Annotated in this window: 54 protein-coding genes, 2 tRNA genes and 1 pseudogene (2 of these 57 only partly in view); 25 read left to right on the top strand and 32 right to left on the bottom strand. The window is 66.8% G+C overall.

The features are described 5' to 3' along the window. Positions 1-569, bottom strand: the 5' portion of a protein-coding gene (locus ACZK4H_RS20095) for a DUF6776 family protein (RefSeq protein ID WP_099554094.1). The gene continues 175 nt to the left of window position 1, outside the view; only the first 569 of its 744 coding nucleotides appear in the window; its start codon is at positions 567-569; the stop codon falls past the left edge of the window. Between the two features lie 179 nt (positions 570-748). On the opposite strand from ACZK4H_RS20095, the gene ACZK4H_RS20100 reads away from it, so the two are divergent. The 3 genes from ACZK4H_RS20100 to ACZK4H_RS20110 are packed head-to-tail and all read left to right on the top strand — an operon-like array spanning position 749 to position 5,515. Then, positions 749-1,366, top strand: coding sequence for a DUF4126 domain-containing protein (locus ACZK4H_RS20100; RefSeq protein ID WP_099554092.1), 618 nt, complete (start codon positions 749-751; stop codon positions 1,364-1,366). Positions 1,367-1,410: 44 nt separating this feature from the next. Next, positions 1,411-3,297 (top strand): EAL domain-containing protein, encoded by a 1,887-nt coding sequence (locus tag ACZK4H_RS20105; RefSeq protein WP_099554091.1) that lies wholly within the window; start codon positions 1,411-1,413, stop codon positions 3,295-3,297. 1 nt (position 3,298) lies between these two features. Continuing rightward, entirely contained in the window at positions 3,299-5,515 is a 2,217-nt protein-coding gene (locus ACZK4H_RS20110) for an ATP-binding protein (protein WP_099554089.1), read from the top strand. A gap of 1 nt (position 5,516) precedes the next feature. Here ACZK4H_RS20110 and bfr read toward each other — a convergent pair whose 3' ends face one another. From bfr to ACZK4H_RS20125, 3 genes are all read right to left on the bottom strand, one after another. Further along, positions 5,517-5,987, bottom strand: coding sequence for a bacterioferritin (gene bfr / locus ACZK4H_RS20115; protein WP_005419804.1), 471 nt, complete (start codon positions 5,985-5,987; stop codon positions 5,517-5,519). Positions 5,988-6,129: 142 nt separating this feature from the next. Next, complete coding sequence (locus ACZK4H_RS20120) at positions 6,130-6,339, bottom strand: (2Fe-2S)-binding protein (protein WP_019336609.1); 210 nt, start codon at positions 6,337-6,339, stop codon at positions 6,130-6,132. Positions 6,340-6,447: 108 nt separating this feature from the next. After that, on the bottom strand, positions 6,448-7,068 hold the full coding sequence (locus tag ACZK4H_RS20125) for an RNA pyrophosphohydrolase (RefSeq protein WP_099554087.1): 621 nt from the start codon (positions 7,066-7,068) through the stop codon (positions 6,448-6,450). 121 nt (positions 7,069-7,189) lie between these two features. On the opposite strand from ACZK4H_RS20125, the gene ACZK4H_RS20130 reads away from it, so the two are divergent. Then, positions 7,190-7,266: transfer RNA gene (locus tag ACZK4H_RS20130), tRNA-Met, on the top strand. A 55-nt stretch (positions 7,267-7,321) separates the two neighbouring features. Continuing rightward, a tRNA-Gln gene (locus ACZK4H_RS20135) sits at positions 7,322-7,396 on the top strand. 283 nt (positions 7,397-7,679) lie between these two features. Here ACZK4H_RS20135 and rpsI read toward each other — a convergent pair. Together rpsI and rplM are read right to left on the bottom strand one after the other, a co-directional pair. After that, the gene (gene rpsI / locus ACZK4H_RS20140) at positions 7,680-8,072 is read right to left on the bottom strand and encodes a 30S ribosomal protein S9 (RefSeq protein WP_005411311.1); all 393 of its coding nucleotides are present in this window, start codon (positions 8,070-8,072) and stop codon (positions 7,680-7,682) included. A 2-nt stretch (positions 8,073-8,074) separates the two neighbouring features. After that, positions 8,075-8,503: a 50S ribosomal protein L13 gene (gene rplM, locus ACZK4H_RS20145; RefSeq protein WP_005414692.1), complete on the bottom strand. Its 429-nt coding sequence runs from the start codon at positions 8,501-8,503 to the stop codon at positions 8,075-8,077. Positions 8,504-8,700: 197 nt separating this feature from the next. Between rplM and coq7 the strand changes: the two genes are divergently transcribed. Next, a complete protein-coding gene (gene coq7, locus ACZK4H_RS20150; protein WP_099554085.1) occupies positions 8,701-9,345 on the top strand; it encodes a 2-polyprenyl-3-methyl-6-methoxy-1,4-benzoquinone monooxygenase in 645 nt (214 codons plus the stop codon). Positions 9,346-9,468: 123 nt separating this feature from the next. On the opposite strand, the gene ACZK4H_RS20155 is transcribed toward coq7, so the two are convergent. Together ACZK4H_RS20155 and speD are read right to left on the bottom strand one after the other, a co-directional pair. After that, positions 9,469-9,789 carry a DMT family transporter gene (locus ACZK4H_RS20155; RefSeq protein WP_005411314.1) on the bottom strand — a complete coding sequence of 107 codons (321 nt, stop codon included), beginning with the start codon at positions 9,787-9,789 and terminating at the stop codon, positions 9,469-9,471. Between the two features lie 168 nt (positions 9,790-9,957). Continuing rightward, positions 9,958-10,752, bottom strand: coding sequence for an adenosylmethionine decarboxylase (gene speD, locus ACZK4H_RS20160; RefSeq protein ID WP_005411315.1), 795 nt, complete (start codon positions 10,750-10,752; stop codon positions 9,958-9,960). 149 nt (positions 10,753-10,901) lie between these two features. Here speD and crp point away from each other — a divergent pair, with 149 nt between their 5' ends. Continuing rightward, entirely contained in the window at positions 10,902-11,591 is a 690-nt protein-coding gene (gene crp / locus ACZK4H_RS20165) for a cAMP-activated global transcriptional regulator CRP (protein ID WP_012481435.1), read from the top strand. Positions 11,592-11,653: 62 nt separating this feature from the next. Continuing rightward, complete coding sequence (locus ACZK4H_RS20170) at positions 11,654-12,415, top strand: sulfite exporter TauE/SafE family protein (protein WP_054172646.1); 762 nt, start codon at positions 11,654-11,656, stop codon at positions 12,413-12,415. 88 nt (positions 12,416-12,503) lie between these two features. Here the strand turns inward: ACZK4H_RS20170 and ACZK4H_RS20175 are convergent, their stop codons facing one another. The 10 genes from ACZK4H_RS20175 to ACZK4H_RS20220 form a co-directional block, all read right to left on the bottom strand. Further along, the gene (locus ACZK4H_RS20175; RefSeq protein WP_099554082.1) at positions 12,504-13,220 is read right to left on the bottom strand and encodes a haloacid dehalogenase-like hydrolase; all 717 of its coding nucleotides are present in this window, start codon (positions 13,218-13,220) and stop codon (positions 12,504-12,506) included. Beyond that, positions 13,217-14,011, bottom strand: coding sequence for an indole-3-glycerol phosphate synthase TrpC (gene trpC / locus ACZK4H_RS20180; protein ID WP_049426871.1), 795 nt, complete (start codon positions 14,009-14,011; stop codon positions 13,217-13,219). Before trpC ends, ACZK4H_RS20175 begins: the two co-directional genes overlap by 4 nt. A 74-nt stretch (positions 14,012-14,085) precedes the next feature. Next, entirely contained in the window at positions 14,086-15,117 is a 1,032-nt protein-coding gene (gene trpD, locus ACZK4H_RS20185) for an anthranilate phosphoribosyltransferase (RefSeq protein WP_099554079.1), read from the bottom strand. Between the two features lie 16 nt (positions 15,118-15,133). Beyond that, the gene (locus tag ACZK4H_RS20190; RefSeq protein WP_010482655.1) at positions 15,134-15,721 is read right to left on the bottom strand and encodes an anthranilate synthase component II; all 588 of its coding nucleotides are present in this window, start codon (positions 15,719-15,721) and stop codon (positions 15,134-15,136) included. Between the two features lie 2 nt (positions 15,722-15,723). Next, positions 15,724-16,503: an SIMPL domain-containing protein gene (locus ACZK4H_RS20195; protein WP_099554077.1), complete on the bottom strand. Its 780-nt coding sequence runs from the start codon at positions 16,501-16,503 to the stop codon at positions 15,724-15,726. 67 nt (positions 16,504-16,570) lie between these two features. Beyond that, on the bottom strand, positions 16,571-18,046 hold the full coding sequence (trpE, locus tag ACZK4H_RS20200) for an anthranilate synthase component I (protein WP_099554075.1): 1,476 nt from the start codon (positions 18,044-18,046) through the stop codon (positions 16,571-16,573). Positions 18,047-18,246: 200 nt separating this feature from the next. Beyond that, the gene (gene yegS / locus ACZK4H_RS20205) at positions 18,247-19,182 is read right to left on the bottom strand and encodes a lipid kinase YegS (protein WP_099554073.1); all 936 of its coding nucleotides are present in this window, start codon (positions 19,180-19,182) and stop codon (positions 18,247-18,249) included. A gap of 229 nt (positions 19,183-19,411) precedes the next feature. Continuing rightward, entirely contained in the window at positions 19,412-19,894 is a 483-nt protein-coding gene (locus ACZK4H_RS20210) for a GNAT family N-acetyltransferase (protein ID WP_065178874.1), read from the bottom strand. A gap of 12 nt (positions 19,895-19,906) precedes the next feature. Continuing rightward, positions 19,907-20,584 carry a ribulose-phosphate 3-epimerase gene (gene rpe / locus ACZK4H_RS20215; protein WP_010482664.1) on the bottom strand — a complete coding sequence of 226 codons (678 nt, stop codon included), beginning with the start codon at positions 20,582-20,584 and terminating at the stop codon, positions 19,907-19,909. A 57-nt stretch (positions 20,585-20,641) separates the two neighbouring features. Beyond that, complete coding sequence (locus tag ACZK4H_RS20220; RefSeq protein WP_005411327.1) at positions 20,642-20,971, bottom strand: J domain-containing protein; 330 nt, start codon at positions 20,969-20,971, stop codon at positions 20,642-20,644. Positions 20,972-21,112: 141 nt separating this feature from the next. On the opposite strand from ACZK4H_RS20220, the gene ACZK4H_RS20225 reads away from it, so the two are divergent. From ACZK4H_RS20225 to ACZK4H_RS20260, 8 genes are all read left to right on the top strand, one after another. Continuing rightward, entirely contained in the window at positions 21,113-22,039 is a 927-nt protein-coding gene (locus ACZK4H_RS20225; protein WP_029379835.1) for a phosphoribosylaminoimidazolesuccinocarboxamide synthase, read from the top strand. A 143-nt stretch (positions 22,040-22,182) separates the two neighbouring features. Beyond that, the gene (locus ACZK4H_RS20230; protein WP_005411329.1) at positions 22,183-22,668 is read left to right on the top strand and encodes an Mpo1 family 2-hydroxy fatty acid dioxygenase; all 486 of its coding nucleotides are present in this window, start codon (positions 22,183-22,185) and stop codon (positions 22,666-22,668) included. Between the two features lie 333 nt (positions 22,669-23,001). Next, positions 23,002-25,833, top strand: coding sequence for a monovalent cation/H+ antiporter subunit A (locus ACZK4H_RS20235; protein ID WP_099554069.1), 2,832 nt, complete (start codon positions 23,002-23,004; stop codon positions 25,831-25,833). Then, positions 25,833-26,225, top strand: a complete 393-nt coding sequence (locus ACZK4H_RS20240; RefSeq protein WP_005419863.1) for a Na+/H+ antiporter subunit C — start codon at positions 25,833-25,835, stop codon at positions 26,223-26,225. Before ACZK4H_RS20235 ends, ACZK4H_RS20240 begins: the two co-directional genes overlap by 1 nt. Further along, positions 26,222-27,757 carry a monovalent cation/H+ antiporter subunit D gene (locus ACZK4H_RS20245; protein ID WP_099554067.1) on the top strand — a complete coding sequence of 512 codons (1,536 nt, stop codon included), beginning with the start codon at positions 26,222-26,224 and terminating at the stop codon, positions 27,755-27,757. The genes ACZK4H_RS20240 and ACZK4H_RS20245 overlap by 4 nt, the downstream gene beginning before the upstream one ends. After that, positions 27,754-28,260, top strand: coding sequence for a Na+/H+ antiporter subunit E (locus tag ACZK4H_RS20250; protein ID WP_088027631.1), 507 nt, complete (start codon positions 27,754-27,756; stop codon positions 28,258-28,260). The genes ACZK4H_RS20245 and ACZK4H_RS20250 overlap by 4 nt, the downstream gene beginning before the upstream one ends. Next, positions 28,257-28,541: a K+/H+ antiporter subunit F gene (locus ACZK4H_RS20255; RefSeq protein ID WP_005411334.1), complete on the top strand. Its 285-nt coding sequence runs from the start codon at positions 28,257-28,259 to the stop codon at positions 28,539-28,541. Before ACZK4H_RS20250 ends, ACZK4H_RS20255 begins: the two co-directional genes overlap by 4 nt. Continuing rightward, positions 28,538-28,927, top strand: coding sequence for a Na+/H+ antiporter subunit G (locus ACZK4H_RS20260; RefSeq protein WP_099554064.1), 390 nt, complete (start codon positions 28,538-28,540; stop codon positions 28,925-28,927). The genes ACZK4H_RS20255 and ACZK4H_RS20260 overlap by 4 nt, the downstream gene beginning before the upstream one ends. 74 nt (positions 28,928-29,001) lie before the next feature. Here ACZK4H_RS20260 and ACZK4H_RS20265 read toward each other — a convergent pair whose 3' ends face one another. Next, on the bottom strand, positions 29,002-29,961 hold the full coding sequence (locus ACZK4H_RS20265; protein WP_099554062.1) for a sodium:calcium antiporter: 960 nt from the start codon (positions 29,959-29,961) through the stop codon (positions 29,002-29,004). A 73-nt stretch (positions 29,962-30,034) separates the two neighbouring features. Continuing rightward, positions 30,035-30,646: a hypothetical protein gene (locus ACZK4H_RS20270; RefSeq protein ID WP_099554061.1), complete on the bottom strand. Its 612-nt coding sequence runs from the start codon at positions 30,644-30,646 to the stop codon at positions 30,035-30,037. Between the two features lie 125 nt (positions 30,647-30,771). On the opposite strand from ACZK4H_RS20270, the gene ACZK4H_RS20275 reads away from it, so the two are divergent. Further along, on the top strand, positions 30,772-31,311 hold the full coding sequence (locus tag ACZK4H_RS20275; RefSeq protein ID WP_099554059.1) for a hypothetical protein: 540 nt from the start codon (positions 30,772-30,774) through the stop codon (positions 31,309-31,311). Between the two features lie 84 nt (positions 31,312-31,395). Here ACZK4H_RS20275 and hmgA read toward each other — a convergent pair whose 3' ends face one another. Continuing rightward, on the bottom strand, positions 31,396-32,694 hold the full coding sequence (hmgA, locus tag ACZK4H_RS20280) for a homogentisate 1,2-dioxygenase (RefSeq protein WP_099554057.1): 1,299 nt from the start codon (positions 32,692-32,694) through the stop codon (positions 31,396-31,398). Between the two features lie 85 nt (positions 32,695-32,779). After that, positions 32,780-33,892: a 4-hydroxyphenylpyruvate dioxygenase gene (gene hppD / locus ACZK4H_RS20285; RefSeq protein WP_478473029.1), complete on the bottom strand. Its 1,113-nt coding sequence runs from the start codon at positions 33,890-33,892 to the stop codon at positions 32,780-32,782. 129 nt (positions 33,893-34,021) lie between these two features. Between hppD and ACZK4H_RS20290 the strand changes: the two genes are divergently transcribed. Continuing rightward, entirely contained in the window at positions 34,022-34,516 is a 495-nt protein-coding gene (locus ACZK4H_RS20290; RefSeq protein ID WP_050815698.1) for a MarR family winged helix-turn-helix transcriptional regulator, read from the top strand. Positions 34,517-34,595: 79 nt separating this feature from the next. Here the strand turns inward: ACZK4H_RS20290 and ACZK4H_RS20295 are convergent, their stop codons facing one another. The 4 genes from ACZK4H_RS20295 to ACZK4H_RS20310 all read right to left on the bottom strand — a co-directional run bounded on the left by ACZK4H_RS20295 (position 34,596) and on the right by ACZK4H_RS20310 (position 39,108). Continuing rightward, positions 34,596-35,735 carry a hypothetical protein gene (locus ACZK4H_RS20295; protein ID WP_099554055.1) on the bottom strand — a complete coding sequence of 380 codons (1,140 nt, stop codon included), beginning with the start codon at positions 35,733-35,735 and terminating at the stop codon, positions 34,596-34,598. Between the two features lie 197 nt (positions 35,736-35,932). Next, positions 35,933-36,532, bottom strand: coding sequence for a thioredoxin family protein (locus tag ACZK4H_RS20300; protein WP_099554053.1), 600 nt, complete (start codon positions 36,530-36,532; stop codon positions 35,933-35,935). A 19-nt stretch (positions 36,533-36,551) separates the two neighbouring features. After that, positions 36,552-38,051 carry a peptide MFS transporter gene (locus ACZK4H_RS20305; protein ID WP_099554051.1) on the bottom strand — a complete coding sequence of 500 codons (1,500 nt, stop codon included), beginning with the start codon at positions 38,049-38,051 and terminating at the stop codon, positions 36,552-36,554. A gap of 181 nt (positions 38,052-38,232) precedes the next feature. Next, positions 38,233-39,108 carry a tryptophan 2,3-dioxygenase gene (locus tag ACZK4H_RS20310; protein WP_049417474.1) on the bottom strand — a complete coding sequence of 292 codons (876 nt, stop codon included), beginning with the start codon at positions 39,106-39,108 and terminating at the stop codon, positions 38,233-38,235. A gap of 335 nt (positions 39,109-39,443) precedes the next feature. Between ACZK4H_RS20310 and pdhA the strand changes: the two genes are divergently transcribed. The 4 genes from pdhA to ACZK4H_RS20330 are packed head-to-tail and all read left to right on the top strand — an operon-like array spanning position 39,444 to position 43,329. Beyond that, positions 39,444-40,526, top strand: a complete 1,083-nt coding sequence (gene pdhA, locus ACZK4H_RS20315; RefSeq protein ID WP_099554048.1) for a pyruvate dehydrogenase (acetyl-transferring) E1 component subunit alpha — start codon at positions 39,444-39,446, stop codon at positions 40,524-40,526. After that, a complete protein-coding gene (locus tag ACZK4H_RS20320; protein ID WP_005419896.1) occupies positions 40,519-41,586 on the top strand; it encodes an alpha-ketoacid dehydrogenase subunit beta in 1,068 nt (355 codons plus the stop codon). Before pdhA ends, ACZK4H_RS20320 begins: the two co-directional genes overlap by 8 nt. A gap of 1 nt (position 41,587) precedes the next feature. Then, a complete protein-coding gene (locus ACZK4H_RS20325) occupies positions 41,588-41,941 on the top strand; it encodes an SH3 domain-containing protein (RefSeq protein WP_012512332.1) in 354 nt (117 codons plus the stop codon). Next, a complete protein-coding gene (locus ACZK4H_RS20330) occupies positions 41,938-43,329 on the top strand; it encodes a dihydrolipoamide acetyltransferase family protein (RefSeq protein WP_005411350.1) in 1,392 nt (463 codons plus the stop codon). The genes ACZK4H_RS20325 and ACZK4H_RS20330 overlap by 4 nt, the downstream gene beginning before the upstream one ends. Before the next feature lie 125 nt (positions 43,330-43,454). Here the strand turns inward: ACZK4H_RS20330 and ACZK4H_RS20335 are convergent, their stop codons facing one another. From ACZK4H_RS20335 to ACZK4H_RS20345, 3 genes are all read right to left on the bottom strand, one after another. Beyond that, entirely contained in the window at positions 43,455-43,841 is a 387-nt protein-coding gene (locus ACZK4H_RS20335; RefSeq protein ID WP_099554046.1) for a VOC family protein, read from the bottom strand. Positions 43,842-44,083: 242 nt separating this feature from the next. Next, positions 44,084-44,791: a helix-turn-helix transcriptional regulator gene (locus tag ACZK4H_RS20340; protein ID WP_099554044.1), complete on the bottom strand. Its 708-nt coding sequence runs from the start codon at positions 44,789-44,791 to the stop codon at positions 44,084-44,086. After that, on the bottom strand, positions 44,791-45,426 hold the full coding sequence (locus ACZK4H_RS20345; protein WP_099554101.1) for a Rossmann-fold NAD(P)-binding domain-containing protein: 636 nt from the start codon (positions 45,424-45,426) through the stop codon (positions 44,791-44,793). Before ACZK4H_RS20345 ends, ACZK4H_RS20340 begins: the two co-directional genes overlap by 1 nt. Before the next feature lie 105 nt (positions 45,427-45,531). On the opposite strand from ACZK4H_RS20345, the gene ACZK4H_RS20350 reads away from it, so the two are divergent. Then, positions 45,532-47,070: a GGDEF domain-containing protein gene (locus tag ACZK4H_RS20350; protein WP_099554042.1), complete on the top strand. Its 1,539-nt coding sequence runs from the start codon at positions 45,532-45,534 to the stop codon at positions 47,068-47,070. Between the two features lie 214 nt (positions 47,071-47,284). Here the strand turns inward: ACZK4H_RS20350 and ACZK4H_RS20355 are convergent, their stop codons facing one another. Next, positions 47,285-48,211 (bottom strand): DUF808 domain-containing protein, encoded by a 927-nt coding sequence (locus ACZK4H_RS20355; RefSeq protein WP_099554040.1) that lies wholly within the window; start codon positions 48,209-48,211, stop codon positions 47,285-47,287. Positions 48,212-48,417: 206 nt separating this feature from the next. Between ACZK4H_RS20355 and ACZK4H_RS20360 the strand changes: the two are divergent. Beyond that, positions 48,418-50,064, top strand: a pseudogene (locus ACZK4H_RS20360) (ABC1 kinase family protein); the annotation flags it as partial. Between the two features lie 244 nt (positions 50,065-50,308). Continuing rightward, complete coding sequence (locus tag ACZK4H_RS20365) at positions 50,309-52,414, top strand: phosphoglycerol transferase I (RefSeq protein WP_099554036.1); 2,106 nt, start codon at positions 50,309-50,311, stop codon at positions 52,412-52,414. Positions 52,415-53,029: 615 nt separating this feature from the next. On the opposite strand, the gene ACZK4H_RS20370 is transcribed toward ACZK4H_RS20365, so the two are convergent. Continuing rightward, on the bottom strand, positions 53,030-55,459 hold the full coding sequence (locus ACZK4H_RS20370; RefSeq protein WP_099554878.1) for a DUF3772 domain-containing protein: 2,430 nt from the start codon (positions 55,457-55,459) through the stop codon (positions 53,030-53,032). 81 nt (positions 55,460-55,540) lie between these two features. Continuing rightward, positions 55,541-55,573 carry the end of a hypothetical protein gene (locus tag ACZK4H_RS20375; protein WP_006399378.1) on the bottom strand. 216 nt of this gene lie beyond the right edge of the window, so the window shows 33 of its 249 coding nt (coding positions 217-249); its start codon lies off the right edge, out of view — the gene reads right to left on this strand; its stop codon occupies positions 55,541-55,543.

A 55,573-nucleotide genomic window follows, 5' to 3' on the forward strand; every position in this document is an offset into this window, starting at 1 on the left:
TTGCTGCGCTGGTGCAGATCATCCCAGCTGATCGTGGCCAGCTTGCCGTTCTTCACGCCTTCCACGGTGAAACGCATCTGCCCCTGGCTGATGGCGCCGCGGTTGAGGTTCTGGGTCAGCACGGCGGTGTACTGCCAGGTGCCGGCCGCTTCCGGGCTGAACTCGATCGAATGGGTGTTCAGGCCCTTGCGCTGGCTGGTCGAACCCACCAGGCGCTCATAGAAGGCAACGTCGGCACGCAGGCCGGCGATTTCCTCATCGCGCTCGGCCAGCGAGGACTGCACCTCGGTGTTGGCGGCGCGGCTGATGCGGTCGGAGGCTTCCAGCGTGGCCTGCTTCTGGCGCAGTTCGGTCAGCTGCACCTGCAGCGTCTCGGCGCGCTTCTCGGCGGCCTGCAGGCGCTGGCCCTGTGCATCGCGCGGCGTGGCCATCCAGCAGCCACCCAGCACGGCCAGCACCAGGCTGAGCAGCCAGATGCCGCCGATCACCAGCAGGCGGCGACGGTCGGCCGGCGGTTGCGGCGCACCGGGCAGGCGGACCTGCACACGCATGGGAGGACGGTTGGTCATGGGTGGTTTCCGGGGCATCGCGAGGGCGACACCGGTACGGCCCCTGTGGCAAACGACGGGCTAGTGTATGACAGGACGGGTGGGTTTCCTGCGCAGTGACCGACCGCGGTCTGTGGCGTTCAGGCACGCCATCGTCGATAGTGTGGCCCCCTGCACAGTTCCGTCGCCGGAGCATCGCCATGACCGAAGCCCACCTGTTCGTGATCGGCATCCTGCTGGCCTGGCTGGCCGGCATCCGCGTCTACCTCACGGTGTTCGGCGTCGGCCTGGCCGGCCTGCTCGGCTGGGTCGACCTGCCACCGGCCCTGCAGGCCACTGAGTCGTGGTGGGTACTGGGCACCTCGGCGGCGCTGGCGGTGACCGAATTCTTCGCCGACAAGATTCCCGGCGTCGACTCGGCGTGGGATCTGGTGCAGACCCTGGCACGCGTGCCTGCGGGTGCCTTCCTCGCCGCGGCCACACTGTCGCCGGACGGGCAGCTGGGCACCGGAGCACTCGCTGCCGGTGCAGGTGTTGCGCTGGCCAGCCATGGCTTGAAAGCCGGCACCCGTGCCCTGCTCAACACGTCGCCGGAGCCGGCCAGCAACTGGGTCGCCTCCGCCGCCGAGGACACCGTGGTGATCGGCGGCCTGGCCCTGGCTCTGGCACACCCGTGGATCGCGCTGATCGTGGTGCTGGCCTGCAGCCTGGCCGGCGCACTGCTGGTGTGGCTGGTCTGGCGCGCCCTCTGGAAGGGCGTGCGCTGGCTGGCACGCACCGCAGCGCCCGACAGTCCACGCCAGACCGGTACCGGTTGATCGCCGGGCTTGTCGCATAATGGACGCGAACACCAGGAGCACCGATGGCCGCAAACGAATCCCCCGCGGGCGCCCGCCCGGGACGCGCTGAAACCCCTCCGGCCGATCATTGGCAACGCTGGACCGCTGAACCGGCGGGCGCCGTCGCCGCAGCACCGGCAGCGGTTCCGCCGCTGGCCGCCTCCGATGCGCCCGCATCGATCGGCAGCGCACCGCCGCCGTTACCGGGCCCGGCCATGCTGGCCGAGGCTGGCAACAACGATCAGGCGCCGCCGCCCTCCGATTCGCCCTACCGCGTGCTGATCGTCGAGGATGATCGCGCCCAGGCGCTGTTCGCACAGAGCGTGCTGCACGGCGCCGGCATGCAGGCGATCGTGCACAGCGATGCCGATGACGCACTGCAGGCGATCAAGGAACATCGCCCCGACCTGATCCTGATGGACCTGCACCTGCCCGGCCTGGACGGCATGCGCCTGACCGCGCTGATCCGCCAGCAGCCCGGCCTGCAGCTGCTGCCCATCGTGTTCCTCAGCGGCGACCCGGACCCGGAACGCCAGTTCGAGGTACTCGACAGTGGCGCCGACGACTACCTGAGCAAGCCGATCCGCCCGCGCCACCTGATCGCCGCCGTGGCCAACCGCATCCGACGCGCGCGGGCGCAGGCCGCAACCCTCCCCGGCGTATCCGGCACCCCGGCCACCAGCAACCCGGAAACCGGGCTGCCGACGCGGCATCACGTACTGCAGCAGCTCAACGCCGCGCTTGCCCACCGCGACCAGGGCGGCGTGCTGTTCGTCGAGATATCCAGTGCACTGGGCCTGCGCGAGCGCTATGGCTATGCGGCCTTCGAGCGCCTGATGGTGCAGGCCGGGCAACGCTTGGCAGAAGCCGGCCACCCGCACCTGCTGGCGCGCCTGAACGACAACAGCTTCCTGCTGCTTGCGCGCAATGTCAGCGAGGACAGCCTGGAAGGCATTGCCGCTGCACTGCGCGAGCAGTTGTCGGCGCGGGCCTTCGTGATCCGCGACGACGAATCCGTGCACCTGCGCGGCGTGGTCGGCTATGCACCGCTGTCGCCGGGCTTCGACGATGCCAGCAGCGCGCTCGAAGCGGTCGAGCGCACCACCCTGCAGGCACGCCTGCTCAGCGCCGGCGTGGCTGGCCACGTGCACCGCGACGTGATCAGCGAGCAGGAACACCTGGCACTGCTGGAAGGCCAGCTTGAACTGGCCTACCAGCCGATCGTCGCCGTCGCCGGCGGCAATACCGCGCAGTACCAGCTGCTGCTGCGCCTTCGCCAGGCCGACGGTACGCTGCTGGCGGCAGGCCAGGTGATTCCGGCCGCAGAGGCTGCCGGGCGCATCGCCGATCTCGACCAGCAGGTGATGGACCATGCACTGGGCCTTCTCGACCTGTACCGGCACGCGACGCAGCCGCTGAACCTGTTCGTCTCGCAGTCACTGCGCACGCTGCAGCGCGATGCCTTCGCCGACTGGCTGCTGGAATCACTGCAGCAACGCGGCCTGCCCGGCAGCGCACTGGTGATCGACGTGCGCCTGCCGGACGCGCTGATCCACGCCGTGCCGCTGCAGCAGTTCTGCGAACGCATGGCAGGGGCCGGCGTGCGTTTCTGCCTGAGCCAGTTCGAACCCGGTGGCGAAGCCGATGCACTGCTGACCCAGCTGCCGTTGTCGTTCGTGCGCATGGCCGCGCGCTTCTCCAGCAGCCACGCCAATCCGGCCACGCGCGAAGAGCTGCGCCGGGCAATCGAACGGGCGCACGCCGCCGGGCAGCAGATCATCGGCCAGCAGATCGAAGATCCGCAGGCCGCCGCCGCGATGTGGGTGGGCGGTGTCGACTACATCCAGGGCAACATGGTGCAGTCTGCCGGCAGCGATCTGAACTTCGACTTCCACAACGCGGTGCTCTGACGTGCCGATGTGGGTCGCGCTGCTGGTTGCCCTTGCCGCGGCCTCCATCACGGCGCTGCTGTTGGGCCTGCGGCTGCGCGCGCGCAGCCATGCACTGGCCCTCCTGCAGCGTGAGCGCAGCGCGTTGGCCAGCGAACGTGACCAGCTGCGCCGCACCACCGAACGCCAGGGGCAGCTGGAGCAGCAGCTGCTGCAGGCCAAGCAGGCCGCCGAGGCGGCGGTGCTGGCCAAGGGCGAGTTCCTGGCCACGATGAGCCACGAGATCCGTACGCCGCTCAACGGCATCCTGCCGATGCTGGAGCTGATCGCGCGCGGCCCGCTGGGCGAGGACCAGCGGCAGATGCTGGCCACCGCCTCGGCCAGCTCGCAGCAGTTGCTGCGCATCGTCGATGACATTCTCGACTACTCGCGGCTGGAAGCGCAGGCACTGGAACTGGAGATCACCAGTTTCAACCTGCGCGACCTGCTTGATGGCGTGGTGCAGCTGATGCAGCGCGCCGCCGACGCCAAGGGCCTGTCGCTGGGGCTGCTGCTGGACCCGTCGGTGCGCCTGCCGGTGCGTGGCGACCCGGTACGACTGCGCCAGGTGTTGAGCAACCTGCTGGCCAACGCGATCAAGTTCACCGCACGCGGCCAGGTGCAGCTGCGCGTGCAGCGCCTGGGCGAAGGTGCAGCACAGCACCAGCTGCGCTTTGAGGTCATCGACACCGGCATCGGCATCGACGAGGCGCTGCAGGCGCGCCTGTTCCAGTCCTTCAGCCAGGCCGATGCCTCAACGACCCGCATCTACGGTGGCACCGGCCTGGGCCTGGCGATCTGCAAGCGCATCATCGACCTGATGCACGGGCGCATCGGCGTGCAGTCCACGCCCGGCCAGGGCGCCACGTTCTGGTTCGAGATCCCGTTGTTGAAGGTGCCCGGCGACCTGCCTGCCATGGCGCGCACGCCAGACTCGCTGCTGCTGTTCAGTGGCGATGCCATCCTGCAGGCACGCATCGAGCGCATCGCGGCCCATCATGGGCTGCTGGTGCACGCCATGGCGCAGTTCGATGCCGTGGTCGAGCGCCTGCGCGCAGTGCCGAGGCCGGGGCAACCGGCACCGGCCTGGCTGCTGGTCGATGCACGTGCGCGCCGCATCGGTGAAGCAACGCTGCAACAGGCGTTGGCCGAACGTGGCGAGGACGACGCGCTGCAGGTGCTGTGGCTGCAGGACGATGCCCTTCCGGCACGCCCGCGCCAGCGGCAGCTGCCCTCGCATTTCGACGACGCGGCGCTGCATGCACTGCTGGCGGCACCGGTCGCGCATGCGCGCCCCGCCGCGCTGCTGGTCAATGCAGGACAGGGGCAGCCCGCGCCCCCGCTGCCGCCGTTGCACCTGCGCGTGCTGCTGGTGGAGGACAACACGGTCAACCGCATGGTGGCCGAGCAGCTGCTGCGCGTGTTCCAGTGCGAGGTGCGCAACGCCGCCGATGGCGAGCAGGCGTTGCTTGCCCTGCGCGAAGGCGATGTAGATGTGGTGCTGATGGACTGCCAGATGCCGGTGCTGGACGGTTATGCCGCCACCCACCGCTGGCGCGCCGAGGAAGTGGAGAACGGGCGTCCGCGCCTTCCGATCATCGCAATGACCGCCAATGCCATGGCCGGTGACCGTGAGCGCTGCCTGCAGGCCGGCATGGACGACTATCTGTCCAAGCCGATTGCACGTACCACCCTGCATGCGCTGCTGCAGCGCTGGGGGCAACGATCACGCGATGTCGGAGCGTCGAGCTTGCTCGATGGCGAAGCCCTCGCACCCGATCGAGCACCGGCAGCCGAGCATGGCTCGGCTCTACAAGGCACGAAAAGCCAAGCGGTGACGCAACCGGTGCTGGACCGCGACGTGCTGGACGAGCTGCACGCGGTGATCGGCGACACCGCCCTCCAGATCATCTCGGTGTTCCTGGAGGATGCGCCGGCGATGGTGCAGCAGCTGCAGCAGGCCGCGCAGGCCGGCGACGAGCCCCGCCTGCAGGCCCTCGCGCACAGCCTCAAGTCATCCAGCGCGAACGTGGGCGCACTGTCGCTGTCGGCAGTCGCGCAGCGCATCGAGCATGAAGCCCGCAGCGGCAGCCTGCAGCGCCCCGCAGTGGCGGTGGCGCTGCTGGTTGCGGAATTCGCCCGTGCGCGCGTGGCACTGACGGGCTACCTGGCACAGCATCGCGCCGGCCAGGGCGGCTGACTCACTCTTCCAGCTTGCTCAGCAGGTACTTCGGTTCGCCGATGCGCTCGATCAGGTCCAGCTGGGTTTCCAGCCAGTCGATGTGCTCTTCTTCCGAATCGAGGATCTTCACGAACAGCTGGCGGCTGACGTAGTCGCCGACCGAATCGGAATAGGCCACGGCCTCGCGCAGGGTAACCACGCCATCGCGTTCCAGCGACAGGTCGCACTGCAGGATCTCGGTCGGGTTCTCACCGATGCGCAGCTTGCCCAGCGCCTGGAAGTTCGGCAGGCCTTCGAGGAACAGAATACGGTCGGCGAGCATGTCGGCATGCTTCATCTCGTCGATCGATTCCTTGTACTCGTGTTCGGCCAGTTCCTTGATGCCCCAGTTCTTCAGCATCTTGGCGTGCAGGAAGTACTGGTTGATCGCGGTCAGCTCGTTGTAGAGGACCTTGTTGAGGAATTCGATGACCTTGGTGTCGCCCTTCATGGGGATGCTCCTGCACGCTGAAAACGCAGGCACTTTAACGCCTTGCGTGCGGTCGTGAAGGAACGCGAATCGTGCGCATTGGCCTGTGCGGCCACATGTGAAGGATGCGAAAGCGCGGCGTCAATACGCCGCGAAGAGACGATCAGGCGACCTGGGCCAGGCCCAATACCGGCAGCGGCAGATCGTGGGTGGCACGCGCCTTGGCCAGCAGGTCGCCTGCCATGTCCAGGCAGGAACCGCAGGTGGCACCACAGCCGGTACGCATGGTCAGTTCGGCCACCGTGCTGACGCCATTGCTGGCGGCTTCGCGGATCTGGTGGTCGGTGACTCCGTTGCAGATGCAGACGTACACAGGCGTGGACCGGGCTGACAGGCCAGAGGCGGCCTGTTGGCTATTCCAATGGAAACGAGAATGGTTGTCAATCAGAGACCTGAACCATTCTCGATACCGTTCAGCCCGTCAGCTGGCCGGGCCATCGCCGGTGGCCTTCTTCGGCCAGTAGCCGCGGGTCCGCGGGCGCTTGCGCGGGCGCTCGTGCCCGGCGGTATGGCCCGGCATCCAGGCCTCGGCGGCGCTCTTGGGCATGGCGGTAACCCCCTGCCCGGCCACCCCGCGCGCCAGCGGCGCCAGATGTCGCAACGCACGCGCATAGACGCCACGCTTGAACATCACCACGTGCTCCACCGGGTACCAGAAGTCCACCCAGCGCCAGTGGTCGAACTCGGGCGAGTCGGTGTGGTCCAGCTTCACGTGGGATTCGTCGCCGGTCAGGCGCAGCAGGAACCAGACCTGCTTCTGGCCGATGCAGACCTGCCGCTCGTTGCGGCGGATGGCCCGCGCCGGCAGCTTGTAGCGCAGCCAGCCGGGCGTCGCCCCGAGCACTTCCACATGCTCAGGCAGCAGGCCAGTCTCTTCCTGCAGTTCACGATACATGGCCTCGACAGGCGTCTCGTCGGTGTTCATGCCACCCTGCGGGAACTGCCAGCCATCCCGGCGCACACGTCGTGCCCAGAACACCTGGCCGTCCTGCCGCATCAGCACGATGCCGACGTTCGGTCGATAGCCGTCCGGATCGATCACGATGCGGACTCCTAAGAAAATCTACTGGCCGGGACTATCCCATGCCCTCTGTCGGCCCACAAGCACGACACAAAAGTGTTGACAGGGGCGATACACATCCGCAGAATAGCGGGCTCACCAAGGCTATGTAGCTCAGCCGGTTAGAGCACAGCACTCATAATGCTGGGGTCGGTGGTTCGAGTCCACCCATAGCCACCACACTGAAAATCAAGTTGTCTTTCAGTGTGAAAAGTGAGAAAATCGTTGCACGTTTTGCCCCGTCGCCAAGCGGTAAGGCACCTGACTCTGACTCAGGCATTCGGTGGTTCGAATCCATCCGGGGCAGCCAAATTTAAAAGCAAAAGGCCAGATCGAAAGATCTGGCCTTTTGCTTTTAATTTGGTCACGCATTCCACCTTATCCCCGCGCCTGTCGGCGCGCGCCCTTGAACATCAAGGGGGCTCCTCTCCAGAGAGAACCCCGGGGTCGGACATGCAGAAAGACGGGGAGTGCCGGCCGCTGGCCGGCAACCAGGACATGCACGACCCCGAAACGACAAAAGCCCGGCCGAAGCCGGGCTTTTGCTTTTCCAACCAGCGGGCTCCCGAAGGAGCCCAACCAGGCGCGGTAAATCAGCGCTTGGAGAACTGGGTGGCGCGGCGGGCCTTGTGCAGACCGACCTTCTTACGCTCGACTTCACGGGCGTCACGGGTCATGAAGCCAGCCTTGCGCAGCTCGGACTTCAGGGTTTCGTCGTACTCGACCAGAGCACGGGCGATGCCCAGACGGATCGCACCGGCCTGGCCGGTGGTGCCGCCGCCAGCGGCGGTGACCAGGATGTCGAAGCTTTCGGTGTTCTTGGTCAGCTCGAGCGGCTGGCGCACGATCATGCGCGCGGTCTCACGACCGAAGAACTCGTCCAGCGGACGGCCATTGACGGTGATGTTGCCCGAACCCTTGCGCAGGAACACGCGAGCGGTGGAGGACTTGCGGCGGCCAGTGCCGTAGTTTTGAGTGATAGCCATGATTAGATATCCAGAACCTGCGGCTGCTGTGCGGCGTGCGGATGCTCAGTGCCGGCGTAGACCTTGAGCTTGCGGTACATCTGGCGACCCAGCGGGCCCTTCGGCAGCATGCCCTTCACGGCGATCTCGATCACGCGCTCCGGGTGGCGCTCCAGCGCCTGGGCCAGGGACTCGGTCTTCAGGTTGCCGATGTAGCCGGTGAAACGGTGATACATCTTGTCCTGCAGCTTCTTGCCGGTGACGGCAATCTTTTCTGCATTGATGACGACCAGGTAGTCGCCGGTATCAACGTGCGGGGTGTAGACCGGCTTGTGCTTGCCGCGCAGACGGCGGGCCAGCTCGGTGGCGAGACGGCCCAGGGTCTTGCCCTCGGCGTCGACGAGGTACCAGTCGCGCTGGACGGTCTCGTTCTTGGCAGTGAAAGTGCTCATGAAGAACTCTAGGTTAGGTCGGGCTCATTGCGGCGAAAGGCTCGCCGGAACTCTGCCACGCGTTGTGAAAAGGTGAAGCGTAAGAGGCGGGATTGTACTCACCTTGCCCGGGATGCGCAACCCGCGCCCTGCGCCGGGTTGGCAGGGGCGCGGGGCCGGGCGAGAATCGGGGGTCTTCCGCCCCACCGCGTACTGCCATGACCGTGCTCCGCCAGACCACTCCGCTGGACCACCTGCTGACCGAGGCGCAGCGCGCCCTGGACACAGTGTTCGGCAATCCGCCGGCGGCCCGCCCCTACCCCGCCACGGGCACCGACGAACCGGGCATGGACAGCGCCGAGCGGCGCCATGCCGCAGGCCTGATGCGGATCAACCACGTCGGCGAGGTCTGCGCGCAGGGCCTGTATTTCGGCCAGGCCGCCGTGGCCCGCGACCCCGCCACGCGCGAACACCTGCTGGAAGCGGCGCAGGAAGAAACCGACCATCTGGCCTGGTGTGCCACCCGGCTGGGTGAGCTGGACAGCCGTCCGAGCCTGTTCAACCCGCTGTGGTACGCCGGCAGCTACACCATCGGCACCCTGGCCGGGCTGCGCGGCGACGGCTGGAACCTGGGCTTCGTGGTGGAAACCGAGCGTCAGGTGGAAGCCCACCTGGACGAGCACCTGGTCGACCTGCCGCCCGGCGACCTGCGCAGCCGCGCGGTCATCGCGGTGATGAAGGAAGACGAAGCCCGCCATGCGGACCACGCCGAGCAGGCCGGCGCACGCCGCCTGCCGTTCCCGATCCCGGGGGCGATGGCGCTGGCTTCCAAGGTCATGAAGACCATCGCCTACCGGCTGTGACCGCCAGGTAGTGCCGGCCGCTGGCCGGCAACCACGCAGGTACTGCTGAAGATCAGGAGGTTGCCGGCCAGCGGCCGGCACTACCGAATCAGACGGTGGGGCCCGACCGTTGGCCGGGCCACCTTAGTTCGGCGAGACCAGCTTCAGGCCGATCACGCCGGCCACGATCAGGCCCACGCAGGCCAGGCGGGCCGGTGACGCGCTGTCGTTGAACAGGTAGATGCCCAGCACCGCAACGCCCATGGCGCCGATACCGGTCCAGATCGCGTAGGCCGTACCGACCGGGATGCTCTTCATCGCCTGGCTCATCAGGTACAGGCTGATCAGCGCGGATACCACCGTAGCAGCGGTGGGCAGGGGTTTGCTGAAACCTTCGGAGTACTTCATTCCGAGGGCGAAACCGATCTCGAACAGGCCGGCCAGCAGCAGGTAGATCCAGGGCATGGGTGGGGGCTCCTTACCTTTTTTGAGAAAAACGAAACGGCCCGGTGTTTTCACACCGGGCCGTGGGTCGGTACATCACCGTGGAACTGTAACGCGTGCCAGGCACTGGTTCCACGGGGCGGGTCGTCCCGCCTGGGTGGCGATGCCTGCGGGCATCGCACATGGGTCTTACTCGGACAGGTTCCGGCCGTGGAACAGCTCTTCGATCTCGCGCTTGAGCAGCGCTTCGATCTTCATGCGTTCCTTGAACGACAGGTTCTTGGCCTTTTCCTCGAACAGGTACTGGTCCAGGTCGAAGTCCTTCAGGTGCATCTTCGTGTGGAAGATGTTTTCCTGGTAGACGTTGACGTCGAACATCTCGTAACGCGACTTGATGTTCTTGGCCAGGAAGTTCTGGATCGAGTTGATCTTGTGGTCGATGAAGTGCTTCTTGCCCTTCACATCGCGGGTGAAGCCACGGACGCGGTAGTCCATGATCACGATGTCCGACTCAAGGCTCTCGATCAGGTAGTTCAGGGCCTTCAGCGGGGAAATGACGCCACAGGTGGCCACGTCGATATCCGCGCGGAACGTCGCGATACCTTCCTGCGGATGGGTTTCCGGGTAGGTGTGGACAGTGATGTGGCTCTTGTCCATGTGCGCGACCACGGCGTCGGAGATCAGCTCCTTGCCGGCCAGCTTCTTGTCGATCACCGGCTCTTCGGAGATCAGGATGGTCACCGAGGCACCCTGCGGGTCGTAGTCCTGGCGGGCCACGTTCAGGATGTTGGCGCCGATGATCTCGGCGACATCGGTCAAGATTTGAGTCAGCCTGTCGGCGTTGTACTCTTCATCGATGTATTCAATGTAACGCTGACGCTCCTCTTCGGTGCGCGCGTAACACACGTCATAGATGTTGAAGCTCAGCGCCTTGGTGAGGTTGTTGAAACCCTGCAGCCTCAGGCGAGGCAACGGCTTGACCACGGCGGTCGATTCCTGTGTAAGAAGGGAAAGGGGGAATTATGGGGCAAACTGCCCCCGGGGGGAACGTGAAGACGCAAGAGTTCTGGCACACTGTTTGCCCTTAACAATTGCGCTGGTTAAGCTCCGCTATCGACCCCGTGAATCCGTTCATGCGCAGAGGGAGCGCCCCTATCGTGTCAACCGTGCGCCTAGCTAGCAGTCCACTGGCCTTGGATATCGCCACCATCGATCGTTTCCTGGCGCACAGCCACCGGCGGCGATATCCCACCCGTACCGACGTCTTCCGACCCGGTGACCCGGCGGGAACCCTGTATTACGTTGTCAGCGGCTCGGTTTCGATCATGGCCGAGGAAGATGACGATCGCGAGCTTGTGCTGGGCTACTTCGGTGCCGGCGAGTTCGTTGGCGAAATGGGCCTGTTCGTCGAATCGGACCGCCGCGAGGTGATCCTGCGGACACGTACAGCCTGCGAACTGGCTGAAATCAGCTACGAGCGCCTGCACCAGCTGTTCCTCGGCCCGCTGTCGGCCGACGCCCCGCGCCTGCTGTATGCGCTGGGCCAGCAGATCTCCAAGCGCCTGCTCGATACCAGCCGCAAGGCCAGTCGCCTGGCATTCCTGGACGTTACCGATCGAATCGTGCGCACACTGCACGATCTGGCACAGGAACCGGAAGCGATGAGCCATCCGCAGGGCAGCCAGCTGCGCGTGTCGCGCCAGGAACTGGCCCGCCTGGTCGGCTGCTCGCGCGAAATGGCTGGCCGCGTGCTGAAGAAGCTGCAGACCGACGGCCTGCTGCATGCACGTGGCAAGACCGTGGTGCTGTACGGCACCCGTTGACCGTTGAGCACCCGGTGGGTGCGGACCTTGGTCCGCACTCCTTCGCGCGCTAGGCTCGTTGCATGGAACTGAGCAGCGAATTCTGGTGGTTCATCCTCATCGGCCTGGGCGCACAGCTGGTGGACGGCGCTTTGGGCATGGCCTTCGGCCTGGTGTCCTCGTCGGTGATGTTGAGCATGGGGCTGCCCCCGGCGCAGGTCAGCGCCAGCATCCACACCGCTGAAGTGTTCACCACGGGCGCGTCGGGCGTGTCGCACCTTGCCGCCGGAAATGTCGATAAACGCCTGTTCCTGCGCCTGGCCCTGCCCGGTGCGGTGGGCGGCGCCGTGGGCGCCTACGTGCTCACCCAGATCCCCGGCGACATCATCCGGCCACTGATCTACCTGTACCTGCTGGTACTGGCGATCATCATCCTGGCCCGCGCTGCGGGGCGCTGGATGCCCAAGGGCGAAATCCGCCGGGTACCGGTGCTGGGCTTCTTTGCCGGCCTGCTGGACGCCAGCGGCGGCGGCGGCTGGGGGCCGGTGGCCACCTCCACTCTGCTCGCCCGCGGCGGCCAGGCACGCACCACCATCGGTACGGTCAACGCGGCCGAGTTCATCGTCACCCTGACCATCTCGGCCACGTTCCTGCTGTCGATGGGCGTGCAGCACCTGCAGATCGTCGCCGGCCTGCTGATCGGCGGCATGATGGCCGCGCCGGTGGCGGCAATTCTGGTCAAGCGGGTGAAGGAGCGCTGGGTGCTGGTGGCCGTTGGCGTGCTGGTACTGGGGATCAGCCTGTTCCAGATCGGCCATGCGGTGTACGGGCACCTGTACCGCTGAGCGTTTGCCGGCCAGCGGCCGGCACTACCGGGACGGAGAAGGGGTAGTGCCGGCCGCTGGCCGGCAGATCCATCACCGTGCGGCGGGATCAGGCCTTGTCGCCACCGCGGTCCACGCAGCCCCAGTTGAGGATGCGGGTGCCGGGCGGCAGCACGCTGCGGAAGAAATCCACCTTGGAGCGCTTCGGGTTCACCACCACTGGCGCCTTGGCTGCCAGCAGCAGCGGCAGGTCGGCGGTGCTGTCGGAGTAGGCGATGTCGATGTCGCCGTAGCCGCGCTCGCGCAGCATGCGCATCTTCTCTTCGTTGTGGCAGTGGCGGGTCGGGCCGACGCCGCCCAGCCGCGGACCAACCTCGGTGCCGATCACCGGTACGTCCTGGTGGGCCACGAAGGCCAGGATCGCCCGTGCCAGCTCCGGCGGCGCGCCGGTGGCCACCACCACGCGGTCCCCCTTGGCCCGGTGCGCGGCGAACACCTCCAGCGCCTGCGGCAGCAGCTTGGCGCGCATCTGTGCCTCGTTGCGCAGCACATAGGCGTCGATGACCTTGTTGAAATCACGCGCACGGTGCAGGCCGAAGCTGCCGATCCACACATAGACCGAAATACCGGCACGACGGGTCGGCAGCAGCGCCACCATCGGACCGGCGATCGGCGTGACCAGCAGCGCGGCCAGCATGCGCAACGGGTTGCGCTTGATCAGCGAGGCGAACAGATGGGTGCCCGAATCGCCGTCGTAGAGGGTGTGGTCGAAATCGAAGACCACCAGCGGCGCATCGTCGCGCGGCGTCGGATAGTGCGTTGTCATGCCGCGAAGAATAGCTGACGCAGGCCCTCGCCCGGCTCTTCCACGCGCATGAAGGCCTCGCCGACCAGGAACGCATGGATGCCGGCATCGCGCATCAGCGCCACGTCCTGCGGGCCGAGGATGCCGCTCTCGGTGACCAGCAGGCGATCACGCGGCACCGCCTTCTGCATGTCCAGCGTGGTCTGCAGCGACACCTCGAAGGTGCGCAGGTTGCGGTTGTTGATGCCGATCATCGGCGCCGGCACCTGCAGCGCACGCTCCAGTTCGTCGATGTCATGCACCTCCACCAGCACGTCCATGCCCAGCGACAGCGCCAGTTCGGACAGCGTGGCCAGCTGGGTGTCGTCCAGTGCAGCGACGATCAGCAGGATGCAGTCGGCGCCCAGCACGCGCGCCTCGTACACCTGGTAGGCGTCGATCACGAAGTCCTTGCGCAGCACCGGCAGCGTGCAGGCCTCGCGGGCCTGCTGCAGGTAGGCGTCGGCGCCCTGGAAGAAGTCCACGTCGGTCAGCACCGACAGGCAGCTGGCGCCGCCGAACTCATAGCTGACGGCGATGTCGGCGGGGCGGAAATCCGGGCGGATCACACCCTTGGAGGGGCTGGCCTTCTTCACCTCGGCAATCACCGCCGGGTCGCCGTTGGCCACCGCCGCCTGCAGCGCGCGCACGAAGCCACGTACCGGCGGGGCACTGGCCAGGGCGGCCTGCAGCTCCTCGAGCGGGCGCTGGGCGCGGCGCTGGGCCACTTCTTCGGCCTTGCGGGCCAGGATCGTCTGCAGGATGTCGCTCATCGTCTTCGGTTCGGTGCGGGGGCGGTGAGGACGGCCATTATCGGCCATCAAGGGGATCAGGCTGAACCGCGCGCTCAGGCAACCAGCGCGCGGGTGGTCTCAACATACTGCTGCAGGCGCTGGCGGGCACTGCCGTTGGCGATGGCGGCACGGGCACGGGCCAGGCCGTCGCCGATGTCGCTGGCCACCCCGGCCACGTACAGCGCGGCGCCGGCATTCAGCGCCACGATGTCCAGCGCCGGGCCGGGCTCGTTGTCCAGCACGGCACGCAGCATCTGGATGGACTGCTCCGGTCCGTCCACGCGCAGGTTGCGGCTGGCCGACATGGCGATGCCGAAGTCTTCCGGGTGGATCTCGTACTCACGCACCTTGCCGTCGCGCAGTTCGCCGACCAGGGTGCCGGCGCCCAGCGAGATCTCGTCCATGTTGTCGCGGCCCCAGACCACCATGGCGCGCTCGGTGCCCAGCTCGCGCAGCACGCGTGCCTGGATACCCACTAAATCGGGGTGGAACACGCCCATCAGCACCGACGGCGCGCTGGCCGGGTTGGTCAGCGGGCCAAGGATGTTGAAGATGGTGCGTACGCCCATCTCGCGGCGGACCGGCGCGACCACCTTCATCGACGGATGGTGGATGGGCGCGAACATGAAGCCGATACCGGTTTGTTCGATCGCGGCGGCCACCTGGGCCGGCTGCAGTTCGATGGCCGCGCCCAGCGCTTCCACCGCATCGGCGCTGCCGGACTTGGACGACACGCTGCGGTTGCCGTGCTTGGCCACGCGCGCACCGGCCGCAGCGGCGACGAACATCGCACAGGTGGAGATGTTGAAGGTGTGCGAGCCATCGCCCCCGGTGCCGACGATGTCGACCAGGTGGGTGGTATCGGCCACCGGCACGGCCAGCGCGAATTCACGCATGACCGTGGCCGCAGCGGCGATCTCGTCGATGGTTTCCTTCTTCACACGCAGGCCGGTGAGGATGGCGGCGGTCATCATCGGCGACACATCGCCACGCATGATCTGCCGCATCAGGTCGACCATTTCGTCGAAGAAGATTTCGCGGTGTTCGATGGTGCGCTGCAGGGCTTCCTGGGGGGAGAAGCTCATGGGAATGCTCCTTGGATCAGGCCGCCGGACGCTGCAGGAAATTGCGCAGCAGGGCGTGGCCGTGTTCGGTGAGGATGGATTCGGGATGGAACTGCACGCCTTCCACCGGGAACTGGCGATGGCGCAGGCCCATGATCTCTTCGATCGAGCCGTCCTCGTTCTCGGTCCAGGCGGTCACTTCCAGCACATCGGGCAGGCTGTGCTTGTCCACCACCAGCGAGTGGTAGCGGGTGGCCTGGTAACGGTCCGGCAGGCCGGCGAACACGCCCTTGCCTTCATGCCGGATGGGCGAGGTCTTGCCGTGCATGATGTTGCCAGCACGGATCACGGTGCCGCCGTAGACCTGGCCGATGCCCTGGTGGCCCAGGCACACGCCGAGGATCGGCGTGGTCGGGCCCAGGCGCTCGATCAGCTCCAGCGACACGCCCGCTTCGTTGGGCGTGCACGGGCCGGGCGAGATGACGATGCGCTCGGGCTTCTGCGCGGCTATCTCGTCCACGCTCATCGCATCGTTGCGCACCACCTTGACCTCGGCGCCCAGCGTCTGCAGGTACTGCACGAGGTTGTAGGTGAAGCTGTCGTAGTTGTCGATCATCCACAACATGGTCAGGTCCCGTCGCTTATCAGGAAAATGGCGTATACGTTTTCGGTGTAGGTGATGGGGCCGGCTTCCACCGACTCGCGCAGGCGGGAGCCCGTGGTCTCGATGCTGTTCATCGGTGCCTCGGGCGCGGGCGGCGAGGGCGGCGTCACCAGGTCCCCACTGCTGGGCCAACTGCCCGCCTGGATGCCATAGGCGAAGTTCGGCGCCACGTCGGAAATGCTGTACAGACCGCGCAGCTGGGTGCCGTAGGCCTTGGCCAGGCCCTGCGCGGAGTCGCGGGTCTGGGCTGCCGCCTCGCCCTTGAGCTCGCGGCGCAGTGCCACTTCACCCGAGTACGTCGGAGCCACGCTGCTGACCTGCACGTTCTCATTGGCCTTCAGCGCCCCCAGCACGTCCTGCATCTGCTGGACGCTGGCGAAGCTGGCGCGCAGTTGGCGTGACACGCGGGTGCCGATGAAGACCTGCCGGTTCTGCTCATAGCGCGTCGCAGGACCAATCCGCAGGTTGTCCGCGCGCACGCTGCCTTCCACCGCCTTGTGCTGCTTGAACAGTGCCAGTACGCGGGCAACGTTGTCCTGCACGCGGCGGCGCGCAGCGTCGGCATCCATGTCGGTCTCTTCGATGTTCAACTGCAGGCCGAACCGGTCCGGCATCACCACGCGGCGCGCCTCGCCCTTCACCAGCAGGTGCGGCTGCGAAGGAATGGTATTTGCCTGCGCCCACGCAGACGGGGCCATCGTGGCCAGCAGTGACGACCACAGCAATGCGCTCAGCAGCTTCATGCGGTACTCCTTGTCTTGAACGGGAACAGCGGAACGACCACGGCGCAGCGGCCGTGGCGAGGCAGGCTTACAGGCCCTTGGCGGCCTGGGCGACGGCGCGGAACAGCGCGCGGCCCTTGTTCATCGTCTCGTCCCATTCCTTGTCCGGGTCCGAGTCGTAGACGATGCCGGCGCCGGCCTGCACGTACAGGCGGCCGTCCTTGATCACCGCGGTGCGGATCGCGATCGCGGTATCGGCATCGCCATGCCAGCCGATGTAACCGATGCTGCCGGCGTAGACATTGCGCTTGATCGGTTCCAGCTCGCGGATCACTTCCAGCGCGCGGATCTTCGGCGCACCGCTGACCGTGCCGGCCGGGAACGTGGCACGCAGCACGTCGGCATAGCTCAGGCCCGGCTGCAGCTGCCCGGTCACTTCGCTGACGATGTGCATGACGTGGCTGTAGCGCTCGATCACGAACTGCTCGCCCACTTCCACGGTGCCGGCCCTGGACACGCGGCCGGCGTCGTTGCGGCCAAGGTCGATCAGCATCAGGTGCTCGGCGCGTTCCTTCGGGTCTGCCAGCAGCTCGGCTTCCAGCGCCAGGTCCTGCTCGACGGTGGCGCCGCGTGGGCGGGTGCCGGCGATCGGGCGCACCGTGACTTCGCCATCCTGCAGACGCACCAGGATTTCCGGCGACGAGCCGACCACCTGCAGGTCGCCGACATCGAGGAAATACATGTAAGGCGACGGATTCAATGCACGCAGCGCACGGTACACATCCACCGGACGCGCCTTGAACGGCACGCTCAGGCGCTGGCTGAGGACCACCTGGAAGATGTCGCCGGCGCGGATGTATTCCTTGCTGCGCTGGACCGCATCGACGAAGCCTTCGCGGGTGAAACCGGAGACGAAATCGGATTCATCCAGCACGTCGCTGTTGAGCGGCGCCGGATAGCCGGCGCCCGGTGCACGCAGCTTCGCGGTCAGTGCATCCAGGCGCGCCTGGGCCTGCTCGAACGCGCCTTCGACGCGCGGGTCGGCGTGCACGATCAGGTACAGCCGGCCCTTGAGGTTGTCGAACACCGCCAGCTCGTTGGAGTCCAGCAGCAGGATGTCCGGCGTGCCCAGCTCATCGCGTCCGGCCGGCGGGGCCAGGCGCGGTTCGATGTAGCCGATGCACTCGAAGCCGAACCAACCGACCAGGCCACCGGTGAAGCCCGGCAGGCCATCCAGCTTCGGCACCGAGTGGGCGCTGCGCAGCGCCTCGACCTCGGCGAACGGGTCGGCCACCTCGCGGGTTTCCACCACCTGGCCGTCTTCGCGCACGGTCAGCGTGTGGCCGTGGAAGGCGTACACGCGGCGCGCCGGCAGGCCGATGATCGAGTAACGACCAAAGCGCTCGCCGCCTTCGACGGATTCAAACAGGTAGGTATTGGGGCCGTCGGCGAGCTTCAGATAGACCGAAAGCGGCGTGTCCAGGTCGGACAGCACTTCGCGGACGACGGGAATATGGGTGTGGCCTTCAGCGGCCTGCTGCTGAAACTGAGCGTGCGAGTTCAAGACGACTTTCCTTCCGGGACACAGCGTTATGGGGGCGGACGACGGCAACGGGCCACCATCGCCACCAACGGCGTGCGGAAGAAAGGGTATGCGGGGTCGTCAGGCTGGACACCCCTTGACTGTATCGCAGGATCGGCGGGAGGGGAACCCTGGGAAACTGAACCACGGCACGGCCGGGCTGGCCGCGGGGACCGATGGCTCTACCCCTGCCCGCCCAGCAGCGGGCAACCGGCCGGCAGGTGCATGCGTACCCGGCCCGGCACGCACTCGATGCGGAACAGCTGGGCCTGCACCGGTTCACCGTCCAGGTTGAGCGTCAGCGGTCGCTGCGATTCGATCTGCAACCACGGCAGCCGTGCACGCGTGGCCAGTTGTTCCAGCGCAGCCTGGGTGCCGGACTTCAGCATCTGGCCAAGGGTGGCGGTGACTTCGCCTTCCAGCTCCGGAAGCACCGTCACATCCAGCAGTCCATCATCGATGAGTGCCTGCGGACACAGTTGCTGGCCGCCACCGGCCTGGCGACCGTTGCCGATGCCGAGCGCGATGAAGTCGCCTTCCCAGGCGAAATCCGGGCCGGACAGGCGCGCGTTGATCGGCTCGATGCGGCCGAGCTTGGCAATGCCGGTGATCACATAGGCCAGCCCGCCCAGCATCTTTTTCAGGCCAGCATCGGTCTCCACCGTCACCTGCGTGCCGAAGCCACCGCTGGCGAGATTGGCGCACCACCACGGCGTGCCATCGGCGTCCACGCGCAGCAGATCGATGGCACGCGGCGCGGTCTGCCCGATCAACGCGAAGGCATCCTTCGGTCCAGTCGGAATGCCTGCCGACGTGGCGAAATCGTTGGCGGTCCCCATCGGGATCAGCGCCAGCGAGGGCAGCGCATCGGCCGGTTCCTCGCGATGCGCCAGCGTTTCCGCGACCGCGCTGAGCGTGCCATCGCCGCCTGCGGCGACGATCACCTCCACGCCATGCTCGATCGCCTCGGCCACATAGCGTTCCGCGTCGCCGTCTTCCCAGGTCACCCGCACTTCCAGCTGCACGCCCTGCCCGCGCCAATGGCCGACCGCATCGCGCAGTTCGTCATTGCCTGCGGATTTGCCGTTGAGGATCAGGCGCCAGCGCGGTGTGGCCATGCGGTACTTCCGAGACAGGGTGGCACAGGCTAGCAATGCGCCGTTTGTCCGCAGTGAATGTCACGCAGGTGTCATTCAGCTGCTGGAGAATGGAAGGCCATAGCAGGGACGATGGATGGAGGCAGGATCAGCCTCCCACGCATGCAGCGAGGCCACGCCAGTGATTGGCGTGGCTTTTTTTTGGGGAGTTCGCTGGAGTGCGAACCAAGGTTCGCACCCACCCTACGCCTCAACCGTTGGCAAAATCGTGCAGCGCCTGGCCCTGCAGCCGGTACACGGTCCACTCGTCCTGCGGCTTGGCACCGGCGGCGGTATAGAACTCGATGGCCGGGGTATTCCAGTCCAGCACCGACCATTCGAACCTGCCGCAGCCCTCGGCCACGGCCTGGCGTGCGATGTACTTCAGCAGCGCCTTGCCGGCGCCTGCCCCACGCTTTTCCTGGCTGACGTACAGATCTTCCAGGTAGATGCCCTTGCGGCCCAGCCACGTGGAGTAGTTGTAGAAATACACGGCGTAGCCGATGGCCTCGCCGTCGGCTTCGCAGATCAGCGCGCGGGCGGTGGCATCGGCACCGAACAGGCTTTCGGCAATGCCGATCTCGTCGGTCTGCACCGAATGCTCGGCCTTCTCGTAGATGGCCAGTTCGCGGATGAAATGCAGGATCAGTCCCGCATCGGCGACGGTGGCCGGGCGGATGTTCAACACGGCCACCGTGCTCATGGCTCAGCCCCGCGCCGCAGCGACGTTCGCGCGCATCTGCGCGATCACGTCCTGGTAGCTGGTCTTGGCATTGAAGATGGCCGAACCGGCGACGAATGTATCGGCGCCGGCGGCAGCGATCTCACCGATGTTGTCGGCCTTCACGCCGCCATCGATCTCCAGACGGATGTCCTTGCCGCTGGCGTCGATCATCTTGCGCACCACGCGCAGCTTGTCCAGCGCCGAGGGGATGAAGGCCTGGCCGCCGAAGCCCGGGTTGACCGACATCAGCAGCACCAGGTCCAGGTCATCCAGCACCCAGTCGAGGATATCCACCGGGGTGGCCGGATTGAGCACGATGCCCGGCTTGCAGCCCAGCGAGCGGATCAGCTGGATGGTGCGATGCACGTGGCGGCTGGCCTCCGGGTGGAAGCTGATGTAGGTGGCACCAGCCTCGGCGAAATCCGGAATGATGCGGTCCACCGGCTCGACCATCAGGTGCACGTCGATCGGCGCGGTCACGCCGTGCTTGCGCAGCGCCTGGCAGACCATCGGGCCGATGGTCAGGTTCGGCACGTAGTGGTTGTCCATCACGTCGAAGTGGACCCAGTCCGCACCGGCAGCGAGGACGTTGTCGACTTCCTCGCCGAGGCGGGCAAAGTTGGCGGACAGGATGGAGGGGGCGATGAGGCAGTTGGACATGGCCGGGGCCTTCGGAACGGGGAAAGGGGTTTCCCGCCCGCAGGCGGGACGGTGGGGTCAGCGCTTGCGCAGGGTCTTGATGCGGTCGTAGGCGGCGTTGATCCGCCGCGACTTCTGTTCGGCCTGCTGCTGCAGCTCGGGGGCGGCGCCGCCCAGCTTGTCGGGGTGGTACTGCGAGATCAGCTTGCGGTAGGCGCGCTCGACCTCGGCATCGGTGGCCTCGGAGGTCAGCCCCAGCTCCCGGTACGGGTTCTCCTTGTTCAGGCGGAACCAGTCCGAGTCGAAGGCATGGCCGATCAACAGGCCGACCACCGCGCCAAACAGCGGATTGGGCCGGAACAGCAGGGCGCCGGCGATGAATCCGAGCAGTTTTCCGTACCAGCGCATGGCGCTCCGGGGTCGACCGACGAAATGGACGCTCATTTTACGTCACAGCGGGCCCGGACGGCTTTACACTAGGCCGCCCGCTGGTCAGCGGGCCCGCCGGGTCCGTTGGGCAGCCGTATCGACAACGCCCCAGGAGTGCCCGTGCCAACCACGCTGTTGCAATCCGATCTCCCCGGCCTGCCCTTGCGCCATCGCGGCAAGGTGCGTGATGTGTTCGATATCCCGCGCGAGCGGCTGCCCGCAGGGACCCCGCCGGGCGACTACCTGTTGATGGTCGCCACCGATCGCCTGTCGGCGTTCGATGTGGTGCTGCCCGACCCGATTCCGGGCAAGGGCGAGATGCTCTGCCAGGTCTCCAACTTCTGGTTCGCCAAGACCGCGCACCTGATGCCCAACCACCTGACCGGCATCGACGTGGCCAGCGTGCTGCCCGAGGGCGTGGACCCGGCCCTGTACGCCAAGCGCGCGGTGGTCACCCGCAAGCTGAAGCCGGTGCCGGTGGAAGCGATCGCCCGCGGCTACCTGATCGGCAGCGGGTGGAAGGACTACCAGCGCACCGGCAAGGTCAGCGGCATCGACCTGCCCGATGGCCTGCGCCAGGCCGAGCAGCTGCCCGAACCGATCTTCACCCCCTCGACCAAGGCCGCCGTGGGCGACCATGACGAGAACATCGATTTCGATGCGATGGTGAAGCAGGTCGGCGCCGACCTGGCCGAGCGCGTGCGCGACGCCACCCTGCGCATCTACAAGTTCGCCGCCGATTACGCGCGCGAGCGCGGCATCATCCTGGCTGATACCAAGTTCGAGTTCGGTACCGACGCCGATGGCCGCCTGTACATCATGGACGAGATGCTGACGCCGGATTCCTCGCGTTACTGGCCGGCCGACGAGTACGAAGTGGGCACCAGTCCGCCGAGCTATGACAAGCAGTTCGTGCGCGATTACCTGGAGACGCTGGACTGGGGCAAGACCGCCCCGGGCCCAACCATTCCGGCCGAAATCATCGAGCGCACCCGCGCCAAGTACGCCGAGGCGCTGCAGCGCCTGGCCGGGATCAGCGTCGACTGATCCCCCTGCGCCCCCCGCCGGAAAGGCCGGGGGCGTTCTGAAAGGGGCGTGCCGGCCGCTGGCCGGCAACCTCGCGAACTCGGCTATGCTCTGGATTGCCGGCCAGCGGCCGGCACTACCGTTGTCCGAGGAAGCGACGCAGCATGCAGACATCCACCGAGCTTGCGCGGCCGATCGACCGCTATTTCGCCAGTTACTCCGACGACCACCGCAATGTGATCAACCAGCGCATCCACGTGGTGGCGGTGCCGGCGATCCTGTGGTCGGTGGTGGCCCTGCTGTGGTGCCTGCCGCCGCTGATCACCTGGTTCCAGTACGGCATCTGGTCGGCGTTCGCGATGTTCAGCGCCTGGTGCTTCTACAACAAGCTGTCGCGCCCGCTGGGCATCGGCATGCTCATCCAGTTCTTCGTGTTCGGCTGCCTGTGCCGCCTGCTGGAGGCCGAGATCGGCCTGCACAACCTGTTCTGGCTGGCGGTGGGCGTGTTCGTGGTGGCCTGGATCGCACAGTTCATCGGCCACAAGTTCGAGGGCCGCAAGCCCAGCTTCCTGACCGACCTGACCTACCTGCTGATCGGCCCGGCCTGGGTGATGGCCAAGTTCTACCGAAAGCTCGACTGGCGCTACTGACCTGCCCATGCCCGGCGGCGCCCATCGTTTCCTGAACGGGCAGATTCCGTCACCCGCACTCCACGACGGCCCTGCCAGCCTGCGCCGGTGACTCGCTCCCCACGTCCCGCCCGTCGACGGCAGCCCCTGTGCGACAGGGCCTGCGGTCTCCCTGCGTGGGCGTAGGGTGTCCCCCGAGGGCAACCGGGGAGGGACTGCAGGAACGCGATGCTGCACCGCAGAAAAGATGAATCAGCGAACGTTACATGCAATTGATCGCTGTTCGATGGGTTTCGGCGACATTTCGCGGCCTGTTATTCTCCCTGACCTGCTCGTGAATCATGGATTCCCTGCATGCTCCCCAGCCTGCCCCTGCTGCTGGCCCTGCCGTTCCTGATGGCAGCGGCTGTTGCGGCCTTCCCCCGTAGTTCGCGCTCGACTGCTGCCTGGCTGGCGGCGCTGGCGCCGTTGGGCGGACTGGCCATCCTCGGCTGGCTGACCCCGTCCGTACTCGATGGCCAGGTGGTCCGCACCCTGGTGCCCTGGCTGCCGCAGATCGGCCTGGACTTCACCCTGCGCCTGGACGGGCTGGCGTGGATGTTCGCCGGGCTGGTGCTGGGCATCGGCGCGCTGGTGGTGCTGTACGCGCGCTACTACCTGAGCCAGCAGGACAACGCGCACCGCTTCTACTGCTACCTGCTGCTGTTCATGGGCGCCATGCTGGGCATGGTGCTGTCGGGCAACCTGCTGTTGCTGATGATCTTCTGGGAAATGACCAGCATCAGCTCGTTCCTGCTGATCGGCTTCTGGTCGCACCGCCAGGACGCCCGCGAAGGCGCACGCATGGCGCTGGTGATCACCGGCGGCGGCGGCCTGGCCCTGCTCGGTGGCGTGCTGCTGATCGGCCGCATCGTCGGCAGCTTCGACCTGGACGTGGTGCTGGCCGCCGGTGAGCAGATCCGCGCCAGCGCGCTGTACCCCTACGCACTGTTCCTGGTGCTGGCCGGCATCTTCACCAAGAGCGCGCAGTTCCCGTTCCACTTCTGGCTGCCGCACGCGATGGCAGCGCCGACCCCGGTCTCGGCCTACCTGCACTCGGCCACCATGGTGAAGGCCGGCGTATTCCTGCTGGCGCGGCTGCACCCGGCGCTGGCCGGCAGCGACCTGTTCTTCTATACGGTCAGCGGCATCGGCGCGCTGACCCTGCTGATCGGTGCCTGGAATGCGATCTTCCAGCACGACCTGAAAGGCCTGCTGGCCTACTCGACCATTTCTCACCTGGGCCTGATCACCCTGCTGTTCGGCCTGTCCACGCCGATGGCGGTGGTGGCGGGCGTGTTCCACATTCTCAACCACGCCACCTTCAAGGCCTCGCTGTTCATGGCGGCCGGCATCATCGACCACGAGACCGGCACCCGTGACATGCGCAAGCTGGGTGGCCTGCGCAGGCTGATGCCGTTCACCAGTGCGCTGGCGATCATCGCCTCGCTGGCAATGGCCGGCATCCCGCTGCTCAACGGCTTCCTGTCCAAGGAAATGCTGTTCGCCGAGGCGCTGACCGCCGGTGGCGGCCCGGGCGCGATGCGCACCGCGGTGTCGATCGCCGCGCTGCTGGCCGGCGTGTTCGGCGTGGCCTACAGCCTGCGCTTCGTGCACGACACCTTCTTCGGCCCTGGCCCGCACGACCTGGACCGCGTGCCGCACGAGCCGCCGCGCTGGATGAAGGTGCCGGTGGAACTGCTGGTGGTGATCTGTATCGCAGTGGGCGTGGCACCGGCACTGACGGTAGCTCCGGTGCTGCATGCCGCTGCCGCCTCGATCCTCGGCAACGCCATGCCCGAGTACAGCCTGGCGGTGTGGCACGGCTTCAATCTGCCGCTGGCGATGAGCGCGATCGGCGTGGTCGGCGGCGTGGCGCTGTACTTCGGCCTGCGCAAGCTGATCAACCTGCACGGCGTGGAAACCCGCACCACCGGCCGCAACGTGTTCCATGCGCAGCTGGATGCCCTTTCCGCGCTGGCCATGCGCCTGACCAATGGCATCGCCAATGGCAGCCTGCAGCGCATGCTGCTGGGCCTGGTGCTGGTGGCGATCGCAGTTGCCGCCGCGCCGTTCGTGGCCAACCCGGCCTCGCCGAACTGGACCGCGCCGCAGCCGATCCCGCTGCTGGGCTGGGCGCTGTGGCTGGTGATGATGGCCTGTGCGGTCGCCACCCTGCGCGTCTACAAGCAGCGCCTGCTGGCAGTGCTGCTGGTCGGTGGCGTCGGCCTGATGGTGGCACTGACCTTCGTGTTCCTGTCCGCGCCCGACCTGGCGCTGACCCAGCTGCTGGTAGAGATGGTCACCCTGGTGCTGATGCTGCTGGGCATGAACTACCTGCCCGCGCAGTCCGGGCCGGAGCGGCCGCGCTGGCGCAAGCGGCGCGACGCGGTGATCGCGATCATCGCCGGCGCCGGCCTCGGCGCGCTGGCCTATTCGGCAATGACGCTGCCGCCGAACACCATGGCCGGCGAACTGCTCGCCCGTGCGTTGCCCGAGGCCTACGGCCAGAACGTGGTCAACGTGATCCTGGTCGACTTCCGCGGCTTCGATACCTTCGGCGAGATCACCGTGTTCGGCATCGCCGCGCTGGTGGTGCATGCGCTGCTGCGGCGCACGCGGATGGCGCCGGAACAGATCATGCCCGGCCCGCCGATCAAGCTGCCGGTACCGGCTGACCTGGCGCAGATCATGTTCCCGCTGACGCTGACCGTGTCGATCTTCCTGTTCCTGCGCGGCCACAACGCGCCCGGTGGTGGCTTCATCGCCGGCCTGGTGCTGGCGGTGCCGCTGCTGATCCAGTACGTGATCCAGGGCACCGCCTCGGTGGAGTCGCGCTTCGGCTTCGACTACATCCGCTGCATCGGCATGGGCCTGCTGATCGCCCTGCTCAGCGGCAGTGCCTCGATGCTGTTCGGCGTACCGTTCCTGACCAGTGGTCACCTGGACCTGCACCTGCCGCTGATCGGCGACGTGCCGCTGGCCAGCGCGATTGGTTTTGACATCGGCGTGTATCTGGTGGTGTTCGGCGGCGCCATGCTGATGCTGTCGATGATGGGCACGATCAAGCCGTCGCGTACCCGCACTGCCCGCAAGGGTGAGATCGACCTGCAACGCCGTTCGGCCCGCACCGGGGAGATGCACTGATGGAACTGGCCCTGGCTACCGCAATCGGCGTGCTGACCGCCATCGGCATCTACCTGCTGCTGCGCGCGCGCAGCTTCGATGTGATCCTCGGCATGACCTTCCTGTCCTACGCCACCAACCTGCTGATCTTCGCCGGTGGCCGCGTGGTGCTGGGCAAGGCGCCGGTGCTGCAGGAGGGCGTGGACAGCCACCTCGGCAACTACACCGACCCGCTGCCGCAGGCGCTGGTACTGACCGCGATCGTGATCGCCTTCGCGATGACCGCGGTGAGCATCGTGCTGGCCATGCGCAGCCGCAGCGACAACCACAGCGACCATGTGGACGCCCACGAGCCGGATGACGACCTGCAGGATGAGCGCGTGCCGCCACGCCAGGGCGAGGACCGCGCATGAACCACCTGGTGATCCTGCCGATCCTGATTCCGCTGCTGGGTGCTGCACTGTCGCTGTTCGTCGAACACCGTCGCTATGGCCCCAAGGTGCAGCGCGCGGTGGCCTGGACCGCGCTGTCGGCGCTGGCGCTGGCGGTGGGCCTGCTGTTTGCCACCACCGCCAGTGGTGAGATCAACGTCTACCTGCTCGGCGACTGGCCGTCGCGGCTGGGTATCGCGCTGGTGGCCGACCGGCTGTCGGCGTGGATGCTGCTGACCACCCTGCTGCTGGCCATTCCCTGCCTGCTGCACGCCTGCTCGGGCTGGGACCGCCGCGCACCGCACTTCCACGCGCTGTTCCAGTTCCAGCTGGTCGGCCTCAACGGCGCGTTCCTGACCGGCGACATCTTCAACCTGTTTGTGTTCTTCGAGGTGATGCTGATCGCCTCCTACGGCCTGCTGCTCAGTGGTGGCCGTGGCCTGCGCATGCGCATCGGCCTGCACTACGTGGTGTTCAACGTCACCGCTTCGACCCTGTTCCTGATCGCACTGGGCCTGCTGTACGCCTCGCTGGGTTCGCTGAACATGGCCGAGCTGTCGCAGCGAATCGCCGAGGTGCCGCCGGCACAGCTGACGCTGGTGAAGGCGACGATGGGCCTGTTGCTGCTGGTGTTCTGCGCCAAGGCCGCACTGATGCCGCTGTACCTGTGGTTGCCGGAAGCCTATTCGCGCGCGCCGGCCGCCGTGGCCGCGCTGTTCGCGATCATGACCAAGGTCGGCCTGTATTCGGTGCTGCGCATCCAGATGCTGTGGTTCGGCGACGATGCCGGTGCGATGGCCGGCTATGGTCGAGACTGGCTGCTGTGGGCGGGCGTGGCAACGCTGGTGCTGGGCGGCCTCGGCGCACTGGCCGCAACCCGCCTGCGCGTGCTGATCTCCTACCTGGTGATCGTGTCGGCAGCCACGCTGTTCATCGCCTTCTCGGTGGGCACGCCACAGGTGCTGTCGGCCGGCCTGTACTACCTGCCACACAGCAGCTTCGTCGCCGCCGCGCTGTTCCTGATTGCCGACCTGATCCGCCGCCGCCGTGGTGGTGCCAGCGACCGCAAGGAAGTGGTGGCGCCGATGCCGGGCAAGGAAACGCCGGCGGTGCTGTTCCTGATCGGCGCGGTGTCGGTGGCCGGCCTGCCGCCGCTCTCCGGCTTCCTGGCCAAGGCCGCGCTGCTGGCCGGCATGCCGGCGCAGTACACCGCCCCGGTCTGGACTGCGGTACTGGTCAGCAGCCTGCTGGTGATCATGGGCCTGACCCGCGGCGGTATCCGCCTGTTCTGGCGCGTGCCGCCTGTCGAGGCCGATGCACCGAAGCCGCGCAAGGCACGCCTGCGCCGGGTCGAGCTGTACGCTGCCTGCATCCTGCTGGCCTACGGCATCGGCATGACCCTGGCCGCTGCACCGCTGATGCGCTACACCGACGCCACCGCCGCACAGCTGCTGCACCCCAGCGAGTACGTGCAGCAGTTGCGCGCGACCACGCCGGAGATCCGCCAGCCATGACCGCCCAGCGTTCCCTGTTCCGCCGCGCCATTCCCTCGCCGATGCTCAGCATCATGGTGGTGGCGTTCTGGCTGCTGATGTCCGACAGCTTCACCCTCGGCCAGATCGTGCTGGGGCTGGTACTGGGCGTGGTGGTGCCACTGTTTGCCGCGCGCCTGGACCGCGAGTTTGCCCGCATCGGCACCCTGCGCCCGCTGCCCAAGCTGCTGTGCGTGACCCTGTGGGACATCCTGATGTCCAACATCCGCGTCGCCATCCAGGTGCTCGGCCCGGAGAAGAACATCCACCCCGGTTTCATCTGGTTGCCGCTGGACATCGCCAACATCCACGGCATCGCCGCGCTGACCAGCATGATCACCCTGACCCCGGGCACGGTCTCGGCCGCGCTCAGCGACGACCGCAAGTTCCTGCTGGTGCATGTGCTGCACCTGGAGGACCCACAGGACCTGATCGATACGATCAAGCGCCGTTACGAGGCGCCGTTGATGGAGATCTTCCCATGACCGGTTTTGAAGTCATCCAGACCACCCTGGTGGTGTGCATGCACGTGGTCGGCCTGGCCATGCTGCTGGCCACCTGGCGCCTGCTGCGCGGGCCGACCGTGCCCGACCGCATCCTCGCGCTGGACACCCTGTCGGTGACCGCGATCGCCGAGCTGATGCTGTTCGGCATGTACCTCAACTCGCCGATCTACTTCGAGGCGGCGCTGATCATCGCCATGCTCGGCTTCGGCAGCACCGTGGTGCTGAGCAAGTTCGTGCTGCGCCGGGACATCGTCGAATGATCACCGCGATCCAGATCGGCCTGTCGATCCTGCTGCTGTTCGGCTGCTTCTTCATCCTGGTCGGCGCACTGGGCCTGGTGAAGCTGTCCACCTTCTTCAAGCGCCTGCACGCACCGACCAAGGCCAGCACGCTGGGCGTGGGCTGCGTACTGGTGTGTTCGGTGTGCTACCACATCTTCCTGGGCCAGGACCCGCAGCCGCGCGAGCTGCTGATCACCGTGTTCCTGTTCATCACCGCACCGATCAGCGCGCACATGATGGCCAAGGCCGCGCTGTCGCTGCTGATGGAGAAGCGCCCCAGCCTGCCCGGCAACGAGCCGGTTGCCGAAGAACAGATGCCTCCGCCGGAACCGGTGCGGGAAGAAGAGGCCACGCAGAACCGGTAGTGCCGGCCGCTGGCCGGCAATCGCAAGGGTTCCGTCAGAGGCAATGCGGTTGCCGGCCAGCGGCCGGCACTACCTCATGCCGCGCCGACCAGCAGCAGCTCCAGCACGAACCAGCCAACAAACGCGACCAGCAGGATCACGCCTTCGCCCCGGCTGATCTTCAGGTCGCCACGCAGCATCGGGTACAGCACCAGCGCGAAGGCCAGCAGCGCCGGCAGTTCCAGGCGCACGAACGAGGCCGGTAGCGCCAGCGGCTGCAGCACCGCCATCGCACCGATCACCAGCAACAGGTTGACCACGCTGGAACCCAGTACGTGACCCAGCACCATGTCGCCATGACCACGGCGCGCGGCCGCAATGGCGGTGGCCACCTCCGGCAACGCGGTGCCGATCGCTACCGGCAGCAGGCCGACCAGCAGCGGCGTCCAACCCAGGGCTGCGCCGAAGTCCGCCGCGGCCCCCACCACCAGGCGTGCGCCCCAGTACAGGGCCAGCGCCGCGATCAGCACCCGCAGCACGTTCAACGGCAGACTGGTGCGGCTCAGTGCGGACTCGGCGATGGCCGCCTGCACCTCGGTGCTCTCGCTACGACCACGGCGCAGCAGCAGCACCTGCACCACGATGAAGCCGGCCAGCAGTACGCCGCCCTCCCAGCGTGCCAGGCCGCCATCAAGACCGAACAGGATCAGCAACACGCCGGCCGCCAGCAGCGACCACCACAACACCGTCTGCAGGCGCGCGCGCAGCAGCAGGGGCGCAGCCATGGCCGCCACGGCCAGGGTCAGGCCCAGGTTGACGATGCTGCTGCCCACCGCATTGCCGAGTGCCAACTCTGGCTGGCCGACAGCCAGCGCGCGCGCGTTGACCGCCAGTTCCGGCAACGAGGTGGTCACCCCAAGCAGCAGCAGGCCGGCGGTGAACGGGCTGGCCCCGAAGCGCTGGGCCAGGCCGGACACGGCCTTGACGATGGAGTCCCCACCCAGCGCCAGCAGCAGCAGGCCGAGCAGGAACCAGGCAATGGCAATGGCGATCATCGAGCACTCCCCCAGCGGTCGTGGCGCGATTCTACGCTTGGCCCGCGTACATGGCTGGGCCCTCGATCAAGAATCAGCCACAGCCTTCCGCATAATCGACCTGTGGGGTGCGACCGACCCGCCAAGCGCCGACCCGGCCATCGGCACCGAGCGCGAAGTCGATCACCGCAGCACCCTCCTGCGCCGGGCGAACGCGCAGGTGCTGGGCCTTCTCGTCGTACTTGTCGGGGCCGACGTCAGCCCGCTCCGGGTACAGCACCTGCAGCTCGCCCAGGGTCATGCCGACCTTGCCGCCGCCCGGCGCGGTGATGGCAGCGCTGCGCACGTCGTAACGCACCAGCTTGCGCGCCTCGATCATCAGGCGCGGATCCTCGGCATCCTGCGGGCGCAGGAAGTAGCAGCCGTCATTGCCGTCGTCGGCCGGCAGGGGCTTGCCACTGGCATCGGTGCCCAGCCCCTGCAACGGCGTGCCGAAGCCGGCGCGGACCTCGGCGATGCCAGCGCCCAGCTTTGCGCCGGCGAAGCCGTTCAGGCGTGCCGGGCCCTGTTCTGCTGCCGGTGCAGGCACAGCAGGAGCAGCAGCGGCGGGTGCGGGAGTCGCATCAACCGCGGCGGGTGCCTCGGCAGTGCGGTTGCAGGCGGTGAGCGAAAGGAGCAACAGACCAGCAAGCGGAAGGTGCTTCATCGGTGCGGTTCCCTGGCACGAAGATGGCTGCACGCTAGCCCATCCTGTGTGCAGGCGCTGCATTGTCATCTCGGTTTCATCGCCCTCGTTCAGGCTCGGCGTGCACCGACTTGGCTGTCCCTTCCATGCAACCGCGCAAGACCGATCTCGCCCGAACCGCGCTGCAGGCCCACCGCGCGCCACTGGACATGCGCCAGCGACGGCTGCTGATCCTGTGCGATGGCCAGCGCACCGTTGCCGACCTGACCGGCCTGCTCGGCCAGGAGGCCCCGGCGATGGTGATCCAACTGGTGCAGGCGGGCTATCTGGCGACCGGCACGGCAACGGTGGCGGCGCCTCCTCACGCCGTTGCCGAACCGGCCGATGCGGCGCCGGTGAAGGCGCAAACGACCGTCACCGCCCCGCCGGTCGAACGACGCCGTTCGCTGGTGGCGGCGCGCATCTATGTGCTGGGCATCCTGGAGATGCAGCGGCATCCACAGGCAGCGGCGCTGTTCCGCGACCTGCAGCAGGCGCGTAAGGAAAATGAGGTGCTGCAGCGGCTGCAGTCGGCAATGCAGCTGCTGCCCGGGCTGACCTCGGACGGCTATTGCCAGCGCGTGCGCCAACGCCTGCTGGAGGCGCTGCCGCTGGAGCATTGCGACGCGTTCGCCGAGGCCGCCTAAAGAAAAAGGGGACGGAGGGGATTAAGTCGTTTCAAGCACACGTGTGCTGTTTGCGACTTAATCCCCTCCGTCCCCTTTTCCGTGTCAGCGGAAGTTGTTGCGCAGGCCGTTCCAGCACTGCTGGTAGTCGCCCTGCCGGTGGCCGGCGACCAGCGCCTGCGCGGTGGGGCGGATCACTGCGCGGGTTTCGAACATGAAGGCCATCGTGTCCTTGATCACGTCCGCCTTGGACAGGTCCGCATTGGAGGCCTTGTCGAAGGTCGGCGCATCCGGGCCGTGGCCGCTCATGCAGTTGTGCAGCGACGCGCCACCCGGCACGAAGCCTTCGGCCTTGGCGTCGTAGGCGCCATGCACCAGGCCCATGAACTCGCTGGCGATGTTGCGATGGAACCACGGCGGGCGGAACGTGTTCTGCGCCACCAGCCAGCGCGGCGGGAAAATCGCGAAGTCCATGTTGCTGGTCCCCGGCGTGTCACTGGGCGAATGCAGCACCAGGAAGATCGACGGATCCGGGTGGTCGTAGCTGATCGAACCGATGGTGTTGAAGCGACGCAGGTCGTAGCGGTACGGCGCGTAGTTGCCGTGCCAGGCCACCACGTCCAGCGGCGAATGGTCGATCGGTGCACGCCACAGGCGGCCCTCGAACTTGGCGATCAGCTCGAAATCGCCATCCACATCCTCGAACGCTGCGTGCGGGGTTTCGAAGTCGCGCGGATTGGCCAGGCCGTTGGAACCGATCGGGCCGAGGTCGGGCAGCTTCAGCAGCGCACCGTAGTTCTCGCAGATGTAGCCGCGGCTCGGGCCGTCGGGCAGTTCGACGCGGAAACGCACGCCGCGCGGGATCACCGCGATCTGCTGCGGCTCGATCTCGATCACGCCCAGCTCGGTCAGCAGGCGCAGCGCGCCCAGCTGCGGCACGATCAGCAGTTCGCCGTCAGCGTTGTAGAAATAGCGGCCGACCATGTCGCGGTTGGCAGCGTAAAGGTGGATGCCCACGCCGGCATGCGCATCGGGCGAGCCGTTGCCACCCATCGTGTACAGGCCTTCGACGAAGTCGGTCGGCAGCTCCGGCAGTGGCAGCGGGCTCCAGCGCAGCTGGTTCGGCGAGGCCGGCTGCGCGCCGAAATCACACTGCAGCTGCGCCTGCGCGAACGGGGTGAACTCGCCATGGGTCACCGCCGGGCGGATCCGGTACAGCCAGCTGCGGCGGTTGCTGCCACGCGGCGCGGTGAAGGCGGTGCCGGTCAGCTGTTCGGCGTACAGGCCGTGGGCCACCTTCTGCGGCGAGTTCTGCCCGACCGGCAGCGCGCCGGCGACGGCCTCGGTGGCGAACTCGTTGCCGAAGCCGGACTGGTAGCCGCGGGCGGTGATGGCGGGGGACATGGGAACTCCAGAGATTGCCGGCCAGCGGCCGGCACGACCATTCGGACAGGCAATGTCGGCGGGAAGCCGACATTGCCTGCAGACCTTACAGCACGCCGCGGCGGATCTGGTCGCGCTCGATGCTCTCGAACAGTGCGGTGAAGTTGCCTTCGCCGAAGCCTTCGTTGCCCTTGCGCTGGATGATCTCGAAGAAGATCGGGCCAATGCAGTTCTGGGTGAAGATCTGCAGCAGCTTGCGCTGGTGGGTTTCCGGATCGGCATCGATCAGGATCTTGTTCTTCGCCAGGCGCGCCACGTCTTCACCGTGGTTCGGCACGCGCTGGTCGATCACGTCGAAGTAGGTCTCCGGCGTGTCGAGGAAGTCCACGCCCTGCGCGCGCATCGCTTCGACGGTCTCGTAGATGTTCTCGGTGAAACAGGCGATGTGCTGGATGCCCTCGCCCTTGTACGCGTCCAGGTACTCGTTGATCTGGCTCTTCGAGTCGGACGATTCGTTCAGCGGGATGCGCACGATGCCGTCCGGCGCGGTCATCGCCTTGGACACCAGACCGGTCTTCAGGCCCTTGATGTCGAAGTAGCGGATCTCGCGGAAGTTGAACAGGCGCTCGTAGTAGTCCGACCACTGCTGCATGTTGCCGAAGTACAGGTTGTGGGTCAGGTGGTCGATGAAGGTCAGGCCGAAGCCGAACGGATGCAGGTCGGCACCGGCGATCGGCTCGTAGTCGCCGTCGAAGATGCTGCCGGCGCTGCCGTAGCGGTCGACCAGGTACAGCATGCAGTCGCCGATGCCCTTGATGACCGGCGCGCTGACCGCCTTGCTGTCCGGCTTGAAGGCGATGGCTTCGGCGCCGTTGCCCAGGGCGGTCTGGTAGACCTCCTGGCCCGGCTTCTTGAAGCGGATGGCGAAGCCACAGGCGCACGGACCGTGCTTTTCGGCGAAGTCGGCGGCGAACGAATCGGGGTCTTCATTGACCAGGAAGTTGACGTCGCCCTGGCGATAGACGGTAATCGGACGCTGCTTGTGCTTGAGCACCGCGCTGAAGCCCATCTTCCGGAAGTACTCGTGCAGCTCCTGGCCACGGCCGGCCGGGGCGGCGAATTCGACGAACTCGAAGCCGTCGATGCCCATCGGGTTCTCGAAGGTGGTGACCTGCATGCCGGGGTTGGGGTGCGAGGCGGTCGGGACTGCGGTATTCATGGCGTGGCTCCGAATCGGTACCGCATCGGTACAAACCAGGTGCGGGCAGGTAGGGACCCGGCGAGAATGCAGGGTCTGGACCTACCCCTTATAGTTACACTTGAAACCACCAGCAAGGTGCACCGCAACATGAGCCCCGCCGATCCTGCCTCGACCCGCCTGCGTGCCTCGCACGTCCTGCTCGACCTGGAACAGTTCCTGCCGTACCGGCTGAGCGTGCTGTCCAACCGGGTCAGCGGCAACATCGCCAAGCTATACGGCGATCGTTACGGTCTGGCGATTCCCGAATGGCGGGTCATCACCATCCTGGCGCTGTACCCGGGCTCCTCGGCCAGCGAGGTCTCCGACCGCACGGCGATGGACAAGGTGGCGGTCAGCCGCGCCGTGGCCCGCCTGCTGGAGCGCGGCTTCATCAAGCGCGAGACCCACGGCGATGACCGCCGCCGCTCGGTACTGGCGCTGTCGGCAGCTGGCTTCGAGGTGTACGAGACCATCGCACCGATGGTGATCGAGATCACCCGCAAGCTGATGTCGGTGCTGAGCGAGGAGGAGGAGCAGGTGCTTGAAAAGCTGATCCTGCGCCTGGCCGGCGACGGCCTGGAGCGGATGGGCGAAGGGGTCTGAAAGAAAAAGGGACGGAGGGGATTAAGTCGTTTCAGGCACACCTGTGCTGATTGCGGCTTAATCCCCTCCGTCCCCTTTTTCAGCTCAGATGCTTGCGCCGTGCATGGATCCACGGCACGGCCAGTGCGGCAATGGCACCGCCGGCGAAGCCGAGCGAGGCGGCGACGGTGGCTGCTTCGACCGCCCCCGGCAACGCCAGCGCCGCAGCCACCAACAGCAGCGACGGCAGGCCGACGAAGGTGCCCAGGAAGAAATGCCAACGCGGCGACCAGGTGTTGAGCTGCAGCAGGCTGACCGGTTGCCAGGCTTCCGAGGCGGCGTCCTCGGCAATCTTCGCCACGGCCTTGGCCAGGTCCACTTCCGGCAGCGCGCGTCCCAGGCGGGCGGTGGCCAGCAGTTCGGCCACGGCCTCCACCGGCGGGAAGCTGGACGGCCACGCCACCGGTGCCGGCACGCCGTAGGCGGTCAGCAGCGGAACACTCAGCCAGGGCGCCACCAGCGGGCGCATGCGGCGGCGGCCATGCACGCACCAGATCTGCGGCTGGCCATGCGCAGTGACGCTGTACAGCGCCAGTTCGTTGGCCGGCGGATAGCCGAGCATGGTCACCCGCGCCGCCAGGCTGTCCTGGCCCATCGCGCGCAGGAAGCCGGGTCGGCTGCGCCCTTCCTGCATCCACGCCAGGCCCAGTGCACCCACCAGATACGCCTCGGCCACGTCCTTGCTGCCGGCGGTGGCGCGTTCGTCGCTGGCCAGGTACCAGGCCAGCGATTTCGGTTCGGCGACATCGTCCAGGCCCCAGCGGCTGTCGTCCCCCAGCACATGGCGCACCGGCAGGCGGGCAGGCGCGGTCTCACCACGCTCGCCTGGCTGCAGGAACGGCAGCACGCCCTGGATGAAGGTGGACAGTTCGATCGCGCGCACGCCATGGCCCTGCCATTCCGGCGGCAACAGTCCGGCCAGCTGGCCGTCGGCGGCCAATGCATCGAGCCGTGATTTCTGCTCGACCAGTTTCTGCACCGCACCCTTCAGCACCACGTTGTCTGGCAACGCGATCTGCGGTAGGCGGTGGCGCGGCGGTGCCAGTTCAACAGCGTCCTCGCCGATGCCCGCGTCATCCAGCAGCGCCTCCCGCGGTGGCAGCGTCACGCCCTCGCCTGCCCCGCCCTCGGCCAGGTCGCTGGCAGGTTCGGGTAATCGTTCGGCGTGGTCGCTGTGCATGGGCGTTCCGGTAGGTTGCGTCGACGGGGCGTCGACTGAGGTCCTTGCCGGTAACGGCGAACGCGGTGCGATATTGAGATGCCGATTCCGGGAATGTGACCGCAACCACAGTAGATCCACGCCATGCGTGGATGCGACCCGACATCAGTGCCGACCAACGGTCGGCACCCACCAACCCTGCCGGCCAGCGGCCGGCACTACCGGTCAGGTGCCCATTGTTTCAGGAAGGCGCTCACCCGCGCAGGCTGGAACGCTTCGCCACGGCGCAGCTCATCGGTGGCCTGCGAGACCAGCAGGCTTCCATCAGCATCCAGCACCAGCAGCCGCGGATAGTCCCACTCCATCACCGGGAACTGAGCGAAGAAGGCGGTGTTGGGCTGCTCGTCGCTGGCGTTGACCTTCACCCACACGTAGTGGGCATCGCGGAAGCGGCGCAGGTCGCCGTTGCCTTCCACGATCTCGTCCAGCGCATGGCATCGGTCGCAGGCGGCATTGCCGACCTCCAGCAGGATGCGCTTCTTGCCGCGCTGGGCTTCCACCTTGGCGGTGGCCAGATCATCGGCGGGGTCGCGGGCCGGGTCGAACTGTGCGCCGAGCCCGGCGATGGCGGCGATGTCCGCCGCCACCGGGGTGTTGCCCGAGGCCACCGGTTCGCTGGGGTCAGCGACCGGTGGCTCGGTGGGTCGGGTATCCAGAGGCTGCGTGGGCTCGGCGGCTGCAGGCGGTTGCGGTTGGGAACAGGCGCCGATCAGCGCCGCACAGACCACCACCATTGCACCACCGAGCTTGCTGCGCATGCCTTCTACCCTCTCATCATTACTTGACGCCGTGCATCAGTTTGTTGATCAGCGGGGCGACCAGGAACAGCACCACGCCGGAGCCGATCAGGGCCCAGAACCCGAAGGTATACCCCTTCAGGGCCGACTCGACCGTCATGCCGCCTTCACCACTGACCACGCCAGCGAAGATGCCCGACAGGTTGTTGCCGATGCCGGTGGACAGGAACCAGCCACCCATGCCGAAGCCAACCAGGCGCACCGGGGCCAGCTTGGTCACCATCGACAGGCCGATCGGCGACAGGCACAGCTCACCCACCGACTGGATGACGTAGACCATGAACAGGGTCCAGAACGGGATCTTGCCGTCCACGACCATCTGCGACAGCGCGTACATCAGCAGGGCGAAGGCGGCGCCGTTGAACAGCAGGCCCAGGCCGAACTTGCGCGGAATGGACGGATTGGCGCGGCCCAGGGCCACCCAGATCCAGGCGATGATCGGCGCCAGGGTGATGATGGCCACCGAGTTGACCGACTGGAACCACGCGGTCGGGAAGGTCCAGTCACCCATCTGGCGGTTGACGATGTTCTCGGCCAGGAAGGTGAACGAGCTGCCTGCCTGTTCGAAGAACATCCAGAACATCACGTTGAAGGCGAAGATGATCAGCATGGCGATCACGCGGTCGCGCTGCACCTTGCCCTCGCGGATGCCCTCGACCAGCAGCAGGATGGCCAGCGCGGTGAACATCGCACCCAGGATCCAGGCCAGTGCGGTGGCGCCGGTGGCCAGCAGGAAGTAGGCGACCGGGATGGCGACCAGGGCACCGACCAGCACCATGATGATGCGGCCGAAACCTTCAGCGCCGGCCGGCGGTGCACCGATGCCCTTCAGGCCGGCACGGCCGATGTAGAACCACACCAGCGAGATCAGCATGCCCACGCCCGAGGCGATGAACACGACCTTGTAGGACGGCATCGCGTCGGTACCGAAGACCTTGCGGGCCAGGTACTCGGTCAGCACCGGGGCGATCATCGCGCCGATGTTGATGCCCATGTAGAAGATGGTGAAGCCCGAATCGCGACGCTCGTCCTTCAGGCCGTACAGCTTGCCGACCATGGTCGAGATGTTCGGCTTGAACAGGCCGTTGCCGACGATGATCGTGGCCAGGCCGAGCTTGAAGATGTGCTCCTGCGGCAGCGAGATCATGAACAGGCCGGCGGCCATGATGATCGCGCCGGTCAGGATCGATCGCTGATAGCCCAGTACCCGGTCGGCCACGTAGCCACCGAAGATCGCTGCGGCATACACCAGGGCCAGGTAGGCGCCGTAGATGCGGCTGGCGTCGCCTTCACCGGCAGCGCTGCCGTTGTAGAACTGGGCGACGATGTACAGCACCAAGGCCCAACGGATGCCATAGAACGCAAAGCGCTCCCAGAACTCGGTCATGAACAGCATCCACAACGGGCGCGGGTGGCCCAGCGTGGTCTTGAAGTCCGGCAGCGCCGGCTCTGGGGTGTTCGCAGTGGCGTTTAGGCTCATGCGGATTTCCTGGTTCGGTGGATGACGAGCACGTCCGATGTGCAGTTGGAGCAACGCGCGAGGATCACCGACTTCTGGCGTTCACGTCAAATACACGCCGTTTGAGGCAGGTGCCAGCCTGCTCCCTGAACTTGCATCTGAAACGATCCAGCCGCCGGCCGGGATCCAAGCTGAATACGGATCAGCCCTGCTCTGCCGGGGGCGCGGCCTGCAGGCTGGTGCGCACCTGGAACAGTTCGGGGAAGAAGGTCAGTTCCAGCGCCTTGGCCAGGAAGCCCACGCCGGACGAGCCGCCAGTTCCGCGCTTGAAGCCGATCACCCGCATCACGGTGCGCATGTGTCGGAATCGCCACAGCTGGAAGGCGGTCTCCAGGTCCACCAGGTCCTCGCACAGCGAGTACTCGCGCCAGTAGCGGTCGGTGTCCTGGTAGATGCGTTCGAAGACCGGCTGCAGTGCGTCGTCGGCCACATGCGGCTGGGTCCAGTCATGGGCCTCGTAGACCGCCGGGACCGCATGGCCGAAGCGGGCCAGGTACTTCAGGAATTCCTCGTACAGGCTGGGCGCCTCCAGCACGGTGCGCAGCTGCGCCTGCCCGGCCGCATCGTGCTCGAACACCTGCAGCATCTGCGCGTTCTTGTTGCCCAGCAGGAACTCGATGTAGCGGTACTGCAGCGACTGGAAGCCCGACGACGGGCCCAGCACGTCGCGGAAGCCCATGTACTCGGACGGCGTCAGCGTTTCCAGCACCGACCACTGCTCGGTCAGCTGGCGCAGCACCTGCTTGCTGCGCGCCAGCACCTTGCGGCACTGCCAGACTTCATCGCGCTGCAGGAAGCCGATTGCGGCACGCAGCTCATGACCCAGCAGCTTCAGCCACAGCTCCGAGGTCTGGTGCTGGATGATGAAGAGCATCTCGTCATGGTGCGGCGGGTTGGACAGCGGCTGCTGCGCGCTGAGCAGCTGGTCCAGCCGCAGGTAGCCGCCGTAGGTCAGGCGTCCCTGCAGGTCGGTGTGGATGCCGGCTTCGAGATCGCGTTGGTTGTTGTCGACGGACATGGGCGGGACCAGATCGGGGGCGGCAAGGGTAGCGCGTTGCCGCCATGCTGGCAGCCGCCGGGTCCATACCCGGGCGTGCGGTTGGCCGTGGAGCATCGGCCGATCCCGGGCCTGCGCGTGGAACCGTCCAGGGCGTTGTACTGGCGGTCAGCCAGAGGCGTATTCTGATGCTTTGCAGCAACGACTGAATACGTTGTTGTTATTGCCCCCCCACCCGCCGGCAGGGGTAAAACGGGGAATCGCCGTGTTGCGGCGCAGGAAGGCTATTCCGTACGCGTTCCTTAACATGGCGATTCATATCATTTGTAACTTCTCTGTCGAAGGTGCAGTACGCAATGACGGTTGCCGCTGAATTCAAGATCGAATACCTGCAGTACCTGGATACGGACGGCACGCTCGTCCGCGATGACCTGCCCGCGTCGCTGCGCGACCCCAAGGTCCTGGTACCGCTGTTCAAGCAGATGCTGTTCGTACGTACGTTCGACAGCAAATCCATCGCGCTGCAGCGCACCGGCAAGCTCGGCACCTATGCCGCCTGCCTGGGCCACGAAGCCGCGCACGTGGGTATCGGCGCTGCGATGCAGAAGGACGACGTGTTCGCACCTTCGTACCGCGAGTATGGCGCGATGTTCATGCGTGGCGTGCGCCCGCACGACGTGCTGATGTACTGGGGCGGCGACGAACGCGGCAACGATTACGGCGGCAACGCGGCCAAGGACTTCCCGTTCTGTGTGCCGATTTCCACCCAGTGCCTGCACGCCGCCGGCGCGGCGCTGAAGTTCAAGCTCAACAAGGAAGCGCAGATCGCGGTGGCCGTGTGCGGCGACGGCGGCAGCTCCAAGACCGACTTCTACGCAGCACTGAATTCGGCCGGCGCCTACAAGCTCCCGCTGATCCTGTGCATCGTCAACAACGGTTGGGCCATCTCGGTCCCGCGTTCGGCCCAGACCGGTGCCGAAACGCTGGCGCAGAAAGGCCTGGCCGGCGGCCTGCACTGCCTGCAGGTGGACGGCAACGACCTGATCGCAGTGCTGGCGGCAATGGAGCAGGCGCGCGAACGTGCGCTGGCCGGCGACGGCGGCACCGTGCTGGAACTGATGACCTACCGCCTGTCCGACCACACCACCGCCGATGACGCGCGCCGTTACCGCGACGACGCCGAAGTGAAGGATGCCTGGCAACGCGAGCCGATGCTGCGCCTGCGCAAGTACCTGATCAACGCCGGTGTGTGGAGCGAAGACGAAGAGACCGCCTGGGTTGCCGAGTGCGGCAAGCGCGTGGACGAGGAAGTGAACCTGTACCTCAACACGCCGGTGCAGCCGGTCGAGGCGATGTTCGACTTCCTGTATGCCGATCCGCCGCCGGACCTGCTGGCCCAGCGTGCCCAGGCGATCGCCCTGGAGAAGCGCCATGGATGAGATCAAGAACGGCGCGCCCGGCGCGCACACCAACGCCGCCGACAGCGCTGCTGTCGCGCGCGGAGATGACAGCATGACCACCACCCCGATCACCCTCATCGAAGCCATCACCCAGGCGCTGGCCTGGGAGCTGGAACACGACCCGTCGGTGCTGGTGCTGGGCGAAGACGTGGGCGTCAACGGCGGCGTGTTCCGCGCCACTGCCGGTCTGCAGCAGCGCTTCGGCTCGGACCGCATCCTCGACACCCCGCTGGATGAAACCACCATCGCCGGCCTGACCATCGGCCTGGCCGCACAGGGCATGAAGCCGGTGGCCGAAGCCCAGTTCGACGGCTTCATGTACCCGATGGTCGACCATATCGTCTGCCACGCCGCACGCCTGCGTTACCGCACCCGTGGCCGCCTGCACTGCCCGATGGTGCTGCGCGTGCCGTGGGGCGGTGGCATCCGCGCGCCGGAACACCACAGCGAAGCCAACGAGGCGATCTTCACCAACGTGCCGGGCTTGCGCGTGGTGCTGCCGTCGTCGCCGCAGCGTGCCTACGGCCTGCTGCTGGCCGCGATCCGCGAACCGGATCCGGTGATCTACATGGAGCCCAAGCGCATCTACCGCCAGTACAAGGAAGTGGTCGTCAACGACGGCGAAGCCTTGCCGCTGGACGTGTGCTTCGTGCTGCGCGACGGCACCGACGTGACCCTGGTGACCTGGGGCGCGCAGGTGAAGGAAGCGCTGGAAGCGGCCGACAAGCTGGCCGGTGAAGGCATCAGTGCCGAAGTCATCGACGTGGCCACGCTGCGCCCGCTGGACTTCGCCACCATCGCCGAATCGGTGGCCAAGACCGGCCGCTGCGTGATCGTGCAGGAGGCCCCGAAGACCGCGGGCTTCGGCGCCGAGATCGCCGCGCGCCTGGCCGAGGAATCGATCTACGACCTGCTGGCCCCGGTCGAGCGCGTTACTGGCTACGACACCCACATTCCGCTGTTCCGCCTGGAAATGAAGTACCTGCCGAGCGTTGAGCGGATCGTGGCTGCGGCCAAGCGCGCGGTGGCGGCCGGCTGACATGCGGGCCCGCCTTCTGGGGGCTTACCGCAGCCAGTATCCCAACCCGCTCCGGTTCCGCACCGGCCAGATCGTCGAAGTAGGTGTCCGTGACGAGGAATGGCCGGCGTTTGCCTGGGTACGCACCAACGATGGGCGCGCTGGATGGGCGCCCATCGCCTGGTTGCAGCTGCTGGACGAGGGTCGCGCCGAAGCCCTGTGCGACTACGACGCCCGCGAGCTGGATGTGGAAAGCGGCGAGATGGTGAAGCTTCATCACGAACACGGCGGGTGGTGGTGGTCCGAGCGCGCCAATGGCGCGACGGGTTGGCTGCCGGCCCGCGAACTGGAACTGCTGGAAGAGAACTGCAAATGAGCCAGACCAAGAACTTCAACCTGCCCGACCTGGGCGAAGGCCTGCCGGACGCGACCATCGTCGAGTGGTTCGTCAAGGAGGGCGATGTGATCAAGCTGGACGAGCCGCTGGTCTCGATGGAGACCGCCAAGGCCGTGGTGGAAGTGCCCTCGCCGTTCTCCGGCAAGGTGCTGAAGCTGTCCGGCGGCGCCGGCGACATCATCCCGACCGGATCGGTGCTGGCCAGCTTCGAACTGGACCCGAACCTGCCGCAGCGTGCCGATGGCCAGGACACCGGCCACAGCCATGGCCACGCAGCACCGGCCGCACCGGCCGCCGCACCGACCCCGCCGCCGCTGCCGGCTGCACCGGTCGCCGCGGAGGAAGCCAAGCCCGCCGCGGCCGAACGTGATGACGCCGGTACCGTGGTCGGCGCCATGCAGAGCTCCAATGCCGTGCATGCCGAACAGGCGCTGGCCGTCGGTGGCGTCAAGGCCGTGCCGGCCGTGCGTGCGATGGCGCGCAAGCTGGGCGTGGACCTGAGCCGCGTGGCCGCTACCGGCACCGATGGCGCGGTGACCATGGCCGACGTCAAGCAGGCCGCCGCCAACGGCACCGCCAAGCTCGGCGCTGCTCCGGCGCCGGTCGCTGCCGCCGCGTATGCCGCGCCAGCCCCGGCGCAGGTGTCTGCCCCGGTGCAGAGCGAAGCCCGCACCCCGCTGTCTGCTGCCGGCAAGCCGATGCGCACCCAGCCGCCGGGCGTGGTCGCCAAGGGCCAGCCGGAACCGCTCAAGGGCGTGCGCCGCAACATGGCCCGCGTGATGGCCGATGCGCACAGCAAGGTGGTGCCGACCACGCTGAACGACGACGCCGACATCCATGCCTGGCTGCCCGGCAACGACGTCACCGCCCGCCTGGTGCGTTCGATCGTGGTCGCCGCACAGAAGGTGCCGGCGATGAACGCCTGGTTCGACGGTGAAGCGCTGACCCGTACCCTGCATGCGCAGGTGGACATCGGCATCGCCGTGGACACCGACGACGGCCTGTTCGTGCCGGCCCTGCGCAATGCCGACATGCTCGATGCACGTGGCATCCGCGAAGGCGTCAACCGCCTGCGCGAGCAGGTGGAATCGCGTTCGATCGCCGCCTCGGAACTGAGCGGCTACACCATCTCGCTGTCCAACTTCGGCATGTTCGCCGGCCGCTACGCGACCCCGGTCGTGGTGCCACCGTGCGTGGCCATCGTCGGTGCCGGCCGTGCCCGTCACCAGATGACCCCGGTGATGGGCGGCGTGGAAGCACACAAGGTGATCCCGCTGTCGGTCACCTTCGACCACCGCGCGGCGACCGGCGGCGAAGCCGCCCGCTTCCTGCGCGCGATGATGGACGACCTGGCACTGGCCAGCTGATCGACCACCTGACCGGTGGGTGCCAACCGTTGGTTGGCACATGACTTGGAAAAAACGCCGGGCATTGCCCGGCGTTTTTTTGTGCCTGCATCCACGCATGGCGTGGGTCTACACAATGCGGGCGATCAATCGCGCGCCACCATGCCCTCGGCACGGCTGTAGACACGCAGGCGATGACCATCCGGATCGGCGCCGACGAAGGTGTGGCCGAACTCCAGCGTCACCGGCGCCTGCAGGATCTGCACGCCGAGTGCGCGCCACGCATCGTGCATCTGCTGCACAGCCTCCGGGTTGGCGACCACCATCGCCAGTTCCGCGGCGCCGGCCTGCGCGGACACCGGCGGCTGCACGTCATCGCGCTGCCATAGGCCCAGTGCGGCGCCATCGCCGAGCAGGAACAGGGCAAAGCCGGGCGACTGCTCGACCGGCGGCTTGCCGAGGATGCCGCTGTAGAAAGTCGCGCTGGCGGCGACGTCGCGCACGTACTGCAGCAGGGTGCTGGGCGTGAACATGGGGAAGCTCCGTTGTTGGGAGCCTTCATGGTGGTACGGCCCTGCTGACAGATTCTGTCAGTAGCGTCGAGCGTGCTCGACGGTTGCTGCCGTTGCTCTGGTAGATGTCGAGCTTGCTCGACTGCTGTTCGCGAAGATCAAGGGCAGTCGAGCAAGCTCGACCCCTACCAGGAGCAAAGAGCGAAGGCCGCCCTCCCCAGCAGCAGGAAGCGAAGTGCGGAAGCAGTCGAGCAAGCTCGACGCTACGAACGGTCCAGCCAGTCCGGGGCGATGCCCTGCGCCTTCTGCCAGCGTCGCAGCAGGGTGGCGCGCGGCACAAGGTAATGATCCTCCAGCGCGCGTACCTCGCGGATGCGATCCAGCCGGAAATGGCGGAAATCCTCGCGGCTCTCACACCACGCCGCCAGCATCGGCACTTCATCAAAATACCCCAGCGCGAACGGCCAGACGATGCGCTCGCTGCGCTGGCCGTGCGCGTCCTGGTAGCCGAACGTCAGGCGCTGCTGCGAACCCACCGCCTCACGCACGGCCTGCAGGCGCGCGGCGGGAACCTTCGCCGCGGCGCGCGAAGGGCCCACGCGCAGGCCACTGTCACGCAGCGCCTCACGGCGGGCAGCAGGCAACACATGCGCGATGCGCGCCAGGGCGTCGCGTGCGGCCTCGGCCAGCGCCGGCTCAGTGCGCGCTGCAACCCAGCGCAGGCCCAGCACCAGTGCATCGATCTCGGCGGGCGGCAGGGTCATCGGTGGCAGCGTATCGCTCGGCGCCAGCAGGTAGCCCACGCCGGCCGCGCCACGCAGGTCAGCGCCCTGCTCGCGCAGGGTTTCGATATCGCGGTACAGCGTGCGCAGGCTGATGCCCAGCGCTCCGGCCAGCGCCTGCCCGGCCACCGGCCGTCGATGACGTCGCAGCAGCTGCAGCAACTGTGTCAGGCGCAGCGCACGCGACATCAGCCGACCAGTGCGCTCGATGCCGCCACGTGCTCACCCGGTTGCGGGGCCAGCGCGGCCTCGACCAGTGCCTTGGCGATCTCACTGGCCGGGTTGATCCGCCACGCCCGTGGCAACACCGGCCCCAATGCACCCAACACCGTCAGTGCGAAACGCTCGCCACGGCGCACCTCGTTGCGCTCGCCACCGATCAACCCTGGGCGAACCAGGGTCAACGATGCGAAGGGCAGCGCGCGCAGATCGCGCTCCAGCTCACCCTTCACCCGGCTGTAGAAGATCGACGACTGCGGGTTGGCACCGGCGGCGGAATTCAGCACATAGGTCTGTGCACCCTGTGCCTGTGCCAGCCGGGCGAACGCCAGCGGGTAATCATGGTCGATGCGATGGAAAGCCTCGCGGCTGCCGGCCTGGGCAATGGTGCTGCCCAGCGCGCAGATGACCGCGTCCACGCGCGCCCACTCGGCGGCGGCAGGCAGCGCATCGAAGGCCAGTACCGGGTTCTCCAGCTTCCCGTGGGCCAGCGCCAGCGGTCGGCGGGTCGGGGCAACCACGGCGCTGCAGCGCGGGTCGTCCAGCAGCCGGGACAGGGCCAGCCCACCGACCAGGCCGGTCGCCCCCAGCAACATCACGCGCATCACCACCTCCACTGCGGCATCCTGTCGCCCATCCTAGCCGTTCAAGCCGTCGGCGGCCGCGCCGATATGCTGGAACCAGTCCCTGCCAGCCCCAGGATTCGCTCCATGACGGACCAGCCCGACCACCGCCCTGCCCCCGGTACCGCCCTTGGGCCGCCGGCACGCGTGCGCGCGGTGGTGGACGATGGGCTGGGCGACCGCGTGGTGCTGCAGGGCGGCGGTGGCGTGGCGCTGCAGCAGCTGTTCGCCGGCGCCGACGCGCCGGAGCCGCTGCTGGCCGCGTTCGCCAACGGCATGGCCACCCTGCCCGGCGAACTGGGCGACATGGGCGACCGCCTGCAGTCGGCGCAGGCCAGCGCCGATTGGCCGCGCTATGGGCGCGCGATGCGGCAGTTGATCGACAAGTACATCCGCACCATCGAGCAGCATTCGCCGGACGGGCAGCCGGAAAGCCTGCGCCTGTCCGAGCAGCTGCGCCTGCTGCTGGGAGGCGCGGTGGTAGCCCTGCTGCAGCACGACCCGGACCTGCGCGAGCAGGCGCAGGCCCTGGCCACGCGCCTGCGCCAGTGGCAGCCGGGTACCGCACTGGAGCCGATCGAACAGGGCGTGCGCGAACTCGGCCACCAGGTCGGCGTGCGCGCCGAGAGCTGGCAGGAGCAGCAGGCGCTGCTGCTGGAGCTGTTCGCGCTGCTGTTGGAAAACGTGAGCGAACTGCTGGACGACCGCAGCTGGCTGCAGGGCCAGATCGCTGCGGTACGCCAGCTGCTGGACGGGCCGCTGGAAGCTGAAGCGGTCGAGCGTACCCGCGCTGAACTGCGCGAAGTGATCTACAAGCAGGGTCTGCTGCGCCAAGGCATCGACGATTCGAAGGCGGCGATGCGCGGGTTGATGGGCGAGTTCATCGAGCGCATGGATGGCATGGCCACCAGCACCGGCGAATACCACGACCGCATCGGCAGCTACGCGTTGCAGCTGCGCGAGGCACGCAGCATCGCCGACCTCAACCAGCTTCTGCAGGACGTGATGCGCGACACCGGCAAGGTACAGCAGCAGGCCGCGCAGGCCCGCGATCACCTGGCCAACGCACGGCAGGAAGTGGAACGTGCCGAGCAGCGCATTGCCGAACTGGAGCAGGAACTGCGTGCCGCCGGCGACCTGGCACGCATCGATCCGCTGACCCAGGCGCTGAACCGCCGTGGCCTGGACGAACTGCTGCAGCGTGAACTGGCGCGTGCCGCACGCAACAATTCACCGCTGGGCGTGGCGGTGATCGACCTGGATGATTTCCACCTGACCAACGAGGCGCACGGCCACGCCGGTGGCGATGCATTGCTGCAGCACCTGGTGGCCGTGTGCAAGCTGCTGCTGCGCGCCACCGACGGCATCGCACGGCTGGGTGGCGACGAGTTCGTGCTGGTGCTGCCAGAAACCCAGGGTGCCGACAGCATGGCCACCGTGCAGCGCCTGCAGCGTTCACTGGCGCACCGCGTGCTGACCGTGCAGGACCGGCGCGTGCCGGTGCATTTCAGTGCCGGGTTGGCGCAATGGCAGCCGGGCGACGATACCGAAACCCTGCTGCGCCGGGCCGATGACGCGCTGTATGCGGCCAAGCGGCAGGGCAAGAACCGGGTGCAGGCGGGCTGACCGTCCGGCCCGCCGCAAACCGCTTTGGTAGGTGCCAACCTTGGTTGGCACACGCGGGAAACAAAGCGCCGACCAAGGTCGGCCTCTACCTTGCGACCCGCCGGCGATGATCCCGACCACCCTAAACGGCTTCGGTAGGTGCCAACCTTGGTTGGCATGCGCGGGAAACAAAGCGCCGACCAAGGTCGGCCTCTACCTTGCGACCCGCCGGTGATTACTTCCCGCGCAGCTTCTGGAACCCGGTCACCGCCGCCAGCACGATGGCGCCGGCGATGATGCCGACCACCATGTTGGCCGCAGCACTGATCAGCCAGCCCCACTGCCCTTCGCCGCCCAGCGCCTGCACCGCATGGTGCAGCGCCGGCACGTTGTGCACCAGGATGCCGCCGCCGACCAGGAACATGGCGATGGTGCCGGCCACCGACAGGAACTTCATCAGCCACGGCGCCGAGGCCACCAGGCCACGGCCGAAGGCAGCGATGGCACCGCCCTTGCGCGACAGGTACAGGCCGACGTCGTCGAGCTTGACGATGCCCGCCACCAGCCCATAGACGAAGACCGTCATCGCCAGTGCAACCACGGCCAGGGTGACCACCTGGTTGGTGAACGATGCGGTAGCGACCACGCCCAGGGTCAATACGATGATCTCGGCGGAGAGGATGAAGTCGGTGCGGATCGCGCCTTTTACCTTGTCCTTCTCCCACGCCACCATGTCCACCTGGGTATCGGACAGTGCCTTGCGCCGTTCGGCCTGATGCTCGGCGTCGTCCTCGGCTGAGTGCAGGAAGCGGTGCGCCAGCTTCTCCACGCCTTCGAAACAGAGGAAGGCACCACCGATCATCATCAGCGGCACGATCAGCGGCACGTTCCAGCCTCGGCTGTGCAGCCAGGCCTCCAGCGCGCTGATCGCCAGGGCCGCCGGGACCAGGATCACCTTGTTGACCAGCGAGCCCTTGGCCACCGCCCACACCACCGGCAGCTCACGGTTGGCGTTGACCCCGGTAACCTGCTGCGCGTTCAGCGCCAGGTCGTCGCCCAGCACGCCGGCGGTCTTCTTCGCCGCGACCTTGGTCAGGACCGAGACATCGTCGAGGAGGGTGGCGATATCGTCGAGCAGGGCGAACAGGCTGGCACCGGCCATGGGAAGTCCAGAGAGGGAATGAGCGGATTCTGACCGATACCGGGGCGGCTGCGGAAGCGGTCGGATTCACCGCGTGCCTACCGCCCCCCGGCGACACTGCGGAATCCGGACATTGCCGGCCAGCGGCCGGCAGGACCGTCTTTGCCGCATGGGAGTTCCGCTTGAGCAATCCGCCCACCGCCAATGGCAATCCCCCGCTGGTCAAAGGCATGAACCGGCGCAGCCAGATCCTGCGCCTGCTGATGCGCTACCGTCATTCGGGCGTGTTCTCGGGCATGAACCTGGACGCCGCCAGCAACCAGGCCGACGTGCCGGCCGACGGCAACCCGGAGCAGTTCGTCAGCGATCTGGAAGCATTGGGGCCGACCTTCGTCAAACTGGGCCAGATGCTGTCCACCCGCCCGGACATGGTGCCGGTGGAGTTCGCCACCGCACTGGAGCGCATGCAGGAGAAGGTGGCCGAGATTCCGGTCGAGCGCATCCATGCCATCGTCGAGCAGGAACTGGGCGCACCGGTGAACAAGCTGTTCGCCGCGTTCGATCCCGAGCCGCTGGGCTGTGCGTCGATCGCGCAGGTGCATCGCGCGGTGCTGCACGATGGCCGCCAGGTGGCGGTGAAGGTGCAGAAGCCTGAAGTGGCTGCACAACTGCGCTCGGACCTGGAGGCGCTGCGCAGCTTCGCGCTGGCCGCCGACCACCTGACCCAGGTCGGCCGCCGCGTGCGCCTGCGCGACTGGCTCAACGAGTTCGCCAAGACCCTGATGCAGGAGCTGGACTATCACGCCGAGGCTGAGAACCTGGCCCGTTTCGGCCGACACCTGAAGCCGTTCCGCCGCCTGTGGATTCCGCAGCCGCTGTGGGACTACAGCAGCCAGCGCGTACTGACCATGGAGCTGGCCACCGGCGTGCGCGTGGACGCGATTCCCGATGTGCGCCGCACCGAACAATCGATGGACCCGCTGGCGGCGGCGCTGATCCGCGGCTACCTGGACCAGATCTTCGTGCATGGCGAGATCCACGCCGACCCGCATCCCGGCAACCTGCGGGTGATGCCCGATGGCCGGCTGGCGATCTTCGACCTGGGCATGGTCGCGCACATGCCACCACGCCTGCGCGAGCGGCTGCTGAAGATCCTGTTCGCCGCCGTCGATGGTCGCGGCGAGGAAGTGGCCGACGACCTGATCAGCATCAGCACGCGGTTGGAGGCGTTCGACGAAGAGCGCTACCTGCGCGAGACCGGCCAGCTGATCGCACGCTATGCGGCCAGTGGCAGTTTCTCCGAAGGCCGCGTGGTACTGGACATGGTGCGCATCGCCACCGCCTGCGGCCTGCGTACACCGCCGGAGCTCAGCCTGCTCGGCAAAGCGCTGCTCAACCTGGAAACCGTATGCCGCTTGCTGGCACCGGACCTGGATACCCGCCGCATCGTCGAACGCCAGCTGCAGCACGTGATGCGTGCGCGCCTGAAAAAATCCCTGTCTGCGGCCAACCTCGCCAGCGAGGCGATGGAGCTGCAGCAGCTGCTGCGCGATGGGCCGCGCAAGCTGTCGGACATCATGGCGCTGCTGGCCGAGAACCGCCTGCAGATGAAGGTGACCGGGCTGGAAGAATCGCGGTTGATGGAAAACCTGCAGAAGATCGCCAACCGCGTAGCGGCCGGCATCATCAGCGCGGCACTGATCATGGCGGCGGCAATGATGATGAAGATCGACACCGGTTGGCACCTGTTCGGCTACCCGCTCATCGCCCTGATTCTGCTGTTCATCGGCGTGGTGCTCGGCCTTGGCATCGTGACCAGTGCATTGCTGTTCGACCGTCGTGCACGGGCACGGGAAGAACGCGGGCATCGCTAGCGAATCTGCGAAAACACCCGTATTCATGCGGTTTTTAATGCAATCCAATGAAGCCTTTCACGCTCGTTTTACCTTCTGAGCGCGATTGCGCGCGCGTCATTTCAACAAACATTTCAGTCAGGTTCGTGCATGCACTATCGGGTCATCGGCCTGTCATGTGAATGTGCTTGCGGCAGCGTCGGTCGGATGGACACGCGTCGGTACGACGTCCATCACCACCACCCCGTCACTGCCGAAGCTGCCTATGCTCTGGATACTGCTGCTGTCGTTGTTGCTGCTGTGCTGGTTGTTCCTCGCGTCCGACAAGTGGGTGTGGTGGAAGGCCGGTGCGTTCTCGCTGCTGCTGCTCGCGCTCAGTGCGTGGTGGCTGATCGACAAACTGTCCGGTGATGGGCTCAACGCCGCCACGCTGTACCACCTCGGCGCCGACATGGAAGGCGCCGGTGTCTCCGACTTCAAGGGCTACATCGCCGGCTTCATCGTGCTGGCGCTGGTCTCGCTGCTGCCGCTGTTCGCCACGCGGGTGAAGCGCTGGCGCCGGCCCGGCCACGGTGGCGCGTTGTTCGCCGGGTTCGCGGCCGTGTGGGTGGCCACGATCATGATCAGCCCACTGGCCCGCGACGGCCAACGCCTCTACCAGCAGCTGCGTCCGGTCGACTTCGCCCGCATCGCCCCCGAGTACCAGGTACCGACGCAGCCCCTGCAGCGTCCGCGCAACATCGTCTGGATCTACGGCGAGAGCCTGGAGCGCACCTACCTGGACGAGAACGTGTTCCCGGGCCTGATGCCCCATCTCAACCGCCTGGCCGCGAAGTCGCTGGACGTGCGCGGGCTGGCCTCGGCCGAGGGCAGCGGCTGGACCATCGCCGGACTGGTGTCGTCGATGTGCGGCGTGCCGCTGACCACCTCGCAGGGCGATGAGAACAGCATGGACCGCATGGGCAGCTTCCTGCCCAAGGCGGTGTGCCTGGGCGATTACCTGAAGCAGCAGGGCTACACCAACCATTATCTTGGCGGTGCGAACGGCCAGTTCGCCGGCAAGGGCCAGTTCCTGGCCAGCCACGGCTTCGACGAAGTGCATGACCTGGCCTGGTTCAAGCAGCAGAAGAAGATCGGCCGCATCCACTACTCGGCCTGGGGCGTGCACGACGACGTGCTGCTGGATACCGCCTACCAGCGCTTCGAGCAGCTCTCGCGTGCCGGTTCGCCGTTCATGCTGACCACGCTGACCATGGACACCCATCATCCGGCTGGCCACCTGCCGGTATCGTGCAAGGGCGAGCGCTACCAGAGCCAGTACGGCAACATCAACATGCTCAACGCGCTCAAGTGCAGCGACCGGCTGATCTCGCAGCTGGTGCAGCGCATCCAGGCCAGCCCGTACGGCAAGGACACGCTGATCGTGATCGCCTCCGACCACCTGGCGATGCCCAACGATCTGACCCACATCCTGACCCGGCAGAAGCGCGAGAACCTGCTGCTGTTCCTGGGCGATGGCATTGCCCCCCAGCAGCTCAGCGCCGACGCCGGCACCACTCTGGATTCGGGCGCGACCCTGCTCAGCCTGCTGGACCCGAACCTGAAGACGATGGGCTTTGGCCGTTCGCTGATCGATACCCAGCGTGCGCCCAGCGCCAGCGTGGCCACCCAGCGCGATGGCGGCCGCGATTACCCGCAGTACCTGGCTTTCGCGCGTTCGCTGTGGCTGGGTGAACCGACCCGCGAGCTGAAGATCGATGGCGATGACCAGGTGGTGGTGGGCCTGCAGCACGTACGGCCACCGGTGCTGCTGGAATACGACAAGGACTGGGGGTTGAAGTCGGTGTACCTGGAAAATACCTCGCGCCAGTTCGATGATGCCAACCCGGACAACACCCTGGCCTACGTCGACCGTTGCACCGCATTCGAGGACGGCTCGGCCGACGGTGACTGGTGTGCCCTGCTGGTCAACCGCGACAACGGCATCAAGCTCTACCGCGACAACGACCTGCGTGGCGGCATCGCCGTGGATGCACCGCTGGACGCATTCCAGGGCCCGCGCCCGAGCGTGCGCCAGGCGCACATGATCACGCAGAAGGGTCGCCGTACCCGCGCCGGCCAGTACATGCTGCAGCTGGTGGCGAGCACGCGCCCGGATCGCGGTTTCTGGATCGAGGCGGTGTCCTCGCAGCGCAAGGTGGTGCTGGCCCAGCAGTGGGTGCAACCCGATGCCGACGGCAAGATCAACGTGTCGTTCGGGCTTGACCACGAAGTGGATGACCTGGAGATCCGCGCGTGGTTGAACCATGCCGAGAAGCTGGCGGTGGATACGTTCGCACTGGTGCCCTCGCGCGGCCGACCACGGGGATAGGGTTCTTTGCAGGGCTGCGCCCTGCACCCGTGGTAGTGCCGGCCGCTGGCCGGCAACCTCAGAAGCAACCGCAACAGCGTGCATTCCGTGGATTGGCGGGGCGGTGTCGGAGTGCGGGGACGCCGTAAATCCGTCCCTGGAGGCTTGGCAGCCGCATCCATGCGGCTGACACCCCGCACTCCGACACCGCCCCACCTCTGACAGATTTCGTGTGCTGTTGGTGGGTGTCGACCTTGGTCGACACAATCTGTCAGATATCGAAAATCAAAATGGGGTCAGATCCGTTTTCCTCCGGAAAACGGATCTGACCCCAAAAGCAACTCCAACAGGTCGCAGAAATCTGTCGAAGGCGGGGCGGGTCCGGTTGCGGGGGTGTCAGCCGCATGGGCCCGAGGCATGCCTCGGGCGGGTTGGGCAGGACGCCCAACCCCGGTCTTGCCGTGTGCGCAGGACAGCGCACACGAGCAAGCGGCGACCGAGCTTACATGGACGTACTTGCAGCGTCCCCCGCAACCGGACCCGCCCCGCCATCCCACAGGAATCCAGCTTTTGCTTCGGCTGTTGCCGTTGCTCCGGCTCGTAGCAGGTGCAGGGCGCAGCCCTGCAGAACACCCCCTACTCCTGCGAATCGCGGGTGATGTGGATATCGGTCGGGGTGGACAGCGGAATGTTCCGCTCGGCCAGGATCTGCAGCAGGCTGAAGTACAGATCGCTGCGGGTGGCGTAGACCTGCCGCGGACTGGCCACGTACGCAAAGCTGTTGATGGTGATCTGGCCACCGGCGATGCTGTCGATGTAGACCGTCGGTGCCGGCTGCTCCAGTACGTTGGTGTGCGCGGTGTACGCATCCAGCAGCGCCTGGCGCAGGTTGCTGACATCGGTGCTGGGTGGCACCGCGAACTGGATCTGGATGCGGCCCTGGTTGTTGCCCATCGTCATGTTGCGCACAGTCTTGGTGACCAGCTCGGAGTTGGGCACGATCAACGTCGACTTGTCGCCCACCTGGATCTCGGTCGAACGCAGGCTGATGCGGCGGATGTCACCCTCCTGGTCGCCCAGCTTCACCCAGTCGCCGATCTTCACCGGGCGCTCGGCCAGCAGGATCAGGCCGGAGACGAAGTTCTGGGTGATCACCTGCAGGCCGAAGCCAATACCCACCGACAGCGCGCTGACCAGCAATGCCAGCTTGCTCAGCTGCAGGCCCATCGCGCTCAACGCCCAGATCACCGCGATGATGATGCCCACGTAGCGAGCAACGGTACTCACCGAATTGCGTGCGCCCAGGTCCAGCTCGGTCTTGGGCAGATAGGTGTCGGTCAGCCAGCGCTGTACCAGCTGGGTAACGGCCAGGCCAGCCAGCAGCACCAGCACCGCCAGCACGATGCGCACCGGCTCCAACTTGGTTCCGCCAATATCGAATCCAGAGGTGAACAGCGAAGAAAAGCGCTCCACCACCGCGCCGATGTTGCCGAACGGCGCCACCAGCGCCAGCAGTGCAAGCAGCACGACCACCGTACGCAGCGCTGCCGACAGCAGCACGCCGGCCTGCTCCAGCCGCGACACGCTCAGGCCGGTGCTGAGCAGGATGGTCTGGCCGACCTTGCTGTCGGCGTTGAGCATCCAGGTGCTCAGGTCATCGACGAACTTGAACAGCAGGGTCGCGGCCAGCACTACGATGCTGCCGCCGATCAGCTGCTGGTTCACGAACTTGGCGAAATTCAGGTAGCCCAGCAACGTGGCAATGATGGCGGCCACCACGGCGATATTGCCCGCTACCCGGGCCAGTACCAGCCAGCTGCTGCGGCGCACTGGCGTACTCACGCCAAGGCCATCGGCCTGTGCTTCCAGCTTGGCCTCGGCCTCGGCGGTCTGCCGGCGGTGCAGGCGCGCCAGCGTCACCAGCATGGCCATGATCAGGCCGAGGTAGGTCAGTGCAATCAGGCCATCCAGCGCCACGGTGGTCACATCGCTGGTGCGCGTGGCCTGATCGATCGCCACAAGCACCGTGCTCAGCCAGGCCAGTGCCGCCGCGCCCCAGGCGTACTTGCGCAACTTGAGCGCGGCGGTGTCGTCCAGGTTCAACAATCGCCATGACGGGCGCTTGGGCACCAGCAGGCAGGCGCTGAGCGCAGCGATGAAGGCAGCGCGGAAGGTCGCGGTTTCCAGACCGTCGGCCACCACCTGCAGGCGCGGCGCGATCGCATCAACGGCATCCAATGCTGCCATCAGCACCACTACCGCATAACCGGGCAGCAGCGTCCCCACCAGCAGCAGCCACATGGCCAGGCCAGACCGGCGCAGGCGACCATCGGGCGCTTGGTCGGACGCGGCGAACTGCCGCCCCAGGCGGCGCAGCCACAACCGCAGCGGGAACATCATCACCAGCGCGGCCAGCAGGCCCAGCAAGGGCGTGCCCCAGCCATTGGTGCGGATTCCGGTGATCAGCGTGTCACGCCCCTGCTCGGCCAGCGGCGCAACGCGCGCGATATCGATCGGCAGGCGCTCGGCCACCTTGCTCCACAACGCAGGCGACAGCGGCGAGGCGACCTTCTGCCCCAGTTCTTCCGTGCGTTGTGCGGTGCGCTGCTGGTCGATGTCGGTCGCCAGCTGCTGGGCACGCACGGCACTGGTCCTGGCCTGGGCCACCGATGCGGCCAGTCCGTCGCGCTGCTTGTTGAGGGTGCGCCGTTGCGCCGCCAGTTCCGGCGGCTCTGTGGCGCCCTCGGCAGGCGTGCCCAGCTGCGCCAGCTGTTCGTCGAGGCGGTCCAGCTGCGGCTGCAGCGCCTTCTCCAGCGCCTCTGCATCACGCCGTGCCTTCGAAGCATCCTCGGACAGCATGGCCAATGTTTCGATGGCCGCGGCATCGCCACGCTTGCGGTCGACTTCCTTCAGCTTCGCATCGATATCCGCCAGCTGCTGCTTCGGCGTGGGGTCCTCATCCTGTGCCAGCACCGGTGCGGACAGCAGGAAGGCAGCGCACAGCAGCAGGGCCAGCCAGGGCCCCCGTGCACGGATCGATCGCAGGAAAGAAGACACGCCAGCCACACCGTTTCGCGCGGACCACCGCGCCTGCGCGCGACTATACGGCAGAGCCGGTAAAGGGCGGATGGGGGACGCGCAGCAGTATCAGTACTTCAGGCGCAGCTCTTCCACGGTCGG

Source organism: Stenotrophomonas sp. 78350_Sma (assembly GCF_056482105.1).

Coding starts and splice junctions, on each gene's coding strand:
- ACZK4H_RS20230 (WP_005411329.1), top strand. CDS start 22,183: ATGCAGACATCCACCGAGCTTGCGCGGCCGATCGACCGCTATTTCGCC.
- ACZK4H_RS20245 (WP_099554067.1), top strand. CDS start 26,222: ATGAACCACCTGGTGATCCTGCCGATCCTGATTCCGCTGCTGGGTGCT.
- hmgA (WP_099554057.1), bottom strand. CDS start 32,694: ATGTCCCCCGCCATCACCGCCCGCGGCTACCAGTCCGGCTTCGGCAAC.
- ACZK4H_RS20235 (WP_099554069.1), top strand. CDS start 23,002: ATGCTCCCCAGCCTGCCCCTGCTGCTGGCCCTGCCGTTCCTGATGGCA.
- rpe (WP_010482664.1), bottom strand. CDS start 20,584: ATGTCCAACTGCCTCATCGCCCCCTCCATCCTGTCCGCCAACTTTGCC.
- ACZK4H_RS20310 (WP_049417474.1), bottom strand. CDS start 39,108: ATGTCCGTCGACAACAACCAACGCGATCTCGAAGCCGGCATCCACACC.
- ACZK4H_RS20260 (WP_099554064.1), top strand. CDS start 28,538: ATGATCACCGCGATCCAGATCGGCCTGTCGATCCTGCTGCTGTTCGGC.
- coq7 (WP_099554085.1), top strand. CDS start 8,701: ATGACCGTGCTCCGCCAGACCACTCCGCTGGACCACCTGCTGACCGAG.
- ACZK4H_RS20250 (WP_088027631.1), top strand. CDS start 27,754: ATGACCGCCCAGCGTTCCCTGTTCCGCCGCGCCATTCCCTCGCCGATG.
- rpsI (WP_005411311.1), bottom strand. CDS start 8,072: ATGGCTATCACTCAAAACTACGGCACTGGCCGCCGCAAGTCCTCCACC.
- ACZK4H_RS20305 (WP_099554051.1), bottom strand. CDS start 38,051: ATGAGCCTAAACGCCACTGCGAACACCCCAGAGCCGGCGCTGCCGGAC.
- ACZK4H_RS20325 (WP_012512332.1), top strand. CDS start 41,588: ATGCGGGCCCGCCTTCTGGGGGCTTACCGCAGCCAGTATCCCAACCCG.
- ACZK4H_RS20175 (WP_099554082.1), bottom strand. CDS start 13,220: ATGACAACGCACTATCCGACGCCGCGCGACGATGCGCCGCTGGTGGTC.
- pdhA (WP_099554048.1), top strand. CDS start 39,444: ATGACGGTTGCCGCTGAATTCAAGATCGAATACCTGCAGTACCTGGAT.
- ACZK4H_RS20255 (WP_005411334.1), top strand. CDS start 28,257: ATGACCGGTTTTGAAGTCATCCAGACCACCCTGGTGGTGTGCATGCAC.
- ACZK4H_RS20345 (WP_099554101.1), bottom strand. CDS start 45,426: ATGCGCGTGATGTTGCTGGGGGCGACCGGCCTGGTCGGTGGGCTGGCC.
- ACZK4H_RS20105 (WP_099554091.1), top strand. CDS start 1,411: ATGGCCGCAAACGAATCCCCCGCGGGCGCCCGCCCGGGACGCGCTGAA.
- ACZK4H_RS20365 (WP_099554036.1), top strand. CDS start 50,309: ATGCTCTGGATACTGCTGCTGTCGTTGTTGCTGCTGTGCTGGTTGTTC.
- ACZK4H_RS20330 (WP_005411350.1), top strand. CDS start 41,938: ATGAGCCAGACCAAGAACTTCAACCTGCCCGACCTGGGCGAAGGCCTG.
- hppD (WP_478473029.1), bottom strand. CDS start 33,892: ATGAATACCGCAGTCCCGACCGCCTCGCACCCCAACCCCGGCATGCAG.
- ACZK4H_RS20155 (WP_005411314.1), bottom strand. CDS start 9,789: ATGCCCTGGATCTACCTGCTGCTGGCCGGCCTGTTCGAGATCGGTTTC.
- yegS (WP_099554073.1), bottom strand. CDS start 19,182: ATGGCCACACCGCGCTGGCGCCTGATCCTCAACGGCAAATCCGCAGGC.
- ACZK4H_RS20170 (WP_054172646.1), top strand. CDS start 11,654: ATGGAACTGAGCAGCGAATTCTGGTGGTTCATCCTCATCGGCCTGGGC.
- ACZK4H_RS20320 (WP_005419896.1), top strand. CDS start 40,519: ATGGATGAGATCAAGAACGGCGCGCCCGGCGCGCACACCAACGCCGCC.
- crp (WP_012481435.1), top strand. CDS start 10,902: ATGCGCAGAGGGAGCGCCCCTATCGTGTCAACCGTGCGCCTAGCTAGC.
- bfr (WP_005419804.1), bottom strand. CDS start 5,987: ATGAAGGGCGACACCAAGGTCATCGAATTCCTCAACAAGGTCCTCTAC.
- ACZK4H_RS20100 (WP_099554092.1), top strand. CDS start 749: ATGACCGAAGCCCACCTGTTCGTGATCGGCATCCTGCTGGCCTGGCTG.
- ACZK4H_RS20290 (WP_050815698.1), top strand. CDS start 34,022: ATGAGCCCCGCCGATCCTGCCTCGACCCGCCTGCGTGCCTCGCACGTC.
- ACZK4H_RS20240 (WP_005419863.1), top strand. CDS start 25,833: ATGGAACTGGCCCTGGCTACCGCAATCGGCGTGCTGACCGCCATCGGC.
- ACZK4H_RS20190 (WP_010482655.1), bottom strand. CDS start 15,721: ATGTTGTGGATGATCGACAACTACGACAGCTTCACCTACAACCTCGTG.
- ACZK4H_RS20340 (WP_099554044.1), bottom strand. CDS start 44,791: ATGTCGCGTGCGCTGCGCCTGACACAGTTGCTGCAGCTGCTGCGACGT.
- ACZK4H_RS20300 (WP_099554053.1), bottom strand. CDS start 36,532: ATGCGCAGCAAGCTCGGTGGTGCAATGGTGGTGGTCTGTGCGGCGCTG.
- ACZK4H_RS20195 (WP_099554077.1), bottom strand. CDS start 16,503: ATGAAGCTGCTGAGCGCATTGCTGTGGTCGTCACTGCTGGCCACGATG.
- ACZK4H_RS20265 (WP_099554062.1), bottom strand. CDS start 29,961: ATGATCGCCATTGCCATTGCCTGGTTCCTGCTCGGCCTGCTGCTGCTG.
- ACZK4H_RS20355 (WP_099554040.1), bottom strand. CDS start 48,211: ATGGCCGGTGCCAGCCTGTTCGCCCTGCTCGACGATATCGCCACCCTC.
- ACZK4H_RS20295 (WP_099554055.1), bottom strand. CDS start 35,735: ATGCACAGCGACCACGCCGAACGATTACCCGAACCTGCCAGCGACCTG.
- ACZK4H_RS20220 (WP_005411327.1), bottom strand. CDS start 20,971: ATGCGCTGGTACGGAAAACTGCTCGGATTCATCGCCGGCGCCCTGCTG.
- rplM (WP_005414692.1), bottom strand. CDS start 8,503: ATGAGCACTTTCACTGCCAAGAACGAGACCGTCCAGCGCGACTGGTAC.
- ACZK4H_RS20350 (WP_099554042.1), top strand. CDS start 45,532: ATGACGGACCAGCCCGACCACCGCCCTGCCCCCGGTACCGCCCTTGGG.
- ACZK4H_RS20275 (WP_099554059.1), top strand. CDS start 30,772: ATGCAACCGCGCAAGACCGATCTCGCCCGAACCGCGCTGCAGGCCCAC.
- ACZK4H_RS20270 (WP_099554061.1), bottom strand. CDS start 30,646: ATGAAGCACCTTCCGCTTGCTGGTCTGTTGCTCCTTTCGCTCACCGCC.
- ACZK4H_RS20335 (WP_099554046.1), bottom strand. CDS start 43,841: ATGTTCACGCCCAGCACCCTGCTGCAGTACGTGCGCGACGTCGCCGCC.
- trpD (WP_099554079.1), bottom strand. CDS start 15,117: ATGAGCTTCTCCCCCCAGGAAGCCCTGCAGCGCACCATCGAACACCGC.
- trpC (WP_049426871.1), bottom strand. CDS start 14,011: ATGAGCGACATCCTGCAGACGATCCTGGCCCGCAAGGCCGAAGAAGTG.